General features: G+C 64.7%; 55 protein-coding genes and 1 tRNA gene (1 of these 56 cut by a window edge). 14 read left to right on the plus strand and 42 right to left on the minus strand.

Annotated elements, in window-relative coordinates:
- Nucleotides 1-80 precede the first annotated feature (80 nt).
- The 4 genes from J4E58_RS21845 (at nt 81) to J4E58_RS21860 (ending at nt 5,824) form a co-directional block, all read left to right on the plus strand.
- Complete coding sequence (locus J4E58_RS21845) at nt 81-1,676, plus strand: ABC transporter permease (protein ID WP_053259221.1); 1,596 nt, start codon at nt 81-83, stop codon at nt 1,674-1,676.
- Nucleotides 1,673-2,500, plus strand: a complete 828-nt coding sequence (locus J4E58_RS21850; RefSeq protein WP_087092342.1) for an ABC transporter ATP-binding protein — start codon at nt 1,673-1,675, stop codon at nt 2,498-2,500. The genes J4E58_RS21845 and J4E58_RS21850 overlap by 4 nt, the downstream gene beginning before the upstream one ends.
- Before the next feature lie 14 nt (nt 2,501-2,514).
- Nucleotides 2,515-4,125, plus strand: a complete 1,611-nt coding sequence (locus tag J4E58_RS21855) for an arylsulfatase (RefSeq protein WP_087092341.1) — start codon at nt 2,515-2,517, stop codon at nt 4,123-4,125.
- Nucleotides 4,126-4,459: 334 nt separating this feature from the next.
- A complete protein-coding gene (locus J4E58_RS21860) occupies nt 4,460-5,824 on the plus strand; it encodes a pesticin C-terminus-like muramidase (RefSeq protein ID WP_087092340.1) in 1,365 nt (454 codons plus the stop codon).
- 38 nt (nt 5,825-5,862) lie between these two features.
- On the opposite strand, the gene J4E58_RS21865 is transcribed toward J4E58_RS21860, so the two are convergent.
- Together J4E58_RS21865 and J4E58_RS21870 are read right to left on the minus strand one after the other, a co-directional pair.
- Nucleotides 5,863-6,309 (minus strand): pesticin immunity protein, encoded by a 447-nt coding sequence (locus tag J4E58_RS21865; protein WP_087092339.1) that lies wholly within the window; start codon nt 6,307-6,309, stop codon nt 5,863-5,865.
- A gap of 113 nt (nt 6,310-6,422) precedes the next feature.
- On the minus strand, nt 6,423-7,496 hold the full coding sequence (locus tag J4E58_RS21870) for a fatty acid desaturase (RefSeq protein ID WP_087092338.1): 1,074 nt from the start codon (nt 7,494-7,496) through the stop codon (nt 6,423-6,425).
- Nucleotides 7,497-7,596: 100 nt separating this feature from the next.
- Here J4E58_RS21870 and J4E58_RS21875 point away from each other — a divergent pair, with 100 nt between their 5' ends.
- Nucleotides 7,597-8,601, plus strand: coding sequence for an AraC family transcriptional regulator (locus J4E58_RS21875; protein WP_087092337.1), 1,005 nt, complete (start codon nt 7,597-7,599; stop codon nt 8,599-8,601).
- A gap of 45 nt (nt 8,602-8,646) precedes the next feature.
- Here the strand turns inward: J4E58_RS21875 and J4E58_RS21880 are convergent, their stop codons facing one another.
- Entirely contained in the window at nt 8,647-9,333 is a 687-nt protein-coding gene (locus J4E58_RS21880; protein WP_053259216.1) for a Crp/Fnr family transcriptional regulator, read from the minus strand.
- Between the two features lie 102 nt (nt 9,334-9,435).
- Between J4E58_RS21880 and J4E58_RS21885 the strand changes: the two genes are divergently transcribed.
- Nucleotides 9,436-9,960, plus strand: coding sequence for a DUF962 domain-containing protein (locus tag J4E58_RS21885; protein WP_087092336.1), 525 nt, complete (start codon nt 9,436-9,438; stop codon nt 9,958-9,960).
- A 110-nt stretch (nt 9,961-10,070) separates the two neighbouring features.
- Here the strand turns inward: J4E58_RS21885 and J4E58_RS21890 are convergent, their stop codons facing one another.
- The 6 genes from J4E58_RS21890 to dibA form a co-directional block, all read right to left on the minus strand.
- Nucleotides 10,071-11,060 carry a sulfate/molybdate ABC transporter ATP-binding protein gene (locus J4E58_RS21890; RefSeq protein ID WP_007921524.1) on the minus strand — a complete coding sequence of 330 codons (990 nt, stop codon included), beginning with the start codon at nt 11,058-11,060 and terminating at the stop codon, nt 10,071-10,073.
- A gap of 3 nt (nt 11,061-11,063) precedes the next feature.
- A complete protein-coding gene (gene cysW / locus J4E58_RS21895) occupies nt 11,064-11,933 on the minus strand; it encodes a sulfate ABC transporter permease subunit CysW (protein ID WP_087092335.1) in 870 nt (289 codons plus the stop codon).
- A 13-nt stretch (nt 11,934-11,946) separates the two neighbouring features.
- A complete protein-coding gene (gene cysT, locus J4E58_RS21900; RefSeq protein ID WP_007921521.1) occupies nt 11,947-12,765 on the minus strand; it encodes a sulfate ABC transporter permease subunit CysT in 819 nt (272 codons plus the stop codon).
- A gap of 141 nt (nt 12,766-12,906) precedes the next feature.
- On the minus strand, nt 12,907-13,917 hold the full coding sequence (locus J4E58_RS21905) for a sulfate ABC transporter substrate-binding protein (protein WP_007921518.1): 1,011 nt from the start codon (nt 13,915-13,917) through the stop codon (nt 12,907-12,909).
- A gap of 155 nt (nt 13,918-14,072) precedes the next feature.
- Nucleotides 14,073-14,255: a sulfur starvation response protein OscA gene (gene oscA, locus J4E58_RS21910; protein ID WP_007921516.1), complete on the minus strand. Its 183-nt coding sequence runs from the start codon at nt 14,253-14,255 to the stop codon at nt 14,073-14,075.
- Nucleotides 14,256-14,544: 289 nt separating this feature from the next.
- The gene (gene dibA, locus J4E58_RS21915) at nt 14,545-16,464 is read right to left on the minus strand and encodes a phosphodiesterase DibA (RefSeq protein WP_087092334.1); all 1,920 of its coding nucleotides are present in this window, start codon (nt 16,462-16,464) and stop codon (nt 14,545-14,547) included.
- 145 nt (nt 16,465-16,609) lie between these two features.
- On the opposite strand from dibA, the gene desA reads away from it, so the two are divergent.
- A complete protein-coding gene (gene desA, locus J4E58_RS21920; protein WP_007921512.1) occupies nt 16,610-17,794 on the plus strand; it encodes a delta-9 fatty acid desaturase DesA in 1,185 nt (394 codons plus the stop codon).
- Nucleotides 17,795-18,042: 248 nt separating this feature from the next.
- Nucleotides 18,043-19,035: a sensor domain-containing diguanylate cyclase gene (locus J4E58_RS21925; protein ID WP_087092333.1), complete on the plus strand. Its 993-nt coding sequence runs from the start codon at nt 18,043-18,045 to the stop codon at nt 19,033-19,035.
- Nucleotides 19,036-19,319: 284 nt separating this feature from the next.
- On the opposite strand, the gene J4E58_RS21930 is transcribed toward J4E58_RS21925, so the two are convergent.
- The 10 genes from J4E58_RS21930 to J4E58_RS21975 all read right to left on the minus strand — a co-directional run bounded on the left by J4E58_RS21930 (nt 19,320) and on the right by J4E58_RS21975 (nt 27,746).
- Nucleotides 19,320-20,549: an HDOD domain-containing protein gene (locus J4E58_RS21930; RefSeq protein ID WP_087092332.1), complete on the minus strand. Its 1,230-nt coding sequence runs from the start codon at nt 20,547-20,549 to the stop codon at nt 19,320-19,322.
- Between the two features lie 139 nt (nt 20,550-20,688).
- The gene (gabT, locus tag J4E58_RS21935) at nt 20,689-21,966 is read right to left on the minus strand and encodes a 4-aminobutyrate--2-oxoglutarate transaminase (RefSeq protein ID WP_087092331.1); all 1,278 of its coding nucleotides are present in this window, start codon (nt 21,964-21,966) and stop codon (nt 20,689-20,691) included.
- 186 nt (nt 21,967-22,152) lie between these two features.
- Nucleotides 22,153-23,595 carry an NADP-dependent succinate-semialdehyde dehydrogenase gene (gene gabD / locus J4E58_RS21940; RefSeq protein WP_009041623.1) on the minus strand — a complete coding sequence of 481 codons (1,443 nt, stop codon included), beginning with the start codon at nt 23,593-23,595 and terminating at the stop codon, nt 22,153-22,155.
- A gap of 444 nt (nt 23,596-24,039) precedes the next feature.
- Nucleotides 24,040-24,351, minus strand: coding sequence for a RebB family R body protein (locus tag J4E58_RS21945; protein ID WP_025808521.1), 312 nt, complete (start codon nt 24,349-24,351; stop codon nt 24,040-24,042).
- A gap of 51 nt (nt 24,352-24,402) precedes the next feature.
- A complete protein-coding gene (locus J4E58_RS21950) occupies nt 24,403-24,717 on the minus strand; it encodes a RebB family R body protein (protein WP_009041621.1) in 315 nt (104 codons plus the stop codon).
- Nucleotides 24,718-24,802: 85 nt separating this feature from the next.
- A complete protein-coding gene (locus tag J4E58_RS21955; RefSeq protein WP_087092366.1) occupies nt 24,803-25,267 on the minus strand; it encodes a hypothetical protein in 465 nt (154 codons plus the stop codon).
- A gap of 93 nt (nt 25,268-25,360) precedes the next feature.
- The gene (locus J4E58_RS21960) at nt 25,361-26,068 is read right to left on the minus strand and encodes a hypothetical protein (protein WP_087092330.1); all 708 of its coding nucleotides are present in this window, start codon (nt 26,066-26,068) and stop codon (nt 25,361-25,363) included.
- Between the two features lie 18 nt (nt 26,069-26,086).
- Complete coding sequence (locus J4E58_RS21965; RefSeq protein ID WP_007930328.1) at nt 26,087-26,314, minus strand: RebB family R body protein; 228 nt, start codon at nt 26,312-26,314, stop codon at nt 26,087-26,089.
- A 119-nt stretch (nt 26,315-26,433) separates the two neighbouring features.
- Nucleotides 26,434-26,964: an RNA polymerase sigma factor gene (locus J4E58_RS21970; protein ID WP_172963020.1), complete on the minus strand. Its 531-nt coding sequence runs from the start codon at nt 26,962-26,964 to the stop codon at nt 26,434-26,436.
- 89 nt (nt 26,965-27,053) lie between these two features.
- Nucleotides 27,054-27,746, minus strand: coding sequence for a Crp/Fnr family transcriptional regulator (locus tag J4E58_RS21975; RefSeq protein WP_158245994.1), 693 nt, complete (start codon nt 27,744-27,746; stop codon nt 27,054-27,056).
- A gap of 254 nt (nt 27,747-28,000) precedes the next feature.
- Here J4E58_RS21975 and J4E58_RS21980 point away from each other — a divergent pair.
- Nucleotides 28,001-28,077 (plus strand) — tRNA-Arg (locus J4E58_RS21980).
- 107 nt (nt 28,078-28,184) lie between these two features.
- Here J4E58_RS21980 and J4E58_RS21985 read toward each other — a convergent pair.
- Nucleotides 28,185-28,442 carry a hypothetical protein gene (locus tag J4E58_RS21985; protein ID WP_062824047.1) on the minus strand — a complete coding sequence of 86 codons (258 nt, stop codon included), beginning with the start codon at nt 28,440-28,442 and terminating at the stop codon, nt 28,185-28,187.
- 464 nt (nt 28,443-28,906) lie between these two features.
- Here J4E58_RS21985 and J4E58_RS21990 point away from each other — a divergent pair, with 464 nt between their 5' ends.
- Nucleotides 28,907-29,458 (plus strand): hypothetical protein, encoded by a 552-nt coding sequence (locus tag J4E58_RS21990; protein ID WP_087092329.1) that lies wholly within the window; start codon nt 28,907-28,909, stop codon nt 29,456-29,458.
- Between the two features lie 12 nt (nt 29,459-29,470).
- On the opposite strand, the gene J4E58_RS21995 is transcribed toward J4E58_RS21990, so the two are convergent.
- The 16 genes from J4E58_RS21995 to J4E58_RS22070 form a co-directional block, all read right to left on the minus strand.
- Nucleotides 29,471-29,662, minus strand: coding sequence for a hypothetical protein (locus tag J4E58_RS21995; protein WP_087092328.1), 192 nt, complete (start codon nt 29,660-29,662; stop codon nt 29,471-29,473).
- An 82-nt stretch (nt 29,663-29,744) separates the two neighbouring features.
- Nucleotides 29,745-30,494 carry a hypothetical protein gene (locus tag J4E58_RS22000; RefSeq protein ID WP_087092327.1) on the minus strand — a complete coding sequence of 250 codons (750 nt, stop codon included), beginning with the start codon at nt 30,492-30,494 and terminating at the stop codon, nt 29,745-29,747.
- Nucleotides 30,491-31,072: an RNA polymerase sigma factor gene (locus J4E58_RS22005; RefSeq protein ID WP_087092365.1), complete on the minus strand. Its 582-nt coding sequence runs from the start codon at nt 31,070-31,072 to the stop codon at nt 30,491-30,493. The genes J4E58_RS22000 and J4E58_RS22005 overlap by 4 nt, the downstream gene beginning before the upstream one ends.
- 37 nt (nt 31,073-31,109) lie before the next feature.
- Complete coding sequence (locus J4E58_RS22010) at nt 31,110-32,861, minus strand: VWA domain-containing protein (RefSeq protein ID WP_087092326.1); 1,752 nt, start codon at nt 32,859-32,861, stop codon at nt 31,110-31,112.
- Nucleotides 32,862-32,950: 89 nt separating this feature from the next.
- On the minus strand, nt 32,951-33,511 hold the full coding sequence (locus J4E58_RS22015; RefSeq protein WP_007930309.1) for a YbhB/YbcL family Raf kinase inhibitor-like protein: 561 nt from the start codon (nt 33,509-33,511) through the stop codon (nt 32,951-32,953).
- 193 nt (nt 33,512-33,704) lie between these two features.
- On the minus strand, nt 33,705-34,211 hold the full coding sequence (gene pgaD / locus J4E58_RS22020; RefSeq protein WP_087092325.1) for a poly-beta-1,6-N-acetyl-D-glucosamine biosynthesis protein PgaD: 507 nt from the start codon (nt 34,209-34,211) through the stop codon (nt 33,705-33,707).
- Between the two features lie 11 nt (nt 34,212-34,222).
- Entirely contained in the window at nt 34,223-35,560 is a 1,338-nt protein-coding gene (gene pgaC / locus J4E58_RS22025) for a poly-beta-1,6-N-acetyl-D-glucosamine synthase (RefSeq protein ID WP_087092324.1), read from the minus strand.
- Between the two features lie 3 nt (nt 35,561-35,563).
- Nucleotides 35,564-37,561 (minus strand): poly-beta-1,6-N-acetyl-D-glucosamine N-deacetylase PgaB, encoded by a 1,998-nt coding sequence (gene pgaB / locus J4E58_RS22030; protein WP_087092323.1) that lies wholly within the window; start codon nt 37,559-37,561, stop codon nt 35,564-35,566.
- Between the two features lie 12 nt (nt 37,562-37,573).
- Complete coding sequence (gene pgaA / locus J4E58_RS22035) at nt 37,574-40,051, minus strand: poly-beta-1,6 N-acetyl-D-glucosamine export porin PgaA (RefSeq protein WP_087092322.1); 2,478 nt, start codon at nt 40,049-40,051, stop codon at nt 37,574-37,576.
- A 312-nt stretch (nt 40,052-40,363) separates the two neighbouring features.
- Complete coding sequence (locus tag J4E58_RS22040) at nt 40,364-41,872, minus strand: YdgA family protein (protein WP_087092321.1); 1,509 nt, start codon at nt 41,870-41,872, stop codon at nt 40,364-40,366.
- Between the two features lie 476 nt (nt 41,873-42,348).
- Nucleotides 42,349-42,993, minus strand: coding sequence for an NADH:ubiquinone oxidoreductase subunit N (locus J4E58_RS22045; RefSeq protein WP_037004411.1), 645 nt, complete (start codon nt 42,991-42,993; stop codon nt 42,349-42,351).
- Between the two features lie 92 nt (nt 42,994-43,085).
- Entirely contained in the window at nt 43,086-44,537 is a 1,452-nt protein-coding gene (locus tag J4E58_RS22050; protein ID WP_087092320.1) for an efflux transporter outer membrane subunit, read from the minus strand.
- Complete coding sequence (locus tag J4E58_RS22055; RefSeq protein WP_087092319.1) at nt 44,534-45,430, minus strand: HlyD family secretion protein; 897 nt, start codon at nt 45,428-45,430, stop codon at nt 44,534-44,536. The genes J4E58_RS22050 and J4E58_RS22055 overlap by 4 nt, the downstream gene beginning before the upstream one ends.
- Nucleotides 45,427-45,636 carry a DUF1656 domain-containing protein gene (locus tag J4E58_RS22060; RefSeq protein ID WP_007932080.1) on the minus strand — a complete coding sequence of 70 codons (210 nt, stop codon included), beginning with the start codon at nt 45,634-45,636 and terminating at the stop codon, nt 45,427-45,429. Before J4E58_RS22060 ends, J4E58_RS22055 begins: the two co-directional genes overlap by 4 nt.
- Entirely contained in the window at nt 45,633-47,717 is a 2,085-nt protein-coding gene (locus J4E58_RS22065; RefSeq protein ID WP_087092318.1) for an FUSC family protein, read from the minus strand. Before J4E58_RS22065 ends, J4E58_RS22060 begins: the two co-directional genes overlap by 4 nt.
- The gene (locus J4E58_RS22070) at nt 47,714-48,142 is read right to left on the minus strand and encodes a MarR family winged helix-turn-helix transcriptional regulator (RefSeq protein ID WP_053259193.1); all 429 of its coding nucleotides are present in this window, start codon (nt 48,140-48,142) and stop codon (nt 47,714-47,716) included. Before J4E58_RS22070 ends, J4E58_RS22065 begins: the two co-directional genes overlap by 4 nt.
- Before the next feature lie 199 nt (nt 48,143-48,341).
- Between J4E58_RS22070 and J4E58_RS22075 the strand changes: the two genes are divergently transcribed.
- Complete coding sequence (locus tag J4E58_RS22075; RefSeq protein WP_087092317.1) at nt 48,342-48,620, plus strand: antitoxin of toxin-antitoxin stability system; 279 nt, start codon at nt 48,342-48,344, stop codon at nt 48,618-48,620.
- Nucleotides 48,617-48,901: a type II toxin-antitoxin system RelE/ParE family toxin gene (locus J4E58_RS22080; RefSeq protein WP_087092316.1), complete on the plus strand. Its 285-nt coding sequence runs from the start codon at nt 48,617-48,619 to the stop codon at nt 48,899-48,901. The genes J4E58_RS22075 and J4E58_RS22080 overlap by 4 nt, the downstream gene beginning before the upstream one ends.
- A gap of 4 nt (nt 48,902-48,905) precedes the next feature.
- Here J4E58_RS22080 and J4E58_RS22085 read toward each other — a convergent pair whose 3' ends face one another.
- Both J4E58_RS22085 and J4E58_RS22090 read right to left on the minus strand, forming a co-directional pair.
- Entirely contained in the window at nt 48,906-49,151 is a 246-nt protein-coding gene (locus J4E58_RS22085; RefSeq protein WP_007932069.1) for a DUF2789 domain-containing protein, read from the minus strand.
- A 137-nt stretch (nt 49,152-49,288) separates the two neighbouring features.
- Entirely contained in the window at nt 49,289-49,750 is a 462-nt protein-coding gene (locus J4E58_RS22090) for an aminoacyl-tRNA deacylase (protein ID WP_007932067.1), read from the minus strand.
- 223 nt (nt 49,751-49,973) lie between these two features.
- On the opposite strand from J4E58_RS22090, the gene J4E58_RS22095 reads away from it, so the two are divergent.
- Nucleotides 49,974-51,359 carry a nodulation protein NfeD gene (locus J4E58_RS22095; protein ID WP_087092315.1) on the plus strand — a complete coding sequence of 462 codons (1,386 nt, stop codon included), beginning with the start codon at nt 49,974-49,976 and terminating at the stop codon, nt 51,357-51,359.
- Nucleotide 51,360: 1 nt separating this feature from the next.
- Nucleotides 51,361-52,119 carry a slipin family protein gene (locus J4E58_RS22100; protein ID WP_007932057.1) on the plus strand — a complete coding sequence of 253 codons (759 nt, stop codon included), beginning with the start codon at nt 51,361-51,363 and terminating at the stop codon, nt 52,117-52,119.
- On the opposite strand, the gene J4E58_RS22105 is transcribed toward J4E58_RS22100, so the two are convergent.
- The 4 genes in view from J4E58_RS22105 to J4E58_RS22120 are tightly spaced (each overlapping or abutting the next) and all read right to left on the minus strand, a layout consistent with a single transcriptional unit that may run on beyond the window.
- Entirely contained in the window at nt 52,085-53,089 is a 1,005-nt protein-coding gene (locus J4E58_RS22105) for a sulfotransferase family protein (protein WP_087092314.1), read from the minus strand. The genes J4E58_RS22100 and J4E58_RS22105 overlap by 35 nt on opposite strands.
- Entirely contained in the window at nt 53,077-53,868 is a 792-nt protein-coding gene (locus J4E58_RS22110; protein ID WP_087092313.1) for an aspartyl/asparaginyl beta-hydroxylase domain-containing protein, read from the minus strand. Before J4E58_RS22110 ends, J4E58_RS22105 begins: the two co-directional genes overlap by 13 nt.
- Nucleotides 53,865-54,467 (minus strand): adenylyl-sulfate kinase, encoded by a 603-nt coding sequence (gene cysC / locus J4E58_RS22115; protein ID WP_053259187.1) that lies wholly within the window; start codon nt 54,465-54,467, stop codon nt 53,865-53,867. Before cysC ends, J4E58_RS22110 begins: the two co-directional genes overlap by 4 nt.
- Nucleotides 54,451-54,769, minus strand: partial view of a TolC family protein gene (locus J4E58_RS22120; RefSeq protein ID WP_053259186.1) — the final stretch only. It continues 1,196 nt past the right edge of the window; only the last 319 of its 1,515 coding nucleotides appear in the window; the start codon falls outside the window, past its right edge — the gene reads right to left on this strand; it ends in the stop codon at nt 54,451-54,453. The genes cysC and J4E58_RS22120 overlap by 17 nt, the downstream gene beginning before the upstream one ends.

The following is a 54,769-nucleotide window of genomic DNA, read 5'->3' on the forward strand; positions in this document are numbered from 1 at the left end:
TGCCGCTATCGCGAGCAAGCTCGCTCCTACAGAAAGAAGACGGTTGAAATCAGCAAGAAACCCGACAACGGAGGTCGTCCATGGCCCGTGTTTCCCTTCTCAGCTTGCCGTTGGCCGCGCCCGCCGATAAGCCGCTGTCCTGGCCGCGCATCCACCGGCGGCTGTTGCCCTGGCTGCTGCCCCTGGGCCTGTTTGCCCTGTGGTGGCTGGCCAGCCGTAATGCCTGGATGAGCGAGCAGATCCTGCCGGCACCGGCATTGGTCTGGAGCAGCGCGCTCGAGCTGGCCGGCGGCGAGCTGTGGAGCCATCTGGCAATCAGCCTGCAACGGCTGGCCTGGGGCCTGCTGGCGGGCATCGGCGCCGGTGCCCTGCTCGGCGCGGCGCTGGGTTCCAGCCGGCGCCTGGAACGCCTGGTGTTCCCCACCTTCGCCGCCCTGTCCCAGGTTCCGACCCTGGCCTGGATTCCGCTGTTCATGGTGTTTTTCGGCATCGGCGAACTGCTCAAGCTGGTGGTGCTGGTCAAGGCCATCGTGGTGCCGGTGACCCTGCATACCCTGGTCGGCGTGCGCGACGCCCAGCCCAGATTGCGCGAAGCCGCCGCCGTGCTGCGCCTGCCGCCGCACCTGCTGATCCGCCGGCTGGTGCTGCCCGCCGCCCTGCCCGCCTTCATGGCCGGCGTGCGCCTGGCCCTGGCCGCCGGCTGGACCTCGCTGCTGGCGGTGGAGCTGCTGGCCTCCAGCGAAGGCATCGGCTACCTGATGGTCTGGGCGCGCCAGCTGTTCATGCTGGATATCGTCTTCGTCTGCATCGGGGTGATCGGGGTGATGGGCGTGGCCATGGACCGCGGCATCGGCCTGCTGGACAAGGCCCTGGTGCACTGGCCGCACCCGGCCATCGCGCAGATCCGCCGCGGCCCGCGCTACCAGGGCTGGCAACGCCTGCAGCCGTGGCTGCTACCGCTGTTCCTGCTGGCGCTGTGGCAAGTGGCGAACCAGCTGGAATGGGTCGACGCCAATATCCTGGTGAGCCCGCTGGCGGTACTGCAAACCACCTGGAACGGCCTGCTCGACGGCAGCCTGTCGGGCGGCCTGGGCCTGAGCCTGCGGCGCACCCTTGGTGGCCTGCTGCTGGGCGGCGGCCTGGGGTTTGCCCTGGGCCTGCTGCTGGGCCTGTCGCCTCTGAGCGAACGTCTTCTGGGGCCGACCCTGGCGGCGCTGCGGCAGATCGCCATTTTCGCCTGGGTGCCGCTGCTTACCGCCTGGTTCGGCCTCGGCGAGCTGGCGAAATGGGTATTTGTCGCGCTGGCCGCGTTCTTCCCGCTGTTTATCGCCACCCAGCGCAGCGTCGCCAACCTGTCGCCGCAACTGACCGAGGCGGCGCAAGTGCTGCGCCTGAACCTCTGGCAACGCCTGCGCCGCCTGGTGCTGCCGGGCGCCGCGCCGGGGATCTTCGCCGGCCTGCGCCTGAGCCTGATCTACGCCTGGCTGGGGACCATCGGCGCGGAATATTTCATGCCGTCCAACGGCGGCATCGGCAGCCAGATGATCGGCGCCCAGCAGCTGCTGCGCATGGACCTGATCATGGCCGGCATGCTCCTGGTGGGGCTCACCGGCGCCCTGCTCAACCTTATTGGCCAACAGCTCGAAACCCGCGCCACACGCTGGAGACACGCATGAACGCACCCGCACCTTCCCCCATCGTCAGCTTCAGCCATGTGGGCAAGACCTTCGAGGTCGCCGGCGGCGAGCTGGAGGCGATCCGCGAATTCAACCTGGAGATCGCCGAGGGCGAATTCGTCGCCATCGTCGGCGCAAGCGGCTGCGGCAAGTCCACCCTGCTGCGCCTGCTGATCGGCCTGGACACGCAGTTTCGCGGCGAGATCCGCGTCGACGGCAAGGCCGTCAGCGGCATCGGCGGCGAACGCGGCATCGTGTTCCAGGAACATCGCCTGTTCCCCTGGCTGACGGTCGCGGAAAACATCGGCCTGGGCCTGGTCAACGAAGCCCTGAGCGCCACAGAACGGCAAACCCGCATCGCCGACTTCATCGAACTGGTGGGCCTCACCGATTTCACCCGCGCCTACCCGCACCAGCTGTCCGGCGGCATGGCGCAACGAGTAGCCATCGCCCGCGGCCTGGTGGCCAGCCCGCGCATCCTGCTGCTGGACGAACCCTTCGGCGCCCTCGACGCGCTGACCCGCCAGCAGATGCAGGACGAGCTGCTGGCGATCCGCGAGCGGGCCAGGATCACCACGGTGCTGGTCACCCATGACGTCGAGGAAGCGATCTTCCTCGCCGACCGCGTGGTGGTGATGGAACCACGCCCGGGCCGGATCAAGCGGGTGGTGGACATCGCCCTGCCCCATCCGCGCCAGCGCAGCAGTTTCGACTTCCACCAGCTGCGCGAAGAACTGCTCCACGAACTGACCCGTGACTATCACTACCAGGTGCCTTTGCCCGCCCAGATCCGTGACCTGCCACTGGCCTTTATTGCTTGCTGACAAGGAGTGAACAGATGCCGCAACGTCCCAACTTTTTGGTGATCCTGGCCGACGACCTGGGCTTTTCCGATCTCGGTGCCTTCGGCGGCGAAATCGCCACGCCGAACCTCGATGCCCTGGCCGAAGGCGGCCTGCGCCTGACCGACTTCCACACCGCGCCGACCTGCTCGCCGACCCGATCCATGCTGCTCACCGGCACCGACCACCATATCGCCGGCATCGGCACCATGGCCGAGGCCCTGACCCCGGAACTGATCGGCAAGCCGGGCTACGAGGGCCACCTCAACGACCGCGTGGTGGCCCTGCCCGAGCTGCTGCGCGACGCCGGCTACCAGACCCTGATGAGCGGCAAATGGCACCTGGGGCTGACCGCCGAACTGGCGCCCCATGCCCGGGGTTTCGAGCGTTCGTTCTCGCTGCTGCCCGGCGCCGCCAACCACTACGGTTTCGAGCCGACCTACGACGAACACACCCCAGGGCTGCTCAAATCCACCTCGGCGCTGTACATCGAGGACGACCGCTTCATCGAGCAATTGCCCAAGGATTTCTATTCCTCCGACGCCTTCGGCGACAAGCTGCTGCAGTACCTCAAGGAGCGCGACCAGACCCGGCCGTTCTTCGCCTACCTACCGTTTTCCGCGCCGCACTGGCCGTTGCAGGCGCCCGAGGAGGTGGTCGCCAAGTACCGTGGCCGCTATGACGCCGGCCCCGAGGTGCTGCGCCTGGAGCGTCTGGAAAAGCTCAAGCAACTGGGGCTGATCGAGGCCGATGTGGAGCCGCACCCGCTGCTGGGCCTGAGCGCCGAATGGGCGGCCTTGAGCGAGCAGCAGCGGCAGGTTTCCGCGCGGGCCATGGAGGTCTACGCAGCGATGGTCGAGCGCATGGACTGGAACATCGGCCGGGTGGTGGACTACCTGCGCCAGCAGGGCCAACTGGACAACACCTTTATCCTGTTCATGTCCGACAACGGTGCCGAAGGCGCGCTGCTGGAAGCCTTCCCCAAGTTCGGCCCGCAGCTGTTGACCTACCTCAACCAGCACTACGACAACAGCCTGGACAACATCGGCCGCGCCAACTCCTACGTCTGGTACGGCCCGGCCTGGGCCCAGGTCGCCACCGCGCCGTCACGCCTGTTCAAGGCCTTCACCACCGAAGGCGGGATCCGCGTGCCGGCGCTGGTGCATTACCCGCAGCTGGCGCTCAAGGGCCGGATCAGCCATGGCTTCGGTACGGTGATGGACATCACCCCGACCATTCTCGACCTGGCCGGCGTGCGTCATCCCGGCAAACGCTGGCGCGGCAAGGAGGTGGCGCCATTGCGCGGCAAGTCGTGGCTGGGTTTCCTGTCCGGCGAGACCGCGCAGGTGCATGACGAACACACGGTCACCGGCTGGGAACTGTTCGGCCGCCGGGCGATTCGCCAGGGCCAGTGGAAAGCGGTGTACATCCCCGGCCCGGTGGGCCCGGCGACCTGGCAGCTGTACGACCTGAGCCAGGACCCGGGGGAGATCCACGACCTGGCCCAGAGCGAGCCGGACAAGCTCGACGCGCTGATCGGCCACTGGCAGCAGTACGTGGACGAAACCGGAGTGATCCTCAGCGCCTCGCCGTTCCAGCCGGATTGACCCCGTAGCCGCTGCCGCAGGCTGCGATGGTCCGGGCCACGCTGGTCGCAGGACCTCTGGCGATTTCAAGATCGCCACGGCCGTGCCGGCCGATCGCAGCCTGCGGCAGCGGCTACAGGTTTTGATTCGCGCGATCTCTCCCTCCTTATCCTGCATCCTGCCGTCCTTGCTTGGGCACCCATTGCCACGCCTACATTTATGCATAAATGCATATTAATGCTTGTATGCATAGCTGTGTTTTTATACAGTGCGCCGCCTGAGAGAATACTTCTCAATACGCCACACGCGTTGCGACTTGCCCCCTCAGGATCATTCAATCTAGGAACAGGACTTCATGGCAGAAAAAAACATTCTGGTTAACCGCGGCATTCAACCCGGCACCAGTATCGGCAGCAGCCCTTCGCACTTTGGCAACGGCTGGAACACCCGCAGCTACAACACCGACATGACCTCGGGCGCCGGCGCCGGGCTCTCCAGCACGGTCTCCGTGAATGGCGCCCCCACCAGCGGCGGTCACGCCATAGCGCAGGTCCCGTTCTACCTGATGCAAAGCGCGCTGGAAGAATCGCTGGCCGAAGGCAACGGCTGGCTCCCGTATGACGCCTATCCCGACCTGGGCATGGACTTCTGGGGCACGATCCCGATTCAGATCTACGAAACGCGTCGCGACCTGGCCGACAAATTCGACCGCGAACGCAATCAGCAGATCGCCGCCGTCAAGGCCGAACTCAACGGCGCCGGGGTGTCGCACGCCAGCGTCGACGCCATCAACCGCTCCCTCGAGTTCGTGCAGAAAAAGCTGGCCGAGTGGGAAGACAAACTGGCGGCCAGCGTTGTCAGACTGATGCAGAACCCGGCCAAGGATTACCTTGAGCGCACCATCGACAACATCCTCGCCGACCTGAGAAAGATCGGCGAGTACGACGCCCCGGCGGCGATCGATCAGGAACTGGCCGGCTTCAAGAACGCCTGCGAAACCGCCAACAACCTGGCCATCCGCGATTCGCTGGCCCAGGAAAACGCCAACCTGGTGGACAGCCGCAGCGCGCTGAACGCCATTGCCCAAGCCAAGCTGATGGCGAGCATGACCGCTATAGAACAGGGCAAGGCACTGGCCCAACAGCCGTTGTTCGACACCGATTACCTGCGCGACAAGGAAGGTGGCCTGCAGACGACCGGCTACATCCCGATGGAACAGGGCGTGCCAGTGGGCGAGTCCGGCGTGACACTGGGAGTCGGGGTGGACCTGGGCGGCAAGACCGCCGCCTCGCTGCTCAACGACGGCGTGCCGCAGAGCCTGGTGTCGATCCTCGGCGAATACACCGGGCTGCGCGGCCAGCAAGCCCTGAACAAGCTGCAGCAAAAACCGCTGGTCATTAGCGAGGCCCAGGCCAAGGAGCTGACCGGCATCTACTTCGAGATCATCTCGTCGGCCGTGGAACGACGCGTCAACAATGCCGCCGGTGCCGGGAAATTCCGCAGCATTCCCTACCAGACCCGTACCGCGATCATCGATCTGTCGTACCAGTACAGCGACAACCTCGCGGCAAGGACGCCGAAAACCTGGGGGATGATCATCGGCGGCGACTGGAAAGGCCTGGTACAGGAGTTGAACAACTTCGGCGACGCCTACCCGACCCGCAGGAAAGCCGAAGCCAAGCTGATTCAAAGTGATATCGACATGGGCCTGCTCAAGTAAAACAACGCCCGCGCCAGGCTCAAGCCATGGCGCGGGCCTCAGCCTCGGGTGATGCCGCAGGCCGGGGTTTTCGGCAGTTCCTTGACCACGACGTAATGCCCGGCCCGGTTTGTCTCGACCAGCAACGGCGAAGCGAACAGGTAGCTGCCGCGCAGGTTATGGTCGACAAAACAGATCGTGATCGCCTTATCTCCCCGCTCCATCACCCTTACGCTATAGATCCAGCTCCGGTCTGCGTCCACAGCGCTGTAAGCACCCTCTCTTTTCGTATCCTTCTCATAAACCCGATAGGGCGTCTGACCTAACGTGGTCCCATCCGGGTAGTGCGCCGGCCGCAAAGAGTTGCGAAAGGTATTCACCTCGAGATTCTTCAAGATGTTCAACGCCAGCGCCCCGTCGTTGTCGCCTGCTGTCGAGTCGGCCAGTGACACGCCGCCGACACCCATCAAGGCTCCGGCGATCAGAAGCCTTACCGCACTTTTCATACCCTCTCCCTGTCGATAGCCATCCGCTGCCACCGGGCTCTTCCCGGCACCGCGCTACCTTGGCTTAACGTTATCAATCCTTGGATATTTAACCAGAGAGAGGGAACGCTCGCTCAGGCCCGGGCCGTCCGCACCTCTTCCCTCGCCACCTGTTCCTTGCGGATAAAGCGGTTGGCCCGGCCAAAGGTGCCAAAATCGTTGAAGCGCACGCCCATCTCGGCCATCACCTTGTGCGCCACCGGCGCGGTCAGCTGGCGGATGTAGAAGGGTTCCTTGACCACGAAATGGTGGATGCCGTGGGTGCTGCCGAAATTGCAGCAGAATGCCTGCAATGGCCACAGCCACCAGGGGTTGAGCACCTGGGTCTGCTGGATCACGTTGCCCGCTTCGATGTCGCCGTAGTAATGCATGTTCGAGCTGACGAAGTGCAGGCAGAAGGTGCGCAGCACATTGGGGCCGACGATCACCACCACGGCGATATCGAGCACCTGCATCACCGCCAGAGTGCTGGCCGACCAGTCGATCGGCGCGCCCAGCAGCGCGGCGACGCCATTGGCGGCGTGGAAGCCGAGGAACACATACCAGGCCCCCCAATGTAGCAACGCCAGCGGTGCGTACACCTTCAGGGTGCGCTTGAGGATGTTGCGCTTGTGCGCCCAGGTCCTGGCGCGCAGGGTGCGGATCAATGACGACATGACATTGTCGCCAACCATCAGCAGGCGGGCGATACCCCAGGGCTCGCCGTTGGTGATGGCGCGCTCTTCCATGTCGGCCTCGGTGCCGGACACCTTGTGGTGATTGAGGTGCAGATGGCGGCGGATCCACGGGTTGATGGTGCTCGGCCGCGCCAGCCAGACCAGCGCCAGCATCAGGTTGTGGGGGACGCGCTGCTTGCGGAAATACATGCTGTGGATCAGGTCGTGTTCCAGCTCGTGGGTCAAGGAGGCAAAAAACGCGTTGAGCAGCAGGCAGGCCCACCAGGCCAGGTACCCGCCGATATAGAGCGCCGCCGTGCCGATCATCCCGGCCAGGGCCAAGGCCAGGATGCCTGCGCCCAGCGCGTCCTGATGCTTGAGCAGCGGGTAGCGCTCGCGCAACTCGACGCCCCTGGCCAGCACCACCTCGCGAATACGCGCCGATCGTTGCTGTGCATTCAGCCGGTCGGGACTTGCAGAAGTACCGTACATGCTTCCATCCTCTGGTTATTGATGTTCGCATCCTGCCCTGCGCCCACGCGCCGGGCGCTAGCCGCGGACGCCAACCTGTTGACCGGACGCGCCAACCGCCATGACCGAACCCACTTCCCTCGCCAGCTGGACCCGCGCCCTGCGCAAGCAGCTCGATGCCCTGGGCCTCGACAGCACCGCCTTGTGCCACCAGGCCGGCCTCGACCCACAGCTGATGGACGACCCCAATGCCCGTTACCCGCTGTCGGCCACCACCCGCCTGTGGCAGCTGGCGGTGCAGGCCAGCGGCGACCCGGCCATCGGCCTGCGGGTCTCGCGCTTCGTCAGCCCGACCACCTTCCATGCCCTGGGTTATGCGCTGGTGGCCAGCGGCAGCCTGCGGGAAGTGTTCGAGCGCATCGTGCGTTATCACCAGGTGGTCAGCGATGCCCTGGAGCTGGAGCTGACCCGCACCGAGGACCGCTATCGCTTTCGTCTGAAGGTGCCCAAGGGCAATCCGGAGCCGGCGGTCGAGGCCATCGACGCCTTTGTCGCGATCTACGTGCGCACCTGCCGCAACCGCCTGGGCCGCGACTACGCGCCGCTGGCGGTGTACCTGCGACGCCCCGAGCCGGCGGACCCCAGGCAATGGCACACAGTGTTTCGCGCGCCGGTGTTTTTCGGCGCCGACGAGGATCGCCTGGAGTTCGGCCTGCACGATTTCGACAGCCACCTGGACGACGCCAACCCGGAGCTGGCCGAACACAACGAGGCGGTGCTCAAGCGCACCCTGATGCAACTGCAACCTTTGACCTGGGAGCGCAAGGTGCGCGGGGTGATCGAGGCCCAGCTGCCGGAAGGCGAACCTTCGGCCGAACGTGTGGCCCAGGCCCTGCACCTGAGCCTGCGCAGCCTGCAACGCCACCTGGCGGACGAGGGTTGTCGCTTCGACACCCTGCTCAACGAATGCCGGGAGAACCTCGCCCTGCTGCACCTGCGCGACCCGCAGTGCTCCCTGAGCGAGATCAGCTACCTGCTGGGGTTCGCCGACGCCAGCAGCTTCAGCCGCGCGTTCAAGCGCTGGACCGGGATGACCCCGGGGCAGTTTCGCGATGGGTTGCGTTAGCCGTGGATTGGCGGTGTCGGTACGGGCCTTATCGCGATCTGCAGGTCAAACTCCGGCCAATACCCGCAACCGCGCTTCGTCGAGGATCTCGATCTCGCCGTAACCCAGCTTGAGAATGCCTTGCCCCTGCAAGTCCTTGAGGATCTGGTTGGTGGTCTGGCGCGACAGCGACAGCAGCAGCGCCAGTTGCTCCTGCGGCAGGTGCAGGACCCGGCGCGGGGTGTCGGTTTCGCCGTAGCCGCGGGCGATCATCAACAGCCGGTTGGCCACCCGCGCCGGGGCCGGCATCAGGCTCAGCTGTTCGAGGTTGATAAAGGTCAGGCGCAGCTTGTGGCTCATCAGCAGCGCCAGCTGCCGCCAGTATTGCGGGTGTTCGTCCAGCAGTTCGAGCAACGCCGCCTGGGGCACATTGAGCAGGCTGCACGGGCCCACGGCATAGGCGTCATGGGTGCGCGGCTGGCCGTCGAACAGGCTGATCTCGCCGAACCAGTGCGGCGCCTCCACCAGGCTCAGCAGCGCCTCCTTGCCCTCCTCGCTGACCGCGCCGATGCGCACCGTGCCTTCCAGTACCGCGTACAGGCCGCAGGGCGGATCGCCGCGCTGGAACAGCCGTTGGCCCGGCGCCAGCGAGCGCAAACGGGCATTGGCCAGCAGACTATTCTGTAATTGAACGGGCAAGCGGCTGAACCACTGGCCACTCATCAGGCGCTCACGCCAGACCTGCATCTTCATCGATAGCGTTATCCAAACGGGCAGCGAGCCGATTGTCGCCTAGCCGACAGAACCGGCGACCGGCGCAGGGCATGATTCGATCACCCTACAGGAGGAACAACAATGAAAAGCCTCGTCGACCATCTCAGTCAATACGCCGCCTACCACCGTGATCCGCGCAACATCGCCAGCCACTTTATCGGCATTCCGCTGATTGTGCTGGCCGTCGCGGTGCTGCTGTCGCGCCCCGCCTGGCCGGTCGCCGGGCTGTGGCTGTCGCCGGCGCTGCTGCTGGCGCTGGCGTCCTGCGCGTTCTACCTGCGCCTGGAACTGCGCCTGGGCCTGCTGATGACGCTGCTGATGGGGCTGTCGGTGTGGGCCGGCCATGGGCTGGCGCAGCAAAGCACCCTGGTCTGGCTGGCCAGCGGGGTGGGCATGTTCGTGATCGGCTGGGTGATCCAGTTCGTCGGCCATTACTACGAAGGGCGCAAGCCGGCCTTTGTCGATGACGTCTCGGGGCTGATCGTCGGGCCGTTGTTCGTGGTGGCGGAGCTGGCGTTTCTGCTGGGGCTGCGCCAGGCGCTCAAGCATGAGATCGAGGCGCGGGCGGGAGAGGTGCGGGTCAATCCGAAGCGTGCCGCTGTTTGAAATGGCTATCGCGAGCAAGCTCGCTCCTACAAGGGATGGGGTTGACCATAAGTTCATGGGGCATCCCCGGATCATTGTAGGAGCGAGCTTGCTCGCGATGCTTTCGGCTTTTAGATATTGGCGACCTTCTGCCAGACCTTGGGCTTGAAGAACAACGTCTCGCCCTTGGCCAGCCCGACCAGGCTGTCATGGTCCTTCACCACTTCGGCCTCGATCAGCTCGCTCTGCCCTTCAACCTTCAAGGTCACCCGGGTGGTGGCGCCCAGCGGACGGATATCGCGCACTTCGGCGGCGTGGTGATCGGCCAGTTCGGAGCGTGACAGCGACACTTCGTGCGGACGGAACAGCACATGGTGGTCCTCGCCCAGGTGCAGGCGGTTGGAGTCGCCGAGGAAGTGGTAGACGAAGTCGCTGGCCGGGTTCTCGTACACCTCGCCCGGCGAGCCGATCTGCTCGATCACGCCCTTGTTCATCACCACGATACGGTCCGCCACTTCCATGGCTTCTTCCTGGTCGTGGGTAACGAATACCGAGGTCAGGTTGATGTCTTCGTGCAGCCGCGCCAGCCAGCGCCGCAGCTCCTTGCGCACCTTGGCATCCAGGGCGCCGAAGGGTTCGTCCAGCAGCAGCACTTTCGGCTCCACCGCCAGGGCGCGGGCCAGGGCGATCCGCTGGCGCTGGCCACCGGACAGCTGTTCCGGGTAACGGTCGGCGAGCCAGTCCAGCTGCACCATGTTCAACAGCTCATGGACCTTCTCGGCGATCTTGCTTTCGCTCGGGCGCTGGTTCTTCGGCTTCATGCGCAGGCCGAAGGCGACGTTGTCGAACACGCTCATGTGGCGGAACAGCGCGTAGTGCTGGAACACGAAACCGACGTTGCGATCGCGCACATCGTGGCCGGAGACGTCCTCGCCGTGGAACACGATGCTGCCGGCGTCCGGGGTTTCCAGGCCGGCGATGATCCGCAGCAGGGTGGTCTTGCCGCAGCCGGACGGGCCCAGCAGCGCCACCAGCTCGCCGCTCTGGATGTCCAGGTTGATGCTGTTCAGGGCCTTGAAGGCGTTGAAGTTCTTGCTGACGTTACGGACTTCGATCGACATGATTCATTCCTCCGCGGCGCTGGCGCGCAGGCGGTTGATACGGTTTTCGCTCCACTGCTTGAGCAGCAGGATGAAGAGCGCCAGGATCAGCAACAGGCTCGCGACGGCGAACGCGGCGACGTGGTTGTATTCGTTGTAGAGGATCTCGACGTGCAGCGGCAGGGTGTTGGTCACCCCGCGAATGTGCCCGGAAACCACCGACACCGCGCCGAACTCACCCATGGCCCGCGCGGTGCAGAGCACCACGCCGTAGATCAGGCCCCACTTGATGTTCGGCACGGTCACATGCCAGAACATCTGCCAGCCGTTGGCCCCCAGCAGCCGCGCGGCTTCCTCTTCCTGGGTGCCCTGCTCCTGCATCAGCGGGATCAGCTCACGGGCGACGAAGGGCACGGTGACGAAGATGGTCGCCAGGACGATGCCCGGCAGGGCGAACACGATCTGGATATCGTGATCCTGCAGCCACGGCCCGAACAGGCCCTGGGCGCCGAACATCAGCACATAGACCAGGCCGGCGATCACCGGCGACACCGAGAACGGCAAATCGATCAGGGTCACCAGGATGCTCTTGCCGCGGAAGGTGTATTTGCTCACGCACCAGGCAGCGCTGACGCCGAACACCAGGTTCAGCGGCACCGAGATCAGCACGGCGATCACCGTCAGCTTCAGGGCCGACAGCGCGTCCGGCTCGAAGATCGCGGCGAAGAACGCGCCGAGGCCGAGCTTGAGCCCCTGGGACACCACGATAAACAGCGGCAGCAGCAGGAACAGGGCGAAGATCAGCCAGCCGAGGCCGATCAGGATGCGCCGCGAGGTCGGGCTACCGCGACGGGCAGCGTTGACGGAAGAGGCCGCAATAGACGATTGGGACATGGTTCGCGCCTCCTTAAGGTCGTTCGATGCGCCGCTGCAACAGGTTGATCAGCAGCAACAGGACAAAGGAAACCACCAGCATCAACACGCCGATGGAGGTCGCGCCGGTGTAATCGTACTGGTCGAGCTTGACCATGATCAGCAGCGGCAGGATTTCGGTTTTCATCGGCATGTTGCCGGCGATGAAGATCACCGAGCCGTACTCGCCGACGCCCCGGGCAAAGGCCAGGGCGAAGCCGGTCAGCCAGGCCGGCAGCAGCGCCGGTACCAGGATGTGGCGGAACACCTGCCAGGGCTTGGCGCCGAGGCAGGCGGCGGCTTCTTCGACCTCACGGGGAATGTCGGCCAGCACCGGCTGCACGGTGCGCACCACGAACGGCAGGGTGACGAAGGTCAGCGCCAGGGTGATGCCCAGGGGGGTGTAGGCGATCTTGAAACCCAGGTCGGTGGCGAACTGGCCGACCAGGCCGGTCGGCGCGTACAGCGCGGTCAGCGCGATACCGGCCACGGCGGTGGGCAGGGCGAACGGCAGGTCGATCATCGCATCGATGATCTTGCGTCCGGGAAAGCTGTAGCGCACCAGCACCCAGGCCAGTAGCGTACCGATCACGCCATTGATGATCGCCGCGTACAGCGCCGTGCCGAAGCTCAGCTTGAGCGCGGCGAGTACCCGCGGCGCCGAGACAATGGCCCAGAACTGATCCCAGGTGAGTTGGGCGGCATGCACGAACATCGCCGCCAGGGGTATGAGCACAATCAGGCTGAGGTACACCAAGGTGTAGCCCAGCGTCAGCCCGAAGCCGGGTATGACGGGGGAGATACGACGCGACATAAAAGTCCTTGGTTAGCGGGTAGATACCATTGTAGGAGCGAGCTTGCTCGCGAAGAACTCAAGGGCACCGCGCTCAATCAGAATGTACGCGTTATCGTTGACGATCTTCGCGAGCAAGCTCGCTCCTACAGGTAGTGTTGCTTACTGCGCCTGGTAGATCTGGTCGAACACCCCGCCATCGTTGAAGAATTTCGGTTGGGCAGTTTTCCAGCCGCCGAAGTCCTTGTCGATGGTCACCAGATCCAGTTTGGGGAACTGCTGAGCGTATTTGGCCGCCACATCCTTGTCCCGCGGACGATAGAAGTTCTTCGCCGCGATTTCCTGGCCAGCCGGGCTGTACAGGTGCTTGAGGTAGGCCTCGGCGATCTCGGTGTTGCCCTTTTTCTCGGCGTTCTTGTCCACCACCGCCACGGGCGGCTCGGCGAGGATCGACAGCGAAGGCACCACGATGTCGAACTTGTCGGCGCCGCCGTCTTCCTTCAATGCCAGGAAGGCTTCGTTTTCCCAGGCCAGCAACACGTCGCCCTGACCGTTGTTGACGAAGGTGATGGTCGAGCCGCGGGCGCCGGTATCCAGCACCGGTACGTGCTTGAACAGCTCCTTCACGTACTCCTGGGCACGGGCTTCGCTGCCACCGGCTTTCAGGCCATAGGCCCAGGCGGCGAGGAAGTTCCAGCGGGCGCCGCCGGAGGTTTTCGGGTTCGGCGTGATCACCGACACGTCTTTCTTGATCAGATCGCCCCAGTCCTTGATGCCCTTGGGGTTGCCCTTGCGCACCAGGAACACGATGGTCGAGGTGTAGGGCGTGCTCGCATCCGGCAGGCGTGTTTGCCAGTCGGCCGGCAGGGTCTTGCCGAGCTTGGCGATTTCATCGATGTCGCCGGCCAGGGCCAGGGTCACCACGTCGGCGCGCAGGCCGTCGATCACCGCGCGGCCCTGCTTGCCCGAGCCACCGTGGGATTGCTGGATCTTGACGTTGTCGCCCGGGTGTTCCTTTTTCCAGAAGCTTGTGAATTCGCTGTTGTAGTCCTGGTACAGCTCGCGGGTCGGGTCGTACGACACGTTGAGCAACTCGTAATCCTTGGCAACGGCGGAACCGGCAAAAACGGCGCTGGCGAGGGCGGCCAGGGCATAACGGCGAATCGACGACATGATGGAGCTCCCGAAATTTTTTAATGTGCTGGCATTTTTCTTATGGCGAATCAGGCCCGCATTCGTGGGCGAACGCTGGGGTTCAGGCTGGGGGTCATGGATGACGCCCTCCGGTTGTCCAGTCGGGCCTCTCGTGGCGAGAGGTGGTGCGGCGTTCAGCTTGGTTTGTTGCCAGGGTGTTGCAGGCGGAATTTTTCCTTGCGTTCGATCTGCACGACCTGGGCGTTGTGCACGGTGATTTCCACCGCGCCGAAACGCAGGTCGCGCAATGCGCTTTGAATCTCGCGCAAGATGGTTTGTTCGTCCTGGCCGTCAACGCTACGAAGAGATGCGCTCATGGTGTTGCTCCTGAATGAGATGTGCCTGGCAGTGGCGGCACTGCTTGCGGCGTGAGGGCAATAGTAGATAGGCGCAGATATTCTTAAAAATACTATTTAAGAATGTTTATATAACCAGAAGAAATTATTTGAATTGACGCGGGGTTGCGTGAGATTGCACCACCAACCCGCCTCTGTAGGAGCGAAGCTTGCTCGCGATCGAGGCACCACGGTGCATCAGACAGGACGCCATCGCGGGCAAGCCTCGCTCCTACAGAAACGAGCGCCTGCCCGCGATGCCTCGACAGGATCAGTGAATTTGCGGCGCCCGGTTCCATTGCAGTTGCGCCGCCGGCACCGGGCGGCCGAACCAGTAGCCCTGGCCCAGGTCGCAGCCCTGGTCGAGGAGGAAGCGCGCCTGTTCCACCTGTTCGATGCCTTCGGCGTGCACCTGCATGCCCATGCTCTGGGCCAGGGCGATGATCACCCGGGAGATCGCCGCGTCGTCTTCGTCCCCCGGCAGGCCGGCGACAAAACCCTGGTCGATCTTCAGCTTCTGCACCGGCAGGCGCTTGAGCCGCAGCAGCGAGGAATAGCCGGTGCCGAAGTCGTCGATGGCCAGGCGCAGCCCCAGCTCGCGCAGACGGTGCATCTGCTCCAGGGCGACTTCCGGGTCTTCCATCACCGCGCTTTCGGTGACTTCCAGCTCCAGGTAGGCCGGGTCCAGGCCGGTGTCGTGCAGCACCTGGGCCACCTGCTGGTACAGCTCGCGGCGGGCGAACAGACGACTGGAGACATTCACCGCGACGAACGACAACGCCATGCCCTCCGCCTGCCATTGGCACATCTGCCGGCAGGCCTGCTGCATGACCCAGGCATCGATCTCGGCGATCAGCCCGGCGCGCTCGGCAATCGGAATGAACTCCCCAGGCGGCACCAGGCCGCGCTGCGGATGCTCCCAGCGCACCAGCGCCTCGACCCCGACCAGGCGGCTGCTGGCAAGGTCGTGCACCGGCTGGTAGAACACCCGCAGCTCCTGCTGCTCCAGGGCACGGCGCAATTCGAAGGCAATTTCCACCCGTTGCTGGGCGTGGGCCGTCAGTTCCTCGGTGTACAGCGCGTAACTGTCGCGCCCGGCGCTCTTGGCCTTGAACAGCGCCGTGTCGGCATTGCGCAACAGTTGCTCGGCGCTCAGGGCATCGCTGGGAAACAGGCTGATGCCGATGCTGGCATTGATGAACAGCTGGTTCTCGTCCATCAGGAAAGGCTGCTTCACCCCGTCGATGATGCGCTGCGCCAGCACCGCGGCCTGCCCCGGCTGCGCGCAGCTCTCGACCAGCACCGCGAACTCGTCGCCGCCCAGCCGCGCCAGGGTGATGCCCGGGCCGAACATGCCTTGCAGGCGCTGGGCCACGGCCTTGAGCAGACGGTCGCCGACATTGTGTCCGAGGCTGTCGTTGATCATCTTGAAGTGATCCAGGTCGACCATCAGCAGCGCACAGCCGCGCTTGTGGATCTGCGCCGACGCCAGGGCCTGCTCGGCGCGGTCGGTGAACAGCAGGCGATTGGGCAAGTCGGTCAGCGGATCGTGGTGCGCCAGGTGGGCCAGTTCGTGCTCGGAATCCTTGATCGCGCTGATGTCGGAAAACACCGCGACATAGTGGCTGAGCTGGCCGTCGTCATCGCGGATGGCGCGGATGGTCTGCCACTGCGGGTAGATCTCGCCGCACTTGCGCCGGTTCCAGATCTCGCCGCTCCACTCGCCCGTGGCGTTCAGCGAATCGAACATGGCCTGGTAGAAATCCGCCGTGTGATGCCCGGACTTGAACAGGCTCGGCTGGCGGCCCAGCACCTCGTCGCGCTGATAGCCGGTGATCTCGATGAACGCACGGTTCACGTGGACGATCTGGCCCCGGCGGTCGCTGACCAGCACCCCTTCACGGGTGCAATCGAACACGGCGGCCGCCTGGCGCAGACGCTCGCGGTCCTCGCGCTGGTGATGCAGCCAGGAGTCGGCACCCAGCAAACGCAGCAGACGGCCCCGCGCGATGAAGATCAGGACCGCGCTGACCAGGGCCCAGAGATACCCGTTGACCAGTTGCCAGCGCGCCAGATCGTTCGACTCATCGAAGAAACTGCTCAATAAATGACCACTGAGCTGCAACCACACCACAGACAACAAGAGATAGAGCAAGGCTGCGCGCAAAGCGTCGCGGGAAGAAACCGACATAAGGTCGTCAATGTCCTTACGGAAAGCTTGGGATTATAGAGGAAGAAACATCTCGCCACTCTTATCTGAAAGGGCGACTGGTTTTCTCTGTGGGCTCGGTGATAATGCGACTGCTGTTTTTTCTTTATCGAGGGCCCTACAGCCTATGTGGTACGAAGGTTTTCTTGGCTTGTCGGCCTGGCAACTGGTGGCAGTCACCCTGTTAATGACTCACGTGACCATCGTTGGCGTCACGGTTTACCTGCATCGCTACTCAGCCCACCGCTCCCTGGAGCTCAATGCCGGCCTGAAACATTTCTTCCGCTTCTGGCTGTGGCTGACCACGGCGCAGAACACCCGCGAGTGGACCGCCATCCACCGCAAGCACCACGCCAAATGCGAAACCGAGGATGACCCCCACAGCCCGGTAATCAAGGGCCTGTCCACGGTGCTGCGCAAAGGCGCCGAGCTGTACCGCGAAGAGGCGAAAAACCCGGAAACCCTGCGCATCTACGGCAAGAACTGCCCGGACGACTGGATCGAACGCAATCTCTACTCGCGCTACAAGCTGGGCGGCGTGGCGCTGATGGCGGTGATCGACCTGCTGCTGTTCGGCACCATCGGCATCACCATCTGGGCGATCCAGATGATGTGGATCCCGGTCTGGGCCGCCGGGGTGATCAACGGCCTGGGCCATGCGGTCGGCTATCGCAACTTCGAATGCCGCGACGCGGCCACCAACCTGGTGCCCTGGGGCATCCTGGTCGGCGGCGAAGAGCTGCACAACAACCATCACACCTACCCCAACTCGGCCAAGCTGTCGGTGAAGAAGTGGGAGTTCGACCTGGGCTGGGCCTGGATCAAGGTGTTCAGCTTCCTGCGCCTGGCCAAGGTGCAGCGGGTCGCGCCGATCGCCCACCGGGTCGAAGGCAAGGGCCACCTGGACATGGACACGGCGATGGCGATCCTCAACAACCGTTTCCAGATCATGGCCCAGTACCGCAAGCTGGTGATCGCGCCGCTGGTCAAGCAGGAGCTGGACAAGGTCGATCACTCGGTGCGCCACCAGTTCCATCGCGCCAAGCGCCTGCTGTCGCGGGAGACCAGCCTGCTGGAAGAGCGCCACCATGCGCGTATCCAGAACATGCTGGAGCACAGCCAGGCCCTGAAAGTGATTTACGAAAAGCGCCTGGCGCTGCAGCAGATCTGGGCCAAGACCAGCTCCAACGGCCACGACATGCTGGCGGCGATCAAGGACTGGGTCCACGAAGCCGAGGCCAGCGGGATCCAATCGCTGCGCGACTTCGCCAGCCAGTTGAAAACCTACTCGCTGCGTCCCGCCAGCCTCTGACGCTGGCCCGCTCATCCGCCATGGCGAGCCCGGCTGCCGTGGCGGGTGGGCTTCGCTGCCCTCCCCGCCCCATGAGCTCCAGCCCGTCCTCCGCGCCACCGTGACCGCCCAGCGGCTGCCGGCTCCCAGACCGTGGCAAACGGGAACTTCGTCGCCAATCCCCTATCTCAAGCAACACTTCGCCATCCAGGCGGGCTTTCCGTGGCCGCTTCGTTTCCCGAGCGGCGAGCGCTTTGAGATCGGTGCCGATGGTCAACAAGAACCCACAACTCCCATCCGCTTTTCCCCAGTGGCCCGAGGCCGCGCAAACCCTGATGGCGCTGATGCATGCCCAGGGCGAGGTCGCCCGGCTGACAGAACGCGAACAGCTGTTCAGCTCGTTGCTGGTCAGCGTCAATGCCGTGCTCTGGGCCTTCGACTGGGAAGCCCGCCAGGTGCTGTATGTCAGCCCGGCGTATGAACGCATTTTCGGCCGCTCCGCCGGCCTGCTGCTGGCCGACGCCAACGAATGGCGCGACAGCGTCTACCCCGACGACCTCGAATACGCCGAGCGAACCCTGGCCCAGGTGCTGGAAAAAGGCGCGGTGGAAGACCGCGAATACCGAATCATCGATGCCCAGGGCCAGGTCCGCTGGCTCAGCGACAAGTGCTTCATCAATCGCAATGCCGCCCCCGGGGACCGGGTGATCATCGTCGGCCTGGCCGAGGACATCACCGAGAAAAAGCACCTGGAAACCGAGCTGCAACGCCTGGCCACCACCGACGTGCTGACCCAGAGCAGCAACCGCCGGCACTTCTTCGAATGCGCCAACCGAGAATTCGAGCAGGCGTGTCAGCAAGGCACGCCGCTGGCCTTCCTGTTGCTGGATATCGATGACTTCAAGGTGGTCAACGACACCTACGGCCACCCCGAGGGCGATAACGTCCTGCAACGCATCGCCGAGACCGGCCGCGCGACCCTGCGCCGTGGCGATCTGTTCGGGCGTATCGGTGGCGAGGAATTCGCCGCCCTATTCCCCGGTTGCGCCCCGGACATGGCGCGCCAGGTTGCCGAACGCCTGCAGCGGGAAATCCAGCGCCTGACCTTCAGCCATGGCGAGGAGCAGTTCAGCATCACCGTCAGCCAGGGCCTGACCAGCCTCACCGCCGACGACGAAAACCTCGACAGCCTCTTCGCCCGCGCCGACGCGGCGATGTACGAAGCCAAGCGCCAGGGCAAGAACCGGATCGTTTCGGGGTAGGTCGCAACTGCAACCCACCGTAGCCGCTGCCGAGGTACGGGGGGTCATGAATTGGCCAAACGCAATAAGAGCTGCGAAAAGAGGTACTGCGAAAGCTCAGCACCTCAGCCGGCTGCGCACCTGTAGCTGCTGCCGAGCAACGCGAGGCTGCGAACGATGGCGCAGCCATCGCAAAGCAGGCTCCGCGTTACATCAGGTACACCGCGTGCGCTGGTTTTGCGGCGGCTGCGCCGCCGATCGCAGCCTCGCTGGCTCGGCAGCGGCTACAGGATTGCGCGGCGTCCTCACGCTTCTCGCGTATCGGTTTTACGCAGGCGAACCAGCTCCGGCAGGCCGATCTTGAGCAGGCGCGCGGTCTTGCTGTCGGCCAGCTCTTCGAGGCCCTCGGATGGCCGCAGGCGGGCGAGCTGGGCGGAGAGGTTCATCACCAGGGCCTCGCGGGAATAAACCCCGCCACCGAGCTGGTAGGCCGAGGCAATCAGCTCGCGCAGCTCCAGCGGCAGGCGCCAGCGGGTGCGCAAGGCCGAACCATAGGCCGCGCCGAACTGTGCCAGGGCATCGCCGATCTCTTCCATGTCGTCCAGCGCGCCACCGGTTTGCTTCCACTCTTGCAGGCAACGCAGCAGCGCCAGGTCCCCCAGGCGATGCAGCATGCCGGCGCAATAGCAGCGCTCCTGGTCCAGGTCCAGCAAGCGGGCCAGGGTCCGGCCGTATTCCGCGGTGTGCAGCGACAGCTCCCAGTAACGCTCGGCGTAATCGCCCAGGGCCGGGTCGCTCAGGCGCGCGCTACGCTTGAGCGCCAGGCCGAGAATCAGGTTCATGCTCTGCCCGGTACCCAGCCGGTGGAGGGCCTGGGCCAGGGTCTGCACCGCGCTGCCATGGTGCTGGGCGGCGCTGTTGGCCGCGGCGATCAGCACCGCGTTGATCTGCGGGTCGGTACGCACCTCTTCTTCCAGCAGCTTGAGGTCGAGACCGTCGGGGTTGAGGCTGCGCTTCACCGCCAGTTGCACATCGGCGAGCAACGGCGCGCCGTCGGCCAGCTCGCGGCGGCGCTCGAGAAAGGTCCACAGGGTCATGCCCGGCGCCAGGGTCGGCACCTCGCACGACACTTCCTGGCCGGGGTCCAGCAGCAGGTCCTGCAGGCGCTGGGTCAGGCCTTCCATGTTCAGCGGCTTGGTCAGGTAGGCCGTCGGCGCCAGCGGCAGGGCTTCGCGCACGCTGGCGCTGTCGTTGCGGCTGCTCATGAGGATGAACGGCAGCACCGGGTTGCGCTTGCGCTGGCGCACGCTGCGCAGCAGGCCCAGGCCGTCGACGCCGGGCAACTCCCAGTCGGCGATCACCAAGTCATAGGGGTTTTCGGCCAGCAGCTGCAGGGCTTCCTGACCGTCGGCGCACACGTCCAGCCGCGCGTCGCAACGTACATTCAACAACACCTGCTTGAGCAAATCGCGCGACCAAGGGTCCGCCTCGGCAATCAACACTCGCGGTACAGCGGGTAAATCCACAGCAGTCATGCAGCACGCTCCCTGGGCAATCCTTTGCACCTTAGTCAATGCCGAGCCTTCCATACAGCGCAAATGCACTGCGCAGCCTCGATCGGCACAAAAAAACCCGCCGAGGCGGGTCTTTTTGTCAATCAGGTCACAGGCGGGATCAGAGTTCGGAGAAGCACTCTTCGATGATCGCCAGGCCCTTGTCCAGTTGCTCGTCCGGCGAGGTCAGCGGAACCAGCACGCGCAGGACGTTGCCGTAGGTGCCGCAGGACAGCAGGATCAGGCCCTTGTCGCGCGCCTTGGCAACAACCTGTGCCACGGCGGCCGCGTTCGGCTTGTGGCTGTCGCCGTTCTCGAACAGCTCGACCGCGATCATCGCGCCCAGGGCACGCACGTCGCCGATTACCGGATACTTGGCCTGGATGGCCTTGAGGCCGGTCACCAGACGCTCGCCGACCGCCTTGCAACGGTCCAGCAGGTGTTCTTCCTCGAACACGTCCATCACGGCCAGGGCCGCGGCGCAGGCGATCGGGCTACCGGCGTAGGTGCCGCCCAGGCCGCCTGGCGCGATGGCGTCCATGTATTCGGCCTTGCCGCAGACACCGGCCAGCGGGAAGCCGCCAGCGATGGACTTGGCGAAGGTGGTCAGGTCGGCGGCAACGCCCATCTGCTCCATGGCGAAGAAGGTGCCGGTACGGCCAGCGCCGGTCTGCACTTCGTCGGCGATCAGCAGGATGCCGTGCTGGTCGCAGAGGGCGCGCAGACGCTTCATGAACTCTTTAGGCGCGACGTAGAAACCGCCTTCGCCCTGTACCGGCTCGATGATGATCGCGGCGATGTCACGTGGCTCGGCATCGTTCTTGAAGATGCGCTCGATGCTGGCGATCGAATCGTCGATGCTCACACCGTGCAGCTCGTTCGGGTACAGCGCGCGGAAGATGCCGCCTGGCATCAGGCCCATGCCGGCCGAGTAAGGCACGACCTTGCCGGTCAGGCCCAGGGTCATCATGGTGCGACCGTGGTAGGCGCCAGTGAAGGCGATCACGCCGGCGCGGCCAGTGGCGGCACGGGCGATCTTCACCGAGTTTTCCACGGCTTCGGAACCGGTGGTCACCAGCAGGGTTTTCTTGGCGAAATCGCCCGGCACCTTGGCGTTCACTTTTTCGCACAGTTCCACGTAAGGCTCGTAGGCCAGGACCTGGAAGCAGGTGTGGGTCAGCTTGTTCAGCTGCTCGGTCACCGCGGCGACGATTTTCGGGTGCAGGTGGCCGGTGTTGAGTACGGCGATACCGCCGGCGAAGTCGATGAACTCGCGACCTTCAACGTCGGTTACCGTGGCGTTCTTCGCGGAGTCGGCGAAGATCGGGTGAATCTGGCCAACACCGCGCGGTACGGCGGCTTCACGGCGTTTCATCAGGGATGCGTTGGTCTTGCTCATAGTGTCCTCATTCGCCGCTCATCGGTCGGCGTGGTTCAAGGATGACGTGGCGGGAAGGCAACCGCGGCAGCATGCGATGATCGACTGCCCCGGCTATCCCGGCCACTACTGAAATATCGTTTACAGCACGCCAGGGGACAGCGCTCTCGTGCCCCTGGCGCTTAAAACCATGCCTTGGCGCGGGTATCAGATGCCCAGGCAGAGGTATTTGATTTCCAGGTAATCCTCGATGCCGTACTTGGAACCTTCACGGCCCAGGCCCGAGGCCTTGATACCGCCGAACGGCGCGACTTCGTTGGAGATCAACCCGGTGTTGACGCCGACCATGCCGTATTCCAGGGCTTCGGCCACACGGAACACACGGCCCAGGTCGCGAGCGTAGAAGTACGAGGCCAGGCCGAACTCGGTGTCGTTGGACATCGCGATCACTTCGGCTTCGTCCTTGAAACGGAACAGCGGCGCCAGCGGACCGAAGGTTTCTTCCTTGGCCACGGCCGCGTCTTTCGACACGTTGACCAGGATGGTCGGTTCGAAGAAGTTGCCTTCCATCGGCTTGCCGCCGGCCAGCAGGGTCGCGCCTTTGCCCAGGGCGTCGGCGATGTGTTCCTGGACCTTGGCCACGGCTTTTTCGTCGATCAGAGGACCTGTGGTGGTGCCTTCTTCCAGGCCGTTGCCGATTTTCAGCTTGGCCACCGCGACCTTGAGCTTCTCGGCGAAGGCGTCGTAGACCGAATCCTGGATGTACAGGCGGTTGGCGCAGACACAGGTCTGACCGTTGTTGCGGTACTTGGAGATGATCGCGCCTTCGACGGCCTTATCCAGGTCCGCGTCGTCGAACACGATAAAGGGCGCGTTGCCGCCCAGCTCCAGGGAAACCTTCTTGATGTCCTTGGCGCATTCGGCCATCAGCTGGCGACCGATTTCGGTCGAGCCGGTGAAGGACAGCTTGCGCACGATCGGGTTGCTGGTCAGCTCGCCGCCGATGTCGCCGGCGCTGCCGGTGACCACGCTCAGCACGCCTTTCGGAATGCCCGCGCGGTGCGCCAGCTCGACCAGGGCCAGGGCCGAGAACGGGGTCTGCGAGGCCGGCTTGATCACCATGGTGCAACCAGCGGCCAGGGCCGGGCCGGCTTTACGGGTGATCATCGCCGCCGGGAAGTTCCACGGGGTGATGGCCGCGGTCACGCCGATCGGCTGCTTGATCACGATCAGGCGCTTGTCCGGCTGGTGGCCGGGAATCACGTCGCCGTAGATGCGCTTGGCTTCTTCGGCGAACCATTCGATGAAGGAGGCGGCGTAAGCGATTTCGCCCTTGGCTTCGGCCAGTGGCTTGCCTTGCTCCAGGGTCATCAGGCGACCGAGGTCGTCCTGGTTTTCGATCAGCAGCTCATACCAGCGACGCAGCTTGGTCGCCCGCTCCTTGGCGGTCAGCGCGCGCCAGGCCGGCAGGGCCTTGTCGGCGGCTTCGATGGCACGACGGGTTTCGGCAGCGCCCATCTTCGGCACGGTGCCGAGGATTTCGCCCGTGGCCGGGTTGTTCACTTTGATGGTCTGGCCGTTATCCGCGTCGACCCAAGCCCCATCGATGAAGGCTTGCTGGCGGAACAACTGGGCGTCTTTAAGCTGCATGTCGGTTTCCTTAACAGCACCGCGCGGGGCGGAGCGAATTGTGATTGTTGAAAGGCGCCTTGACAGGCTGCCGTCAGGAAAAACTGTTACCGGGCTCAAGCACAGAAATAGCGCCTGTCAGAATAGACGGGCGGATCGGCTCTTTGACAAGAGCGTTTGAAATCTCAAACGAATCCTAGGGTCAACCAGGGGACAGGGCAATAGGCTGTTCGAAAAAAAGAACGAAAACGCCGCTTTGGCAGAATCTTTCGGATCAACGACACCGTCCCTGCGATTGCCCCCTCTGTAGGAGCGAGCTTGCTCGCGATGGCGGCCTGGCGGTCGACATGGGTGTCGAATGGGCGTTCTTTATCGCGAGCAAGCTCGCTCCTACAGGGGGTTGGGCGTGCCAAACGCAAAAAACCCCGCAGCCGGAAGGCTGCGGGGTTGTTCCAGGGCCAGGCCTTAGGTGAACGACTTGAGGATCGTCAGCAGGCTGGCGAGGTTGTCGCCGACACCGCCCTGGGCCATTTTTTCGGTGGCCGCCGCGCCTGCGGTGGTGTTGACGCTGTAGATCTGCATCACGCCCTGGTTGGTCGCCGCCTGGGCCAGGGTGTTTTGCTGTTGCTGGGCCGAGACCGAGTTCTGGAACAGGATCGCTACGGATTGCCCCAGGGACTGGTAGATGGTGCCCATCGACATGGCCGGCGCTTCGGCCACGACCTTGACGTTGGTCTGGGTAACGGCGTCGGTGATTTGCGGACTGACTGTACTCATAAGTGAAACTCCTTAATTAAGAAAGAACAACTTCCGTTAGCGCTCGCCCGATCAAGGGTTGAACGATTTGAGGACTGTCAGCAGGCTGGTCAGGTTGTCGGCCACGCCGCCCTGGGCGACTTTTTCGGTCGCCGCCGCGCCGGCGGTGGTATCGACGCTGTAGATCTGCATCACGCCTTGGTTGGTGGCGGCCTGGGCCAGGGTATTTTGCTGCTGCTGGGCGGAAACAGCGTTCTGGAACAGAATCGCCGTCGCCTGGCCCATGGACTGGTAGATGGTGCTCATCGCCATCGCTGGGGATTCGGCCACCACTTTGACGTTGGTCTGGGTGACCGCGTCGGTAATTTGCTCGTTGACTAATGGCATGGTTCAACTTCCTTTGTTTAGTACACGGCGGGTTCCGTGTTAACCAATGAACGTGGCAAAACACAGGCTGTGAACGAGCAAATGCTCAATGGTCCTGCGGCGCGTCGCCTGCCTGGTCGATACGGGAAAGCACCGCCTCGACCTGCTGCACCAGCCCCAGCATCCGCGCTTGCACGGCTTCCTCGACGGTCTGGCGGATCAGCTGGTTCTGCGCGCTGCTGAGCATCCGCACAGGCTCCTCCGGCACATCGATAACCGTCGCCTGTTGCTTGGCCGCCAGCCACTGGCGGATCACCGCTTCGCGCTGCTGGGGACTGCCCAGCAGGCTGCTTTCGCTGACCCTGGCCTGCTCCATCAAGTCGCGGGTGCGCTGTCTCTCGTTTTCGATCAGGTGCTGAGTCTGGTTGAGCACCCGCTCCATGACACCCGTGCGCGGCTCGCTGCGCATCCAGGCTTCGAGAATCTGTTTTTCGCCCGCGGACAGGCTCAGGTTGAGCGCATCGGCCAATTGATAAAGACTCGCTAGCGAGTCGGAATTTTCCTGGGGCATCTCGGCCTCCTCCTTGCTCATTAAAGAACGTGCTGCTGCCCAGTCCCGGAGGGGCTCCGGGACCGGGTGTTCATGACGCCAGGACGGCGTGAATCAGGACGGTGGCGCGCCGCGATTGGCCAGGGTGTTGCTGTACTTGGCGATGCTCTCGTCGATCTTGTCGATGGCAATACCCGCCGCTGTCGCCTCCAGGGCGCCGGCCGCTGCGGCAACGGCAGCGGCCGCCCCCACCAGCAGGTCGGTGGCCAGGGCGCCCAAGGCATCCTCGGCGGCTTTTTCGGGATGGTTTTCGACGATGTTTTTCGTCATCTGCTCGAGCAATACCGCCTGGGCCGCCAGTGCCAGCTTGCTGACCCCGTCGAAATAGCCCGCTGCCGATTGCGCGACCAGGCCGGCGGCCTGGCTGATCATCATGTCCGGGGCAATGGCGATCTGCGCCGGGGCATAGCTGAAGGTCTGCGCGTTGGTGAACTGCACCGCCTCGACGATCTGGCTGTTCAGCGCATCGGTGCTGCCGGTCGGCGGCGCCGCGACCTGGACCATCATGTAGTCGTTCATGCGGTCCATCACCGTGCGCGGCGACTTGCTGGGAGTGCTCGGTGGCGGGGAGTCGCCCGCTGGGGTGGGATCGGCAACCTGGGGCCCCGCAGCCGTAGGCTCGGCGGCTTCGGGATTGCTCGGCCTGGGATTACGCGGTTCGGTATCGCTTGGCTTGGGATCGACCGCCTCGGGGTCGGTCGCCGACGTGGCGTCAGTCTCCGGCTCGACGGCGGCAGCGGGTTTTTTCTTGAACCAGAACATGAGGCATCTCCCCAGGCGTCAAGGCTTCTCGCCGATCTGCATGATCAGCGACACCGCCTTGGAGATCACCGCATTGGAGATCTGATTCAACGCCTGCTGGCTGTTGACCGCGTTCTGCAGGGACAGCCCCGCCGAATGACTGGCCACCTGGTACAGCGAGGCAATGGCCTGGGCCGGCGCCTCGGCCACCACCTTGACGTTGGTTTGCGTTACAGCGTCGGTAATCTGGCTGTTGACCTCTGGCATACATCTCTCCTTGATGGAAGGCGCCAGCGCAGGCGCGCTGACGGTGAACTCGTCGACGGTTTCAGGTGCTCATGACACAAGAACGCCCGGCATCCACGGCTGTGAACGCAAAAGCGCTGTCAACGCAGCGCCGCCCGCAGCAACTGCACGCGCTTGCGCACCAGGGGCTGGGCGATGCCCAGCTCGGCGGCGATCTGTGGGTACGGCAATTCCTCGACAAAACGCATTTCAAACAACCGCCGCTGGAGCAATGGCAGTTGCTCCACGCGATTGCCCAACTGCACCAGTCGTTCGAACCGCTCGGTGTACTCGAACACCGATAGGCAAGGCGCAGCGAGAAGGGCCTGGTGATCGTGCTCAAGGTCGATCGAATGATCGAACAGCTGCCCTTCACGCTTGCTGCGCCGCAGGCTGTCGAGAAACACATGGTCCAGCACCAGAAACAGAAAACCCTGCGGCTCTCGTATGCGTTCCGGGGAACGCCTGAAGAACAGCAGGGCTTTCACGGCCGTGTTGGACAGCCACTCCTGGGCCAGGGCCAGGTTGCCCCTGGCTCGCCGGTTGGCCCGGCGCATCAGCTCGGGGTACACCGCTCGCCAGCTTGCCTCGAACAACCGATCGACCGCCGCCACTTCACGAAAAGATCCCATCGCCAGCACTCCCTGTGCATTCCTTGATGAGCCGACAGTCTCTGATCGCACAGCAGGCGTTCGCTGTTACCTGGGGAACAGTTGGACAATTAATTCAGCGAGCAGGCCTTGCGCCGCAAATGCTCGACATCGTTGATCACCAGCCGTCCGCTCTGGCAGCTGATCACCCCCGAACGCCGCCACAGCTGCAACTGGACATTGAGCTTCGGCCGGCTGGTGTTGAGCATCGAAGCCAGGATGCCCTGGTTGCGCGGCACCGCCGCACAGGTCGCCGGGGCCAGCTCGAAGTCATCGATATTGGCCAGCAGGAACCGCGCCAAACGTGACTCCAGGCGATGCAGGCAAACCAGTTCGAGCAACTCCAGGATCTTCATCAGGCGGGTCATCAGCAGCATCAACACGCGCTGCCAGAACAGCGGCTCGTCGTACAGCGCCCGGAAATGCCGCCGCCCCAACAGCAGCACCCGGGTCGGGCCACAGGCGAAGGCCGAGGTTTCCCGGGCGTGGCCCTCGATCAGCGCCGACTCGCCCACCACCTGGCCGACGCCGGCGCTGCCGACAATCTGCTCGCGCCCGTCCGGGCCATGAATCACCGAATACACCTGCCCTTCGGCGACCAGCGCGATGAAGTCCAGCGCCTCGCTCTTGAGGTAGAGCACCTCCCGGTCACTCAACGAGCGCTCCACGGCATGGGTGGCCACATAACGGATCAATGTGTCCGGCAGCCCCCTGAACAGGTCGGAGCGTGCCAGCAGAGTCTGACGCAACGAAAAATCGAGCATTACCGCGCCTTTTGAATGCATGCGTTCGCCTTGACTGGTAGGAAATCGCTGCGCGAGCACGCAGCGGTTAGAGCGCTTGAAGCCATAGAGCAAAGCAAACAAAGGGACGTCCGAGGGGAGGACTTGTGAATGGGGCGAGGGGGCTTGCGGGTATCGCGAAGGACAAGATAAACAACGAGGCGACGACCAATCATCACGCGAAAAAAAACCGCATGGACGCCCCAAGCCGACATGGGTATGATGTCGCCCGCACTGCACTCGTAGCTCAGCTGGATAGAGTACTGCCCTCCGAAGGCAGGGGTCGTGGGTTCGAATCCCGCCGAGTGCGCCAGCCAGAAACGCAAAAGCCCCAGGTCGCATGGCCTGGGGCTTTTTCGTTTCTGGCATTTGAGTGGGTCAAAGAACCTTGGGCAGTTTGTCGATATTGGCGCGCCTAAACTAATCAACCCCTCGCCGCGCAACCTCCAATAAGTCCACCCCTTCCCTGAGCAGCAAATAAGCCGCGTGGGTCAGCCGATAAAGATCAGCATCCTCGATGCCCTTGATCGTCACCGAAGTGAGGCTTTCCAGAAGATCCGTCCCAGCCTTGATCCGCTGATGAGCACAATCCAACACATGCGCTATCGGCTCATCACTATCGATCAGCAGAACAGGACAGTCAGGAAAATTGGTTTGCAGCGGTATGTACTTCGACATGACATGTCATCCCTAACTTGATTAAGAAGACTGCCGATCTCGTCGCCAAACGAGTGGGTGGCAGCCGTACGCGGGTTGGCGAACCGGTAAGTTAGTAAACCCGGCAGACCCTGAGGTCTCCCGCGCACAGCCGCCATGGATCACCATTGCCCGCACACAAAGTGCACACGCAAGGAGTCGATGACACGACTGCGCCTAACTTTAAACGGATCGCCAAATCCGGTCGCTGATTTTTCAGCGACAGGAAGAACTATAGGGAGGGAGGTTTGGGAGGGACAAGGCGGATTGGCTGCATTGGTTGTGAGGTATTTCGCTTCTTGGTGAAGCCTTTTCTCCCCGAAAGCCATTTAGGCGTCTCCAATCTTTTTTGCGATGATGCCTCCCCTGATGCCATTCACGCGCCCCGGCCCACTGCCGAGCGCATACACAGCGTTTCTCGCCAGACTCATGGAAGACCCCACACGATGAATATCCCGAACCTTTCCGGCAACACCGCGCCGTCGCACCAGGCGCGTTATTACTACGGGCCCAACTACAAGAAAATGACCCTGGCGGGCCTGGTCTTCGGTGGGCTTTCGCTGTTCGCGGTGTTCGGCACACCCAGCGAGAACAACAGCGTGATCCGGCTGATAGAGGCCCTGGGGCTCAATGGTCATCTGGTCATGCAACTGCTTGGCGTCGTGGGCGTGGCCATGACCGTCGCCGTTGCCGGTGCGCTGATCTTCCTGCGCGGTGCCGGCAATCGTTATGTGGTGCTGACGGACAAGAAGCTGGTGGCCCCGGTCAGTAACTTCAGTTCGAAGATCCGCGAGATTCGCCTGATCAATATCTCGGACGTCGAGCTGGTGGAAGTCTTCAACCAGCGCTTCATCCGCGTCCAGCACAGCGACGGCAAGATGGAACTGGTGGAGAACATGTTCAAGAACCAGGAACTGTTCTACGACTGCTACAAGGCGATTACCCTGGCCATCGAGGCCAAGGGCCAGAACGTGAAACGCGCGCCCGCCCGCAAGTAAAAGCTCCGGGTTTCAGCCTGGCGTCTGCCGCTTCTGCGTCGACTCATCCTGATCCGCGGCAGGCTGGGCCTGCTGCGGGTCTTCATCTTCTTCATCGGCCTCGAGCAGAAAGTCCTTGCGACTCTCCTTGATGGCCTGGCGGATATCCGCGCCCTTGGTCGGGCAATTCAGCAGTGCAGCGATACGGTCGATGCGTGGCGCCATGGCCAGCCTCTCACTTTCAGGAAACTGGCTCGATAGTGCGCGTTTTCGTGGTGCCAGGCCATTACTTGCGCGCGTTTTGCCCTCAGGGTTGCTGCAAGGCCTCCAGGCGCTCGGCAATTTCCTCGTCGGGGAAGCGCTGCTTCAGGGCGATGATGTACTGGTCGGCGACCTTGTCCTGGCCGGTCTTGCGCAGCCGCAATACCTCGCGCAGGGTGTCGTCGAGGATCGACGTCGGCGCCTCGCGCTCGTCCTGCTCCTTGCCCTGCTCCTTACCCGGGAATGACGCCAGGTGCCCCAGGGACTCATAAGGCTTGGCGGTGAAAGCTTGCGTGTCATGGATCAGCGGCAGGCCCGCCCCGGGTGCCGCGGGAGCGGGTGCCGACAAGGCGCCGGCGGCCGCCTCCGGCGTCGCGGCCAGTTCGAAGCGGTTCGATTCCTCCATGGTTGATTCCGCACGGGCGGATTCCACAGGAGCAGCGCCAGCGGGCGCGGACTCGGCCTGGCGCCGTGCAAGCTGCGGGGCCGCGGCCTTTGCCATGGGTGCCGGCGCGGGAGCGAATGCCTGGCTCGGCGCAGGCTCTGGAGAGCGCTGCAACACGCCCAGCAGCAGGGTCACGCCGAACAGACCGGCGAACGCCACTTGCCAGCGCGGCTGGCGGCACAGATCGAACCAGCGTTGCCACAGAGACGGCCGGGGCGCCGGGGCTTCGCGGCGGGCCGTGGCCATGATCAGGGCGTCGAGGCTGGCCGGCGGCTCGCCATGGCTGTGCTGGCGAATATGCTCGAGCATGCGCTCTTCTTCGGTAGGGGGAAGCTGTCGGGCGTCAGTCATGTCAGTACCTCCTCGGCCAGGAGCCGACGCAGTTTTTTCAGCGCATAACGGAAGCGGCTTTTCACCGTTTCCAGCGGCGTATCGGTAAGGCTGGCGATCTGCGGCAACTCCAGTTCGCCGTGGGCGCGCAGCAGGAACACCTCGCGCTGGTCGGCGGGCAGATCCTGCAAGGCGGCGTCGATGCGTTGCCGTTCACGGCTCAGGCTCAGGTGTTGTTCCGGGCCGCTGGCGTCATCGGCCAGATCGTGCAGTTGCTCGTCGTAGCTGTCGTGCAGCGGGTTGCGCATGCCGTGCTTGCGCCAGTGGTCGATCAGGCGGTTGCGGGCGATCTGGTACAGCCAGGTACGAAAGCTGGCCCGGCCCTGTGGCGCACTGGTGGTGCGGATCAGGCTGAGCCAGGTGTCCTGATAGACCTCGTCGGCCAGCTCGGCCTTGTCGCACAGGCTCAGCAGAAACCTGTACAGCCCCTGGCGATGCCGCTGGTAGAGGACCTCGAAGGCGGCGCTGTCACCCGCGCGATAACGCGCCAGCAGCGTTTCGTCGCTGCTGGCGGGCTCTGGTCGATTCGCCGCAGGCATGGTCGTGCTGAACTCCTTCTGGTGGCTCGTCATGACGTTACTCACGGCGGCTCAACGCCTCCGCGGAACGGCCCGGCTGATTCGCCGGAGCGGCAGTCTGCAGGCTCTGCGCCAGTTCCACCAGTTGCACGAACTCGCCACGCAGGCCAAAACGGTCTTCGCCCTTGGCGCCGCGGGCCAGTGCAACGGTGTCCTTGAGGCCGAAGTCGCCGGTGTAACGAGCGTCCTTGAGCTGCTGGGCGAACGCCGCCACGGCTGCGGCAAATCTTAGATCATCGCTGGCCTGGATGAGTTTGCCGTGCTGTTGCGACGCCAGGATCGGCCGCTCGATCAGCCGGCTGCTGCCGCCTTGCGGCGCCTGGTAGCGCACCCGCAGCATGGCCAGTTCGTCGCTCTTGATGCTCGATTGCGGCTGCGTGGGGGCTGGGCCATAACGCAACGGCTCCAGCCAGCCCAGCTGGCCCTTGGGCACGATTTCATACAGCGCGGTGACCGTATGCCCAGCGCCGATCTCGCCGGCATCGACCTTGTCGTTGTTGAAGTCCTCGCGTTTCAGCGCGCGGTTCTCATAACCCAGCAGGCGGTATTCGCTGACCTGGGCCGGGTTGAATTCCACCTGCAGCTTCACGTCCTTGGCCACCACCGCCAGGGTCGAGCCGAGCTGGTCCACCAGGACCTTGCGCGCCTCGCGCAGGTTGTCGATGTAGGCATAGTTGCCATCGCCGGCGTCGGCCAGTTGCTCCATCAGGTGCTCGTTGTAGTTGTCCACGCCAAAGCCGAGGGTGGTCAGCGACACGCCGCTTTTACGCTGCTCGACGGCCATCTGCTTGAGGCGGTCGAAGTCGCTGATGCCGACGTTGAAGTCGCCATCGGTGGCCAGCAGGATGCGGTTGATGCCGTTCTTGATGAAGCCTTGCCGGGCCATCTGATACGCCAGCTGGATGCCCGACGCGCCGGCGGTGGAGCCGCCCGCCGTCAGTTGCTCGATGGCGTTGCGGATCTTCGCCTTGTCGCGCCCGGAAGTGGGCTCCAGCACCACCCGCGATTCACCGGCATACACCACCAGCGATACCCGGTCCTGTTCGCGCAACTGGTCCACCAGCAGCTTGAGGGTGCTTTGCACCAGTGGCAGGCCCTCGCGGCGATCCATGGAGCCGGACACGTCCACCAGGAACACCAGGTTGGCCGGCGCCAGCTCGGCGACGGCGCGATCCGAAGCCTTGATGCCAATGCGCAGCAGGCGGGTGTGGGGGTTCCAGGGCGACGGCGCGATCTCGGTGGTCACGCCAAACGGCGAGCCGTCGCCGGGCAGGGCGTAATCGTAGGGGAAGTAATTGACCAGTTCTTCCAGGCGCACCGCGCCTTGCGGCGGCAGGCTGCCCTGGTTGAGCAGACGCCGGACATTGGCGTAGGCACCGGTATCGACATCGACGCTGAAGGTCGAGACCGGAGCCTGCGCCACGCTGTGGATCGGGTTGTCCGGCAGGTTCTGGTACTGCTCCCGCGGTTCGGCGCGATAGCCGGCGGGCAGCGATTCGCGCGTCATCATCGAGGATTGCATGGGTGCCGGGGCGAGCGCCTTGGCGTTGTTGTATCCGGCCAGGATCACATCGGCGCGCGGGGCCTCGCTCGGCGAGGGAGCGGCGACCTGCGGTGCCAGCGTTTCCTGGACGGGCAAGGCAGCGCCCCGGGTCTCAGGCGAGGACGGGCCGCAACCGGCCATGGTCAACAGCAACCCGGCGGCGCACCCCTGAACGGCGGGGCGAAGGAAATACGGAGGAAGGAACATGGGGGCTGACCTCGGGGAAATTGATCCATTCCCCCCTTCAGACGAAGCCCCTTGGCGATTCGGGTTAGGCCCCCGGAAAAAAAATCTGCTTAGCGCAGATAGCGCCGCACCACGCTACTGTTGCGCAGCACGTGGCCGTTGATCTTTTCCAGCAGCTGGGCGCGGGTCAGGCCGGCCGGCAAGGCGTCGGGCGCCAGCTCCAGGGCGTAGATCTGGATGATGTAGTGATGCGCGCTGTCGCCCACCGGCGGGCAAGGACCGACGTAGCCGGTGGTGCCTTTGCTGTTGGTGCCGCCCAGCCCTTCCAGGGTGCCCTTGGCCCCCGCGCCCGCAGCGATCTGCCGGGTCGTGGGCTTGATCCCGTAATGCACCCAGTGGTCGATACCCTGGCCTTTGGCGCCGTCCGGGTCGTGCATCACGATGGCGTAGCTGCGGGTGCCTTCCGGGCCGGCGGTCCAGGCCAGGGCCGGCGACAGGTTATGCCCGCCGCAGCCCTTGGCATCGCTGGCGCTGGCCGGGGTGAACAGGCGGTTGTCCGAGACACCAGGCACGTTCAGGGTGAAACGCTCCTGGGCCTGGGCCGGCAACTGCAGGCACAGCAGGACGGCGCCGGCGGCCAGCCAGGTATTGAGAGAGGCAAAACGGGACATACGCAAGCACCTTCTGCGAATGGGTTCATCGGAGCGTGGAGACTATAGCTGCGCGGCGAAGCGTCGCGCTTGAGCAGTATTGCCGCTGATTGAGCTTGAGCCGCAGTCTCTTGTAAATGAAAAAACCCCGGATTTTTCAGCTCCGGGGCTTTTTTCGACGGTTGCCCGTTCTCGGGCCGGGTGCCGCGACGGCCTAGACCTTGTCGTCTTCGGCCGGCAGGTGGATGACCCGCTCCACCGGCTCCGGCATCAACGGCGGGTGGGGCTGCTCCTGCGGGTCGATCCGGAAGAACTTGGTGGTGACATGGCTGATGCCGCCCTCTTCGTCGTTGTGCACGATCATGGTCCCGGGCCGACGTATCTGGGCGAAGGTTTCGTCGCTGAGCTTGAAACGCTCGCTCAGGCGCTGGCTGTCCACCACCGGCGCCGGTAGGCGCGGCGGGTACTTCTTGTGGCGGCGTTGGCGGTAGCGCGCCCAGGAAATCAGCAGCACCGCATTGATCACCGCGACCCAGGCGTAAAACTGCAAGGTGGTCAGGGCGTCGAACAGGTTGACGTTGATACGCGGCCCCGCGTGGCTGTCGAGCAGGGGAATCAGCCCGCGGACCAGCAGATATAGGAGGCTGATCCAGGCCAGGACGGTCAGGAACACGTCCACCGCCATCAGGAATGGACGCTGTCGGGTTCGGATGATTTTCATCAGCGCATCTCCTATTCGTCATCCAGGGGTTTGATACCGCGGTCCGGGCTGACCCAGCGCGCCCGCTTCTGATGTTCGCCGAACAGCACCTTGGGAAAGCTCACCAGGGTGGTGAGCAGGCTGATGAACCAGAACACCAGGGGGTACCAGACCACCCAGAACATGGTTTTCCACAGGTCTTTCTCATAACGCCGGTCGATCAGGATGCTGACCACGAACTGGCCCAGGCAGACCATCGCCAGCACCAGCCCGGTGAAGGCCGGTGGCATCAGGTGGTCGACGGTGATGGCCGCGGGCAGGCTGACGAACTTGCCGACGCCCCAGAAGATCACCGACAGCAGGAAGGTGAAGGCCCAGCCGGTGGACAGGCAGTAGTCGAACAGCAAAGTCCACAGGTAGCGGTGGCGCCATTCCCAGATGCTGCGGATATTCTTGAACAGCACCTCGGCGCCGCCCTGAGCCCAGCGCAAGCGCTGCTTCCACAGCCCGCGCAGGGTTTCCGGCATAAGGATCCAGCACAGCGCCCGCGGCTCGTAGAAGATGTTCCAGTGATCGAGCTGCAGCTTCCAGCTGATGTCGATGTCCTCGGTGATCATGTCCGGGCTCCAGTAGCCGACCCGGTGCAGGGCCGAGCGGCGGAAGGCGACGATCACCCCGGAGACCGTGAAGATCTTGCCGAACACCCGCTGGGTGCGTTTGATCAGGCCGATGATCGACGAGAACTCGCCGACCTGGACCCGGCCCACCAGGGTCGAGCGGGTACGGATCCGCGGGTTGCCGGTCACCGCGCCCAGGCGCGGGTTGTCCAGCATGGGGGCCACCAGGTACGCCGCAGTGTCGGGCGCCAGCAGGGCGTCGCCGTCGATGCACACCAGGTATTCGCTGCGCGCCGCCACCGCGCCCATGCGCAGCGCCACGGCCTTGCCCTGGTTTTCCGCCAGGTGCAGGACCCGCAGCCGCGGGTCCTGCATTGCCAGGGCATCGAGCACCTCGGCGGTGTTGTCCTTGGAGCCGTCGTTGATCGCGATGACTTCGATGTTCGGGTAGCGCTGGGCCAATGCCGCGTGGATGGTGTCGGCGGCGTTTTCGCCCTCGTTGTAGCAGGGAATCAGGATGCTGATCAGCGGCTCGCCGGCCAGCAGTGGCGGCAGGGTGCCCTCCTTCCACGGCCAGTGGCGCTCCCAGTGCAGCCAGAAATACAGGCCGCCGGCGATCCACAGGCCGGACATGAACAGCGGGTAATAGAACACGAAGTCCATCAGGAACTGGCCTGTCAGCAGGAAGATCAGGCCCAGCGGCACCCCGAGGACAATCGCCAGAACGAACAGGGCTAACAGTCGATCCAACATGATTTAAGGATTCCACTTGGTGGAGAGCGCCGGACGAATGACCTTCAAGTCCGGTGAGTTCTCGAGAAAGTTATCCGGGTAGTAGCCGAAACTGGTCGCGCCCTGGCGCTTGAGTCGTCCCATCCAGTCGGCCATTTGTGCGGCGTCGATATCGCTCGCTGGTGTCGAAGCCCAATCCCGGGCCTGTAACTCGAATACGGTACGGTCCAGCGCGCCGGGGCGGGCCTTGACCGTGGCCACCAGCTGCTCCAGCCAGGCGCCGGAGGCCTTGCGCTGCTGCCCTTCCATCAGCGGCATGGCCATGGGCGCGGTCCAGTCGTAGCTGGCGAGGAAATCGTCGAGGTTCTGCGCGAAGCAGGTCTCGCTCTGCGGGTTGAGCATCGGCTCGGCGAACAGGTTGCGCGCGGTCAGCACCTGCGGCCCGCGGATCGCCTTGACCTTGGCGCTCAGCTCGTGGGTGAAGTCGATCAGGTAACGGCTCTTGAAGCGGGTCCAGCGCTGTAGGGTCGCCGGGTCGGCGCGCAGGGCGGCGATGGAACCGGGCAGCCCGTTGGCGGCATAGGCGCGCAGCGCTTCGGGGTTGGCGTCCTCGAAGTCCGAAAGCAGCGCGTCGTCGTGGTAGAGGATGCCGTCCACCGAGGTCAGGCGCGCCACGTCTTCGTAGATCTCGCCGATGATGCGCCGTACCTTCGGATCGAACGGCGACAGGCGCCGGTACTGGTCCGGGTCGATGCCGGTCTGGCCGGTTTCCGGGTTCCAGCGGGTGACGCGCGGCAAGCTCGGATCGAGGTCGAAACTGAGCACCGGCATCCAGGCGAACACCTTGACGTGGGCTCGGGTGCGCAGCTGCCAGGCCACCCGGTCGAAAATATCGGCGCGCACCGGCAGGTGGCGGTTGGGGAAGTACAGCGACTGCACCAGGCCGTCGCCCTTGGGATCGGCGAAGGCTTGCAGGAACACGGTGTTGGCGCCCAGGTCTGCCATGCGCTGGACCAGCTTGCCAAGGTTGATTTCCTGCTGCTGCGGGTCCGGGTCGTAGACGTTGTCCAGGTCAACATGCACCACGCGCATCGCGGCCGGCGCCTGCACGCCGACGATGCTGTTGGAGAAATGCAGGCCGTCGGGGTCCGAGGCCACGAGGAAACGCGGGCTGCTCATCAGGTTATCGAGCGCGTCGAGGCCGTCGTCGAGGGTCAGGGCCATGTCGTAGCCCTGCTCGCCCACCACCCGCAGCGCCGTGCCGTCGGCGGTGCCGTACGGCCAGACCCAGACCCGCGGGCTGTAGCCGGTGGCCGCGCGGATTTTTTTCGAGATCGTCGCCACGTCACTGCGCAGGCGGGCCTCGAACTCGGCCTCGCTTTCGTAGCGCCCGGTGGTGGCGTCGTAGCGCCGCGTGGCGGCGGCCGGTTGCAGGTTGCCCTGGGGGTTGGCCAGCACGCCTTTGTGGTTGGCGTCGGTGTGGGCGGCGATTTCCACCAGCCCGGAGCGGGAAATCTCGCGGATCTGCGCCCAGGTCAGGAAGTCCGAACGCTGGCGCGGGGTGCCGGCGAAATCCACCGGCTGGTTGAGCGGGGTATCGATCCATACGCCCACCGGAGCCAGCAACGCAGGCCAGTTGTAGCTGCGCAGCACCGGCAACACGCGGGTGTAGAAACTCGCGTAACCGTCGTCGAAGCTCAGCAGCACGGCCCTGGCCGGCAGCTCAGGGCCGCCTTTGCGCGCCGCCATGATCTGGTCCACGGTGACCGGCTGGTAGCCGTTCTCGCGCAGCCAGGCCAGCTGTTCGATCATGCGTTCGGTGCGCACGGCCACCACCGCCTGGTCGGGGTCGCGGTCTTCGATGTCGTGGTAGGCAATGCCCAGCACGTGGTTTTTCGGCCACGGGGTTTCGTTGGCGGGCACCGGGCGCTGCGCCGGCGCCAGGAAGTCCGCGGCGGGCTGGGCGCAGGCGCTAAGAATCAGGGCTCCCAGCAGGAGGATGCAACGCAGGGTCTGAGGCATCTTCAAACTCTTCTAGAAGCGGTAGGTAAGGTCGAGAAGCAAACGCAGATCGGTTTCCCGATCGCCGTCGTACGGCCGGTTGATCACGCTCAGGTTGGCGCCGGCCTCGAACACGTCGTTCCAGATCACGCGCTGGCCATAGCTGAGCAGGCCGATTCCCCCGGTGGAGTGATCGCGCTGGCTATAGGTACCGGCGCCCACCTGGAACTGCTGGCTCCAGACGGTTTCGTAGCGCTGGTAGAGGACGTGATTGATGTTCACCGTCGGCAGCACCGTGAGGTCCGCCTTGGGGTTGAAGTACGGCGTGTCTTCCTTGGTGTTGTGGCTGCTGCCGACCTCCAGGCCCAGGTCGACCTGTACGTGAGGCGTGGCGTAGACCCCCTCGCGACCGGTGAGCAGGGCTTCGAAACGGTTGTTGCCGTCGCTGAAGTGCGAGGGGCTCAGGGCCAGCCGCCATTCGCGGCTCTCGTTGGCCCGCCAGCGCAGGAACGCGCTGCCGCCATTGGCGTAGATATCGCTGTTGAGCGCCCGCAGCGGGGTATTGGCCGACAGGTATTCCAGGCTACCGCCGTACTGCCAGTGGTCGTCGATGTCGCGGGCGATGGCCAGGCGCGCACCCTGCTTGTCGCCAAAACCATAGGAGTGGTTGGAGACTTCCGCTTCCAGGGTCATATCGCGGGTCCGGCGCTCTACGCCGACCCGCTGCCAGCGGTGGTGCCCGGTGCCTTCCTGGAAGTCGCCGGTGGCATAGCCGAGGCCGCCGAACAGGCGCCAGTCTTCATTGATCGGCGGGCTGTAGAGCACCGTCTCGATGCCGAAATCCTTGCTCCCGGAAACCGCGCCGGCGCCGCTGTTGCCGCCGCCGTAGCTCTTGCCGCCATAGGTCTCGACCCGCAGCTCGGCCATGTCGTGCACTTGGCGCTGGCGGGCCAGGCGCTGCACCTGACGGTTTTCAGGGAAGCGCTGCACCACGTCGTCGGTCAGCGCATCGAGCTGGCGCCACTCCTGCAGATCCTGCGCGGTATGGCCCTGGGCGACTTCCAGGCCGATGTCCCGCGGTGCCTGGGCCTCGGTTTCCTTGAGCAGGCCCTCGGCGCGGCGCGGCCATTTGCGGGCCAGGTACAGGTTGGCCTCGGACAGGCGCAGGCCGAGGTTGCCCGGCGCCTGCTCCACCAGGTTGGCCAGGCGCTGTTCGCTGCCCGCCAGGTCGGCGCTGTAGGTGCCGGACTGCGCGGCCAGTTGCTGGGCGTCCATCCATTCGTCGTTGGGGTTGCCCACTGGCAGGCCCTTGAGCTCGACCCGGGGTTTCTGATTCCTGGCCAACTCGTCGGCAATCTGTTGCGCTTCTTCCGGGCGGTCGCTTTCCAGCAACGCGTAATACAGCGCGGTGTTGTCGTCGACGCGGTCGCTGACGTCGGCATCGGGCGCCGCCAGCACCTGGCGGTAGAGATCGCTGGCGATTTCCGGCTTGCGCTGGTCCAGGTGCGAGGACGCGACCCAGCGCAAGGCATAGGTGGGGATGGTCACGCCTTCGGCGGTGAGCTTGTGGTACTCGTCGATGACCTCGGCGGTGCGGGCGCGGGCCTTGAGCGCGCCCAGGCGGTCGATGCGCCAGCGGGTCACGTCGTCCCTGGCGGCCGGGTCCGAGGCCCAGGCCGCGATCAACCGGTCGTAATCGGCCAGGGCGCGATCGGCGATGACATAGCGTTCCTTCTCGCTACGGGTCGCCAGTTCGGTCAGGCGCACGCGCTCGGCGGCCACGTCGCCTTCCAGGCGCCGCAGCGATACCGGGTCGAGCAGCCCGGGATGCTGGCGGGCCAGGCGCAGCGCCGGCTCCGGCAAGCGCGCGCGCTGCAGGGCCAGCACGTATTCGCGGAGCACTTGCGGCTTGTCGCCGGCGCGGACGAACGCCTGGTCGAACTCGAACAGGGCGTCATAGGGTTGAGCGGCGCGGGTCAGGGCATACCCCAGGGCCAGACGGCGGGTGGCATCGTCCGGCTTGGCCGCCACCAGCTCGCGGGCACGGCGCACGGCCTCCGCCGGCTGGCCGGCGTCGGCCTGGGTCAGGGCCAGGCCCAGTTGCAGGTCGGGGTTCTGCGGCTCGCGCTCCAGGGCCTGGCGGTAAAGCCGGATCGCGTCGTCCCAGCGCTTGAGGTTGCGATAGGCGCGAGCGGTGGCGGTCAGGGCCTGGGTCGGCAGCACCCGGCCACGGGCCTGGGTTTCATAGACATCCACCACCTCGGCATCGAGGCCCGCCCAGCTGGCGATCTGCAAATGGTCGCTGACCAGGCCGGCGGTCAATTGGTCGGCGGGCACCTGGCGCAGATGGGTCAGCGCGGGGGCATAAGTCCCGGCGCGGGCTTCGAGCACCAGTTGGTCGTACACCGGGTCGGCGAAGACCAGCGTCGGCCACAGCAATTGGCTGCATAGCGCCAGACAAAACAGCGGGCGCAAACCGTACAGACGCGGAGGAGGAACAATCAGCGGCATTTCGTCAGCATCCTTACATGGCTAGCCGGAGTCTTTTGCTACTCCCCTGCCTGACAGGTATCAGGAAACCGAATCAATGATTCGGCTAGCTTCAGGACCAGTGTTCCACGCAAGGTTAGTTCAGATATTGAAACGCAATATTTATTCAGATTCGTTTTTTGCCAGAGCCCGCGAACGCAGCGGCTTGCAGCGATGCTCGGGGCAGCTGCGCCGGAGTCCTGCGCAGGCCGCCGACAGCAAAACGCCCGGCCATCCGCATATGCGAAGGCCGGGCGTTGACGGGTCGAGCGACCCCGGGAGAGGTCGGGATTGTTACTGGATGGTGACCGGTCCCAGTTTGCTCATGACAAAACCGACGAACTGCTCAGGGGTCATTTTCTGGCCGTTGAAGTCCACTTCGTTGTTGGCATAACGCAGCTTGGAGACGATGTCGTTGCCTTCCAGCTTGGCCAGCTGGGTGCCCAGCGCCATGCCGCTGACCATGTCGGCGGCCATGCTGCCCTGGTCGGCGATCGCCTTGGCGTCGGTCACGCCGTCCAGCTGCGCCTGCACCGATGCCATGTCGGCGATCATCGGCTTGGACAGCAGCAGGTTCAGGTCCAGCTGGGTGAGCAGTTGCTTGCTCAGTTCGGCCGGCGGCAGCTCCATGGATTGCGGCTTGTTCAGGTCCACCACCAGGCTCAGGCGGCTTTCGCCATTGGTGGTCTTGAACGAGAGGTTTTCCAGGGCGATATGCGGCTGGGCGGCCAGCAGCTTGTCCAGGTCAGCCTTGACCTGGGCCTGCTCGGCCTCGCTCAGGTTCAGCTCGGGCGCTGGCTCCCCGGCGGCTTCGGCCGCGGCGACGGCGTCTTCGTAGGGTTGCAGCTTGTTCTGGTAGACCTGCATCAGCGACATGCCGGAGGCGATGTCGAGGTTCTTCATGCTCCAGGTCATTTGCGCCGAACCGACGGCTTTGCCGTTGAGGGCGACTTCGCCGATCTTGTAGTCGGCACGGCCGGCCAGGTGGGCGCCCTTCTCGTCGGTGGCGCTCTTGATCTGCGAATTCTTGAAGCTGAGCACCGACTGTTTCTCGCCGAACGTGGCCTTGGTGCTGGTCAGCTCCAGGGTGTTGTCTCCGACGTAGAAGCCATAGTTGCTCTTGGTCAGGTTGCTGGCCAGGGTCAGGCCGTTGAGCTCGACCTGCACCGGCGTCTGGTCTTCGGCGACGCTGTTGAGCTTGAGGCTGTCCATGTAGCCTTCGGCCTTGACCTTCTGCGCTTGGGCGCTGGTCGAGAGGTCCAGCTTCAGGCCGGAGAACTTGAGGGTCGACTTGTCGTCCAGGGCCGTCTCCAGCGGCAGCAACTCCAGGTTGCCGGTGGCGGAACGGTCGTAACCCAGGTTGACCACGCCCTTGAGCGGGGAAACATCCTTGGTGGCGGCGAACCATTTCTCGGTCAGGGCGTTCTTTTCCAGCTCGTAGTGACTGGTGGCCATGACCGGCAGCCATTTCAGGGTCATCAGGCGCGAGAACGGCAGCGGGCCGTGTTCGATGCGGTCGACGAACACCAGCTCGACGCCCTCGGCGCTGTCGCCGAACATCTCGCCCTGGCCCTTGAGGCGGTAGCGCGCGGTGCTGCTGAACAGGTTGCGCTCCAGCGATACCAGCTCCAGGCTGGCGGTACCGTTGGAACCGACCATGGCGGCCTGGAGTTCCTTGTTGGCGTCGGCGATAGAGGTTTGCAGCACCCCTTCCAGCTTGGTCCCGGTATACCAGGCGCCGCCGGCACTGATAGCGCCCACCGCGACGACGATTCCTAACAGTACGCCTGCTGATTTATTCATTATTTGACCCGATCGATCCGTTGTTGAAATGTGTGGTCGTCTTCCCTGAACCCGGCACGGGTTGTGGCTCGACTGTGCGTAAAACTGCCGAAGATTAGCACCGGCCAGGCCAGGCGGCCCAACCTTTCCATGTGAAAAGTCGTGAACAGGGGGACGCTGAAAACACAGCCTGTAGCCGCTGGCGCAGCCTGCGATCGACGGCGCAGCCGTCGCTGGGCCGGACGGTGCGTTTCTTCAGGCAGATCGCGGATTCAGGGTTTACGATTGCTGCGCAACCGATCGCAGCCTCGCGGGCTCGGCAGCGGCTACGTAGACGCCGCGTTCCTGTAGTCGCTGGCGCAGCCTGCGATCGGCGGCGCAGCCGTCGCTGGGCCAGACGGTGCGTTTCTTCAGGCAGATCGCGGATTCAGGGTTTGCGGTTGCTCTGCAACCGGTCGCAGCCTCGCGGGCTCGGCAGCGGCTACATGGCTACATGGCTACGTGGCGTGTTCGGAGTATTCGACCTCCAGCGCGTCGAGCTGGTGATCGAAGCTTTTCAGGCGCGCGGTCCAGGTGTAGACCAGCACTTCGAAATCGCGGTTGATCACCGCGCCGCCCGGGGTTTCCGAACGCGGGTCGCAGAAATCCAGTTGATAGCGTTCGCGGGCCATGGCGGCGGCGACATCGGACAGTTCGCGGGCATTGTTCAGCCAGTGGCGACCGTCAGCGGCCTGTTTATCCAGTAATACGCACTGTTTTTTCAGGGCTTCGAGGCTTTTTTCCAGGGGGGTGCCGGTCAACTCGCCCATGACTTCCTGAAAGGTTCGCCCCGGCTGCCAATAACTGCCCCAGAAGTAACGGTCGAATACCGTCTCGACCCGGCGCAGGGCGACTTTGGTGTCCCAGATCGCGACCAGGGTCTTGCCCTGCTCCAGCTGCCTTTTCTTGATTTTCTGGGTCTGGAACGACGTCCAGGCCACGAAAACGATAGCGCTCACCGCAATCAGCGCGCTGGCGCTGTCGAGAAAGATCATGGCCTTGTCGATCTGGTGCGCCAGCATGACACCGTAGAAATAAGTCGCAGAAAGCAGCACCAGTGCGACGATGGCGCACCAGAAGCCGAGAGCATAAGGGTTTTTCATTATTGGAATCCCCATGACCATCACGTGCCTGACCGCTGGCCGAGCACTGGACGCAAGGTGCTCAGCCAACTGTTCAAAGCATAGCAACGGCCTCAGGGTTTGGCGGGGTTCGAGGCTTGCGTTCGTCCGCTTTCCCAGCCACCGCCCAGGGCCAGGAACAGGTCGATCTGACTCATCGCCACCTGGGTGTTGGCCGCGGCCAACTGGGCCCGTACGTCGGTATAGGTGCGGGTCGCCTGCAAGTCGGCGAGGAACGACTCGCGGCCGGCCTGGAAGAAGCGATGGGTCTGGTCGGCGGCCTGGCGCGCCGACTGCTCGGCCTCGGCCAGGGCCTCGCGACGTTGCAACTGGGCACTGTATTGGGCCAGGCCGGTCTGGGTTTCGCGGATGGCGTTGAGCACCACCCCGTCGAAATGCGCCAGGGCGCCCTGGCTGGCGGCTTCGGCCTCATGAATACGTTCGCGGGCGCCGTTGGCCGGTACCGTCCAGCTGATCAGCGGGCCGAAGCCCCAACGGTTGGTGGAGGGTTTGCCGAGGTTGTCGACGATGCCCACGGTGCCGACGGTCGCGCCAATGCTGATGTCCGGGTACAGCGCACCGGTGGCGACGCCGATATCGGCGGTGGCCGCGGCCAGGCGACGTTCGGCCTGGCGCACGTCGGGGCGGCGCTTGAGCAGGGTCGCGCCGTCACCCACCGGCAACAATTGCGCAATGTGCGGCAGCTCGGCGCAGCTGTCGGTGCCGGCCGGCAACTGGTTCAGCGGCTTGGCCAGGAGCATCGACAAGCGGAACAGGCCGGCCTGGCGCGCCGCCTCATAGCGCGGCAGTTCGGCGCGCAGGGACTTGAACTGGGTCTGGGAACGGGTGACCTGGGTTTCGTCGCCACGCCCGGCGTCGCGCAGGCGCTGGATCAGCGCGGTGCTCTGGGCCTGCAGGTCCAGGGAGTGCTCGGCGATCTCGCGCTCTTCGTTGGCCGCGCAAACCTGGGTGTAAGCCCGCACCACGTCGGCCACCAGGGTGATGCGCGCGGTATCGGCCGCCGCCTGGGTGGCATCGGCGTTGGCCTGGGCCGCCTCGATGCCGCGCTGCAGGGTGCCGAACAGGTCGAACTGATAAGAGGTGCTGACGGACAGGTTGCCGACGTTAGCCACCGGCACTTTCTCCGGCAGCAGGAAGGCTTCGCCGGACTCCTGCAGACGCTCGACCCCGGCCTTGACCCCGCCGCTCCAGCCGCCGGCCGCCTGGGCCTCGTCGACCTGGGCGCGGGCCCGCGCCAGGTTGGCCGCCGCGACCCGCAGGTCGGTGTTGGAGGCCATGGCCTGCTGCACCAGTTGGTCCAGGCGCGGGTCCTGGTACAAGCGCCACCAGTCCGCCGGGACCGGCGCCGAGACCACCTTGTCGCTCGATCCGGCCAACTCGCCCTGCAAATCGCCGCGATGCAGCGCCGCGTCGTCCGGCAGGTGATAGTCCGGGCCGACCATCTGGCAGGCTGACAGCAGCAAAAAGCCGAGCCCGGCCGTGGCCACACGCAGGGCGCTGTTCATTGCGCCGGCTCCGAGCGGATTGGCGCCTGATCGTCGATGATCGACACGGTGGCGGTGCGCCCGGCGATCATGCGGAAGTCTTCCGGCACCTCGTCGAAGGCAATGCGCACCGGAATCCGCTGGGCCAGGCGCACCCAGCTGAAGGCCGGGTTGACGTTGGGCAGCAGGTTGGAGCCGCTGCTGCGGTCGCGGTCCTCGATGCCGGCGACGATGCTTTCGACATGCCCGCGCAGCCGCGCGCGATCGCCGACCACGCGGATATCGACGCCCTGGCCGATATGAATGCCGTCGAGCTTGGTTTCCTCGAAATAACCGTCGATATGGAAGGAATTGCTGTCCACCACCGACAACACCGGGCGCCCGGCGGTGACGAATTCCTGGGTGCGTGGCGCGCGGTCGTTGACGTAGCCGTCCACCGGGCTGCGGATCACCGAACGGTCAAGGTTCAGCTGGGCGCTGTCCACCGCCACCTGGGCCTCGGCCAGGGCCGACTGGGCACGGGCCACGCGGGACTGGCTTTCTTCGAGCTGCTCGCGCGGCACCAGGTTGCCCAGGCCGAGGTTACGCCTGGCCTCGCGCTGGGCCTGGGCCAGGGTTTCCTGACGGTCGGCCAGGGACGCCTTGGCCTGGCGCAGGGCCAGGCTGAAACGGTCCTGGTCGATGCTGAACAACACCTGGCCGCGCTTGACCAGCTGGTTGTCGCGCACCTGCACCTGCTGGATCAGCCCGGAGACGTCCGGGGCGATCTGCACGATGTCGGCACGGATATGCCCGTCCCGGGTCCAGGGCGCGAACATGTAGTACATCACCATGCGCCAGACCACCACGACCGCGAAGCTCACCACCAGCAACGTCAGGACCACGCGGCCAATGGTCAATAAAGGTTTTTTCATGTCATCAGGTATCGACTGAGTGAGTCCACGGCGCCGAGCAGCAAAGCGTACAGACCAACGTTGAACAAAGCCCGGTGCCAGACCAGGCGATAAAAATGCAGACGTGTCAGCAACCCGTGGACCACCAGGTACAAGCCATAGGTAAGGCCCATCAGCACCAGCAGCGTGGGCAGGAACACCCCGCTGATATCCAGGTCACCGATCATAAAGGCGCTCCATCGATGCCATGGGGCAGCGGTTCCTCAAGCTCGCCACCGCCGACGAACTCCACACCGGGCAGCAGGGCCAGGCGCAGGCCGCTGAGGGCATGTAGCAGGTGCAAACGGGTTTCGCGGTCGTCCTGGCTGTGGGCATCCAGGGTGCGACGGGCGCGGTCCAGGGTCATCAGCAGGCCGCTCGGCGCCGGCAGGCGTTCGCCGGCCTTGAGGCAGGCCTTGAAGTAGGCGCCGACCTCGGCCACCACCTGGCGCAACAGCACCTGCGCGTTGCCCTGGGCCCGCGGCGCATAGGCCAGCAGGTCCAGCAGGTTCAGGCCGACACGCACTTCGCGCAGGGCGCCGCCGGTGTCCTGGCCGGTCATGGCCAGGCGCGGCAGGTGCTGCATCAGGCGGTCGAGCATCTGCACCCCCAGATGGCGGTGTTCGGCCAGGTTGGCGGGCTCGGTCATGCCGACGATGTCCTGCCAGCTGAAGCGGGTCATGCGCTTGGCCGCCAGTTCCGAGCCGAACGGCCGGGCGACCAGGGTCCAGACAAAGGCGAACAGCAGGCCCATGGGCCCGGCCAGGTTGGAGTTGGCGAAGCTCAGGAAGTCGGCGTCGTAGGCGCCCTGGATGCTGATGAAGGACGAGGTGTTGACGATGGTCAGCAGCATGCCCAGGTAAAAGCGCGGCTGCACCGTGAGGGTGCCGACGCAGATGAACGGCACGGCGAAGGCCAGCACCAGCATCGGGAAATCGTGCAGGTTGGGCAGGATCAGGAACAGGTAGAGGCTGGCGAACAGCACCGACATCGCGGTCCAGAAGAAGAACCGGTAGATCTGCGGCGCCGGGTCGTCCATCGAGGCGAAGAAGCTGCAGGCCACCGCCGCGAGGATCACCGCGCTGCCGCCGTCGGTCCAGCCCAGGAGGATCCACAGCACCGAGGCGACGATGATCGCCAGGACAGTGGAGGCCACCGAATACAGCATCAGCCCGCGGTCGAGGAACGGCGTCAGGCGGCCCAGGCGCCAGTGGCGATAGACCGCGCGCCAGATGTCCTGGCTTTCGCATTGAATGGCGTGTTGCAGGCTGCGGCAGTCCTGCCACAAATCGATCCATTCGCCGAGGCGGTACAGGGCGTTGGAAAACAGCAGCTGGCGTCGGTCGTCAAGGGCTTCGGCGTCCGGTTGCAGCGCTTCGAGCTGGCCGCGCAGGGCCTGCCAGCGCTCGACCGAGGCGCCCTGGGCGGTGCTTTCCAGCCATTGCCCAGCCTGGGCCAGCAGCGGCGCGAACTGCTCCACCAGCTCCGGGGTACGTCGCTCCAGGGCGTACAGGGCATCGTCCAGGGCGTCCACCACGGGCAGCAGGTGGATCATGCGTCCGCGCAGTTCCTTGGTATTGCGCACGGTCTGCGGGCGCGCGCCCTCATGGGGCAACTGGCCGATCATCAGCTCCAGGCTGTTGAAGGTGGCGACCATGGACGCGCGCAAGGCGCTGACTTCTTCGGGCTGCACGTTGCGGCTGAGAAAGCGCTGGCTGTAGGTGGAGGCATCGGCGAACCATTTGCCCGCCGAATCGACGAACACCGGCGCCAGCCGCCGTGGCCAGAACATACTGCCGATCACGGCCGCGCAGACGATGCCGAGGAAGATCTCCTCGGTGCGGGCCTCCGCCACGTCCCACACCCCCAGCGGGTTATCCACCACCGGCAGGGCGATCAGCGGCAGGCTGTAGCCAGCCAGCATCAGCGCGTAGCTGTTGGCGGTGCGCAGGTGCAGGGAGAGGAACAGCAGGATCCCGGTCCACAGGGCGATGATCACCACCAGCAGATAGGGGCTCTGCACGAACATCGGCACGAACAGCACCGCCGCCGAGGCGCCGAGCAAGGTGCCGATCGCACGGTACAGCGCCTTGGAACTGGTGGGCCCGACGAACGGGCTGGAGACGATGTACACCGTGGCCATCGCCCAGTATGGACGCGGCATCTGCATGAGCATGGCGATGTACAGCGCAATCATCGACGCGGCAAAGGTGCGCACGCCGTAGAACCAGTCGCGCGCCGGCGGCACGCCGGTAAAGAATCCGCTCAAGAAGGCACCGCCGGTGGCTGGGCAGCCGACTCGAAGGCGCGGATCACCTTCAGCGCCGCCTCAAGGTCCGCGGGTGTGATGCCTTCCAGCACCTCGCGACGCAGGCGCACCAGCTCGGCTTCCACCGACTGCACCAGCTCGCGACCGGTGTCAGTCAGGCTCAGGCATTTGGCCCGGCGATCGTGGGGGTCCTCGGTACGGCAGGCGTAGCCGGCGCTGCACAGCTGGTCCAGCAGGCGCACCAGGGACGGGCTTTCCATCCCCGCCGCCTGCGCCACCGTCACCTGGCGCACGCCCTCGCCCAGGCGCCCGATCATCAGCAGGGGCACGGCGCAGGCTTCGGAGATTCCATAGTTGACCAGCGTGCTCTGGCAGATCCGCCGCCAATGTCGGGCGGCGACCACCATGCCACTGCTGATATTCATCTGGAGTGATTCGAGAGAGTCGGGCAAAAGAAGGTTCGCACACTGTTAGTTTGCTAACTATCAATGGTGCATGAGGGGGTTAAATCCAGTCAAGTTTTGAAACAATTTAGCGACCGATCGTCGCCGCGAGAAAACCTGGACCGGCTTAGGTACTGAAGATATATATACTTGGTATATACGTTTTTGCAGGAACTGTCCCATGCCCAAACACGCCGTTTTCACGATGAAACTCGAAGCCGACTTGCGCGATCAGTTTATGGCCGAGGCCGAAGCCAGCCATCGCCCCGCATCGCAGATCGTCCGAGAAATGATGCGTCAGTACGTGCAGGAACAACGGGAAGCCCGGGAGTACGAGGCCTTTCTGCAACAGAAGGTCGATACCGCACGCGCATCCATGACCGCTGGGAAAGGCATCGCCAACGATGATCTGGAAGCCACCTTCGCGGCCCGCAGGGCACAGGTAGCGCCCCAGCAATGAAAGTGATCTGGACGCCGCAAGCCGCACAGGACCGTGCAGACATATGGGATTACCTGCATGACCTGAATCCGCAGGCGGCGCTGGACATGGACATACGCTTCAGCCAATCGGCTACGCAACTGGTGCAACATCCTCAAGCCGGGCGCCCCGGATTGATCGCCGGCACCCGCGAACTGATCCCTCATCAAAGCTACCGTCTGGTCTATCAACTCCATCAGGATGCGGTGTGGATCCTGGCGCTGGTGCATACCGCGCGCCAGTGGCCTCCAACCGAAGCCTGATGCCTCAAGCCCCCCGCCCCTTCCTCAACAACACATCCAGCTGATCCACCACTTCCGCCCAGTCGGCGTCGTCGAGGATCTCGTTGCGCAGGAAATCCGCCTGGCTGCTGGTCCAGAAGAAGGCATCCGCCAGGTGCAGTTCCGGCTTGAGCGGCGAATGGGTGGCGATGAAACGGTCGATGCCCTCGGGGTCGTCGGGCAGGCCGAGTTGCTTGAACAGGGCGGGCAGGCTGTGGGATGGGGATTCCATGGGGGCTCCTGAACGGGTTGGGTGTTGGTTGAACCACTGCTGCGCAGTCGATCGCGAGCCAGCTTGCTCCTACAGAAAACAAGCATTTTTGTAGGAGCGAGCTGGTTCGTGAAAGGTGGGTACATACGCCAACAGCGCTAGTAACTGACCTCGCACACCTCGGCATGAGGCACCATTTTCAGGTACTGGTCCATGCTCAGATGCACCAGGTTGTTGTGGTTGCCGGCTTCCAGGTAGATGTCTTTCTGCCGGGTCAGCATCGGATCGATCACCACGTCCAGCCCATAGGATTCACCCAGGGCCGGTACCGCGCCGCGTTCGCAATCGTTGAACAGATGCGCCAGGGTGCTTTCCCGGGTGATCTGCCATTCGTTGCTGCCGCGCACCTTGCTCAGATCCAGGTGACGGCTGGCCGGCAGCACGGCCATCAGGTAGTGGCCGTGACTGTCGTCGAGGATCACCGACTTGGCCACGCGCTCGGCGGGAACTCCCGCCACCCGAGCGGTCTCCAGGCTGCTCGACGAATGTGGATGAGCCACCACGTCAAAATCGCAATGCGCCTGTTCCAGGCTGCGTTGCACGGTTCTTGCCATACGCATGATGCACCTCGGTGTCCTGAACGGCTTTGCAGGACTATGGGTTAACGACTGTCACTCCCTTCACAAAGTCTAGGCCGCGCCGCCCTCGCCCACTGACGAACTTCCGAACGGCACGCGGGCGTGAGGCTGCTCAGAATTCGCTCAATCCCACGCTCTACTAGACTCAAGGACAAGGCCAGCGAACGGCTGGCAACCGAGGCACATGACTCTCCAGGAGGGTCGGATGAACGAGCGTGGGTGGCGGGCGACACTGAAAGGGCTGCTGCTGGGTGTGCTGATCGGCCTGCCGACCGGGCACGCCCAGGCCGTGAAGCCAGTGGTGGTGCTCACCGTCAACGATGTGATCAGCCCCGCCAGCGCCGACTACGTGGTGCGCGGCCTGGACAAGGCCGCCGACGAGCACGCCCAACTGGTGGTGCTGGGCATCGACACCCCGGGCGGCCTCGACACCTCGATGCGCTCGATCATCAAGGCGATCCTCGCCAGCCCGGTGCCGGTGGCCAGCTACGTCGCCCCCAGCGGCGCCCGCGCCGCCAGCGCCGGCACCTACATCCTGTATGCCAGCCACATCGCCGCGATGGCCCCGGGCACCAACCTCGGGGCCGCCACCCCGGTGCGGGTCGGCATGCCGGGGCAGCCCGACCCGGGCGGCAACCCGCCCGCCGCGCCACGCTCGGACAAGAACCCGGAGCCGGACACCGACACCCTCAGCCACAAACAGATCAACGACGCCGCAGCCTATATCCGTGGCCTGGCGCAATTGCGCGGACGCAATGCCGAATGGGCGGAACAGGCTGTGCGCGAGGCCGTCAGCCTACCGGCCCAGGAAGCCTTGAAGCTGAAGGTGGTCGACTATGTCGCCGATGACCTGAACGGCCTGCTCAGGCAACTCGACGGCAAGTTCCTCATCGCCGCCGGCCAGGCGGTGCAGCTGCATACCCTGGGGGCGGCGGTGATCCATCACGACCCGGACTGGCGCACGCAGCTGCTGTCGGTCATCACCCACCCCAGCGTGGCGCTGATCCTGATGATGATCGGCATCTACGGGCTGTTCTTCGAGTTCGTCAACCCGGGCACCGCGGTGCCCGGCGTACTCGGCGGCATCTGCCTGCTGCTCGGTTTGTACGCCTTGCAACTGCTGCCGGTGAACTACGCCGGCGTGGCCCTGATCCTGCTGGGCATCGCCTTCATGGTCGCCGAAGCCTTTCTACCGACCTTCGGCGTCATCGGTTTCGGCGGCATCGTCTCCTTTGTCGTCGGCGCGGTGATCCTGATGGACACCGATGTCCCGGGCTATGGCATTCCCCTGCCGCTCATCGTCGGCCTGGCGGTGGTCAGCGCGCTGCTCCTGGCGACGCTGGCGAGCATGGCGCTGCGCGCGCGACAGCGCCAGCAGGTGGCCGGCGACGCGGGGCTGGTGGGCAGTGTCACGGCGATCACCGCGGTGCAAGCGGGCAACCCTTACAACGGCTGGGTGCTGTTGCAGGGCGAACACTGGCAGGTCCTGAGCGCAACGCCGCTGCAAACCGGACAACAGGTACGGGTGGTGGCGCGCAAGGGGCTGCTTCTGGAAGTGACGACGGCCGAGGCCGCGCCGCGAGGAGGATGAAATGGGTCTGGAATTGGGTTTTGGCGCGCTGCTGGCGCTGCTGTTGGCGCTGGCGGTCTCGACGTTTCGCATCCTGCGCGAATACGAGCGCGGGGTGGTGTTCCAGCTCGGGCGCTTCTGGAGGGTCAAGGGGCCGGGGCTGGTCCTGCTGATTCCGGTCGTCCAGCAGATGGTCCGCGTCGACCTGCGCACCGTGGTGCTCGACGTGCCGCCGCAGGATGTGATCACCCGCGACAACGTCTCGGTCAAGGTCAACGCCGTGCTGTATTTCCGCGTGCTGGACTCGCAGAAGGCGATCATCCAGGTCGAGGATTTCCTCATGGCCACCAGCCAACTGGCCCAGACCACCCTACGCGCGGTGCTGGGCAAGCACGAGCTGGACGAACTGCTGGCCGAGCGCGAACGCCTGAACGCCGATATCCAGCAGGTGCTGGACGCCCAGACCGACGCCTGGGGCATCAAGGTGGCGAACGTCGAGATCAAGCATGTCGACCTCAACGAATCGATGATCCGCGCCATCGCCAAGCAGGCCGAAGCCGAGCGGGAACGCCGGGCCAAGGTGATCCACGCCGAAGGCGAATTGCAGGCCTCGGAAAAACTCATGCAGGCCGCCGAAATGCTCGGCCGCCAGCCCGGCGCCATGCAACTGCGCTACATGCAGACCCTGGGCGCGATTGCCGGCGACAAGAGCTCGACCATCGTTTTCCCGCTGCCCATCGAATTTCTCAAGGGCATGGCGGACTTGTCGCCGAAGAGCTGAGACGCGTTTGCGGGACTGCGCTGACCGCCCTGCTGCGCCACTGTTCCAGCGCCGCGTAAGGCGCCTGCGCCCATTGCTCCAGCTGCTCCCGCAGCCACGCTGAAGCCTGTTGCTGCTTGCCCTGGCGATCATCGACAAAGGCCTGCGCCGGCTGCTTGGCATGCTGGCCGATACGGGCGAAGGCCGTCCTGCGTTGCTCGGCGCCCAGGCCGAGAAAATCGCCCAGGTGGCCGTCCATGGCGGCGGGCAGCTGGCTGTAGTTCAGTGCCAGGCCATGGTGTTCGCGGCAGTGTTCCAGCCCCAGCTGCAACAAGCGCCCCAAACGCCGGGCGACCCAGCTTTCCCGGTCCTGGAAAGGCTCGCCGTCGTCCAGCGCGCACGGTCCGATCAGGCCCGGCGTCATGTGCATGCCGGCCCGGCGCAGATGCGACACGGCGATTTCCAGCGGGTCGCGATACACAAACAGCCACGGCGTATCGGCGAAGCACTGGCGCAGCAGCGGCAGCTCGCCGATGTTCCAGGCATCGAGCTTGATCACCAACCGCTGCTCAGTACCACGGCGTACCTGCCCATAGGCCGACAGCAGGCCCACAAGCGCGGCAGCCCGCTCCTGTGGCGCCAGCGAGCCGCGCAGCAGGGCATCCAGCGGCGGCGGTTCGGACACCACGATATGGTCGTCCAGGCAGGCCAGCATCTGGCTGAGCAGGGTCGAGCCGCAGCGCGAGGCATGAAAGATAAAGGCGCTGGGAGCCAGGCCCGGGCTGCGTTGACGCCATTCGGTCAGGGCAGACAAAGGCGTCTGGCGGCGGAACGCCTGATTGAACGGCAGGCGCAGAGCCTCTTCGACCGCCTCGCGGAAAAACGGCTGCGACAGCGGCCTGTCGCCGAACCAGCACCAGTCGACCCGCCATTCGTCACCCGGCTGCCAGAGGCGGATCGGCAACCAGCCGTGCAGGTTCAGGCCATCCATTGTTCATTCCACAGACGCCGTCCCTGGCGCATGGCCGAACGCAGGTCTTCGCGGGTGAACGCCAGGCCACGCTCGGCCGCCAGGGCCAGGGTGCGCTCGATAAAGGCTTCGCTGTCGGTCGGCGCCTGCAAGGCCTGGCACAGCGCGGTGTCCTCTTCAAGCAGCCGGCAAAACCGCGCGAAGTCCAGGGCCGCGCGGCCCAGGCCAGGCGCCGGGGTGGTCGGCGCTCCGGCGGCAATCGCCTGTTCCAGCCAAGGGTCGGGGCGACAGTCGAGTACCAGATTAATACGTGCCTGAGTGTCGTAGTTATCCACCCGATGCGGGCGCGACAGGTCGAGAAACCAGCACTCTCCCGCCAGCATCGGCATGCGCTGCCCGTCGAGCAGGAAATCCACCCGCGGCGGGCTGAGCAGGGGGATATGCAGGCGCAGGTCGGCGTCCGGGCCGCCCAGGTCGTAGTCGCGGTGTTCATGAATGCGCGCCCCCGACCCCAGCCGCAGCAGGCGCGCCGAGACGATCCGCAACGGCAAGTGCCGCAATGCCTGTTGCCAGTCCGGGTCCTGCCGCCAGGGCTCGCGCTGCACCGGCAGGCCCTTGCCCGGCGCCAGCTCGGAGGGCGCGTCAAGCGCCGAGATCAAGGCCACGCCGCTCCAGTCGCCTTCGTAATAACCGCCGTTGAAGTGGCCCTGCCAGGCGCTCGCGTCGATTCGCGCCAGGGCGCGCAACAGCCGCGGCAGGTCCACGCTGACGGGCAGGCGGGCGAACGCCGGACGGCTCATGAGGCCGGCAGCACCTGGCGCTCGACCAGCCAGCCGAGCAATTGCCCCAGGCAGTCCTCGACCGATTGAGCGCCGGTATCCAGTTCCAGCGCCGCCCGTGGCGGCTCGTAGGGCGCCGAGATACCGGTGAACCCCGGCAACTCGCCGCTGCGGGCGCGGGCGTAATGACCCTTGGGATCGCGCTGCTCGCAGACCGCCAGCGAGGCGCTGCACCAGACTTCCAGGTAGTCCTCGCCCAGGCGCCGGGCGAACAGCTCACGCTGCTCGATCAGCGGGGCGATCATCGCCAGGATCACGATCTGCCCGTTGTCCACCAGCAGGGCCGCCAGCTCGCTGGCGCGACGGATATTTTCCCGGCGGTCGGCCTCGGCGAACCCCAGGTCGCGGTTCAGGCCGCCGCGCAAGGCATCGCCGTCCAGCACCAGGCTCTGCCGACCGTGCTGGAACAGCCCGGCCTGCAGCGCCTGGGCCAGGGTCGACTTGCCCGCCGCCGGCAGGCCGGTCAACAGGATCGCCACACCGCGATGGCCATTGCGTGCCTCGCGCTGGGCCCGGCTGACGCTGGCCTGGGGGGCCTGCAGGTTATTGTCTTTGGGCATGGGCCACCGGCGTGCTGATGTTGCCCGCCGCCCAGTCGGCCTCGCGGCTGGCCAGCGCCGTGGCGATGGACTGCACCTGGGTCGATTGCACCTCGTCGGGCAGCGGGTCGAGGCCGGCGCTGGCGAAGATCTGCCCGTAGGCGTTGCGCAGGTCGGCATAGGCCAGGTCGCGCCGCAGGTCCGCCTGCAAGGTGTTCAGCTCGCCCTGGATCAGGTCCAGTTCGCCGATGCCGTTGGCCTGGTAGCGGTTGCGCAGCTGGCCGACGATCTGCCCGTCGATATCCGCCAGCTCCTGGCTGGTC

The sequence above is a fragment of the Pseudomonas sp. FW305-25 genome (assembly GCF_017351415.1).
Lineage (GTDB): Bacteria > Pseudomonadota > Gammaproteobacteria > Pseudomonadales > Pseudomonadaceae > Aquipseudomonas > Aquipseudomonas chlororaphis.

Bases quoted from the DNA above. Each gene is read 5' to 3' on its own strand.
- J4E58_RS21845 (WP_053259221.1), top strand. From the start codon at position 81: ATGGCCCGTGTTTCCCTTCTCAGCTTGCCGTTGGCCGCGCCCGCCGAT.
- J4E58_RS21850 (WP_087092342.1), top strand. From the start codon at position 1,673: ATGAACGCACCCGCACCTTCCCCCATCGTCAGCTTCAGCCATGTGGGC.
- J4E58_RS21855 (WP_087092341.1), top strand. From the start codon at position 2,515: ATGCCGCAACGTCCCAACTTTTTGGTGATCCTGGCCGACGACCTGGGC.
- J4E58_RS21860 (WP_087092340.1), top strand. From the start codon at position 4,460: ATGGCAGAAAAAAACATTCTGGTTAACCGCGGCATTCAACCCGGCACC.
- J4E58_RS21865 (WP_087092339.1), bottom strand. From the start codon at position 6,309: ATGAAAAGTGCGGTAAGGCTTCTGATCGCCGGAGCCTTGATGGGTGTC.
- J4E58_RS21870 (WP_087092338.1), bottom strand. From the start codon at position 7,496: ATGTACGGTACTTCTGCAAGTCCCGACCGGCTGAATGCACAGCAACGA.
- J4E58_RS21875 (WP_087092337.1), top strand. From the start codon at position 7,597: ATGACCGAACCCACTTCCCTCGCCAGCTGGACCCGCGCCCTGCGCAAG.
- J4E58_RS21880 (WP_053259216.1), bottom strand. From the start codon at position 9,333: ATGAAGATGCAGGTCTGGCGTGAGCGCCTGATGAGTGGCCAGTGGTTC.
- J4E58_RS21885 (WP_087092336.1), top strand. From the start codon at position 9,436: ATGAAAAGCCTCGTCGACCATCTCAGTCAATACGCCGCCTACCACCGT.
- J4E58_RS21890 (WP_007921524.1), bottom strand. From the start codon at position 11,060: ATGTCGATCGAAGTCCGTAACGTCAGCAAGAACTTCAACGCCTTCAAG.
- cysW (WP_087092335.1), bottom strand. From the start codon at position 11,933: ATGTCCCAATCGTCTATTGCGGCCTCTTCCGTCAACGCTGCCCGTCGC.
- cysT (WP_007921521.1), bottom strand. From the start codon at position 12,765: ATGTCGCGTCGTATCTCCCCCGTCATACCCGGCTTCGGGCTGACGCTG.
- J4E58_RS21905 (WP_007921518.1), bottom strand. From the start codon at position 13,917: ATGTCGTCGATTCGCCGTTATGCCCTGGCCGCCCTCGCCAGCGCCGTT.
- oscA (WP_007921516.1), bottom strand. From the start codon at position 14,255: ATGAGCGCATCTCTTCGTAGCGTTGACGGCCAGGACGAACAAACCATC.
- dibA (WP_087092334.1), bottom strand. From the start codon at position 16,464: ATGTCGGTTTCTTCCCGCGACGCTTTGCGCGCAGCCTTGCTCTATCTC.
- desA (WP_007921512.1), top strand. From the start codon at position 16,610: ATGTGGTACGAAGGTTTTCTTGGCTTGTCGGCCTGGCAACTGGTGGCA.
- J4E58_RS21925 (WP_087092333.1), top strand. From the start codon at position 18,043: ATGGTCAACAAGAACCCACAACTCCCATCCGCTTTTCCCCAGTGGCCC.
- J4E58_RS21930 (WP_087092332.1), bottom strand. From the start codon at position 20,549: ATGACTGCTGTGGATTTACCCGCTGTACCGCGAGTGTTGATTGCCGAG.
- gabT (WP_087092331.1), bottom strand. From the start codon at position 21,966: ATGAGCAAGACCAACGCATCCCTGATGAAACGCCGTGAAGCCGCCGTA.
- gabD (WP_009041623.1), bottom strand. From the start codon at position 23,595: ATGCAGCTTAAAGACGCCCAGTTGTTCCGCCAGCAAGCCTTCATCGAT.
- J4E58_RS21945 (WP_025808521.1), bottom strand. From the start codon at position 24,351: ATGAGTACAGTCAGTCCGCAAATCACCGACGCCGTTACCCAGACCAAC.
- J4E58_RS21950 (WP_009041621.1), bottom strand. From the start codon at position 24,717: ATGCCATTAGTCAACGAGCAAATTACCGACGCGGTCACCCAGACCAAC.
- J4E58_RS21955 (WP_087092366.1), bottom strand. From the start codon at position 25,267: ATGCCCCAGGAAAATTCCGACTCGCTAGCGAGTCTTTATCAATTGGCC.
- J4E58_RS21960 (WP_087092330.1), bottom strand. From the start codon at position 26,068: ATGTTCTGGTTCAAGAAAAAACCCGCTGCCGCCGTCGAGCCGGAGACT.
- J4E58_RS21965 (WP_007930328.1), bottom strand. From the start codon at position 26,314: ATGCCAGAGGTCAACAGCCAGATTACCGACGCTGTAACGCAAACCAAC.
- J4E58_RS21970 (WP_172963020.1), bottom strand. From the start codon at position 26,964: ATGGGATCTTTTCGTGAAGTGGCGGCGGTCGATCGGTTGTTCGAGGCA.
- J4E58_RS21975 (WP_158245994.1), bottom strand. From the start codon at position 27,746: ATGCTCGATTTTTCGTTGCGTCAGACTCTGCTGGCACGCTCCGACCTG.
- J4E58_RS21985 (WP_062824047.1), bottom strand. From the start codon at position 28,442: ATGTCGAAGTACATACCGCTGCAAACCAATTTTCCTGACTGTCCTGTT.
- J4E58_RS21990 (WP_087092329.1), top strand. From the start codon at position 28,907: ATGAATATCCCGAACCTTTCCGGCAACACCGCGCCGTCGCACCAGGCG.
- J4E58_RS21995 (WP_087092328.1), bottom strand. From the start codon at position 29,662: ATGGCGCCACGCATCGACCGTATCGCTGCACTGCTGAATTGCCCGACC.
- J4E58_RS22000 (WP_087092327.1), bottom strand. From the start codon at position 30,494: ATGACTGACGCCCGACAGCTTCCCCCTACCGAAGAAGAGCGCATGCTC.
- J4E58_RS22005 (WP_087092365.1), bottom strand. From the start codon at position 31,072: ATGCCTGCGGCGAATCGACCAGAGCCCGCCAGCAGCGACGAAACGCTG.
- J4E58_RS22010 (WP_087092326.1), bottom strand. From the start codon at position 32,861: ATGTTCCTTCCTCCGTATTTCCTTCGCCCCGCCGTTCAGGGGTGCGCC.
- J4E58_RS22015 (WP_007930309.1), bottom strand. From the start codon at position 33,511: ATGTCCCGTTTTGCCTCTCTCAATACCTGGCTGGCCGCCGGCGCCGTC.
- pgaD (WP_087092325.1), bottom strand. From the start codon at position 34,211: ATGAAAATCATCCGAACCCGACAGCGTCCATTCCTGATGGCGGTGGAC.
- pgaC (WP_087092324.1), bottom strand. From the start codon at position 35,560: ATGTTGGATCGACTGTTAGCCCTGTTCGTTCTGGCGATTGTCCTCGGG.
- pgaB (WP_087092323.1), bottom strand. From the start codon at position 37,561: ATGCCTCAGACCCTGCGTTGCATCCTCCTGCTGGGAGCCCTGATTCTT.
- pgaA (WP_087092322.1), bottom strand. From the start codon at position 40,051: ATGCCGCTGATTGTTCCTCCTCCGCGTCTGTACGGTTTGCGCCCGCTG.
- J4E58_RS22040 (WP_087092321.1), bottom strand. From the start codon at position 41,872: ATGAATAAATCAGCAGGCGTACTGTTAGGAATCGTCGTCGCGGTGGGC.
- J4E58_RS22045 (WP_037004411.1), bottom strand. From the start codon at position 42,993: ATGAAAAACCCTTATGCTCTCGGCTTCTGGTGCGCCATCGTCGCACTG.
- J4E58_RS22050 (WP_087092320.1), bottom strand. From the start codon at position 44,537: ATGAACAGCGCCCTGCGTGTGGCCACGGCCGGGCTCGGCTTTTTGCTG.
- J4E58_RS22055 (WP_087092319.1), bottom strand. From the start codon at position 45,430: ATGAAAAAACCTTTATTGACCATTGGCCGCGTGGTCCTGACGTTGCTG.
- J4E58_RS22060 (WP_007932080.1), bottom strand. From the start codon at position 45,636: ATGATCGGTGACCTGGATATCAGCGGGGTGTTCCTGCCCACGCTGCTG.
- J4E58_RS22070 (WP_053259193.1), bottom strand. From the start codon at position 48,142: ATGAATATCAGCAGTGGCATGGTGGTCGCCGCCCGACATTGGCGGCGG.
- J4E58_RS22075 (WP_087092317.1), top strand. From the start codon at position 48,342: ATGCCCAAACACGCCGTTTTCACGATGAAACTCGAAGCCGACTTGCGC.
- J4E58_RS22080 (WP_087092316.1), top strand. From the start codon at position 48,617: ATGAAAGTGATCTGGACGCCGCAAGCCGCACAGGACCGTGCAGACATA.
- J4E58_RS22085 (WP_007932069.1), bottom strand. From the start codon at position 49,151: ATGGAATCCCCATCCCACAGCCTGCCCGCCCTGTTCAAGCAACTCGGC.
- J4E58_RS22090 (WP_007932067.1), bottom strand. From the start codon at position 49,750: ATGCGTATGGCAAGAACCGTGCAACGCAGCCTGGAACAGGCGCATTGC.
- J4E58_RS22095 (WP_087092315.1), top strand. From the start codon at position 49,974: ATGAACGAGCGTGGGTGGCGGGCGACACTGAAAGGGCTGCTGCTGGGT.
- J4E58_RS22100 (WP_007932057.1), top strand. From the start codon at position 51,361: ATGGGTCTGGAATTGGGTTTTGGCGCGCTGCTGGCGCTGCTGTTGGCG.
- J4E58_RS22105 (WP_087092314.1), bottom strand. From the start codon at position 53,089: ATGGATGGCCTGAACCTGCACGGCTGGTTGCCGATCCGCCTCTGGCAG.
- J4E58_RS22110 (WP_087092313.1), bottom strand. From the start codon at position 53,868: ATGAGCCGTCCGGCGTTCGCCCGCCTGCCCGTCAGCGTGGACCTGCCG.
- cysC (WP_053259187.1), bottom strand. From the start codon at position 54,467: ATGCCCAAAGACAATAACCTGCAGGCCCCCCAGGCCAGCGTCAGCCGG.